Raw genomic sequence first — 57,671 nt, forward strand, 5'->3', positions numbered from 1 at the left:
GGCTGCGATGCGGTTTGCCTGACACACCGCAATCGCAGCCTCCCGCTGGTCGTCAGCTCCTACAGGGTCAGCCTCAGCTTCGGCGCGTCGAGCGTTGTGATACACCGCTTCGTGAACACGTTCGCGCCTACCCCTGAATTCACCTCTTCGTCTTCCCTTGGCCGTGCCCTCCGCGCGGCTGATCGTCCCTCTTCGCCCCGGAACTCACCATGACTCGAAAAACGACTTTGGTGACGCTCACCTATGGTGATCGTTTCAACTACCTGCACACGCTGGTCAGCCGGTCGCTGGAAAGCCCGCTGATCGACCGTGTCATCATCGTCAGCAACGCGTCGACGGCGCCGTTGGAGACGCTGCGGTGCAACTGGCCTGATCAGGTCAGCGTGATTTACCTGCACGAGAACACCGGCTCTGCCCGTGGCTACTCGGTGGGGATTCAAGCGGCGCTGGACGCCGGGGCCGAGCACATCTGGCTGATGGACGACGACAACGCGCCGACCATCAACGCCATCGCCACCCTGCACAGCGTGCTGGAAGACCGGAAAATCATCGACGGCGAGGACAAGGCCGCCGTGCTGGGTTTCCGCCCGACACATCAGGCCGACATCGCCGCCGGCGTGCCTAAGCGCTTTGCCATTCAGCGCCGCTCAAGCTTCTTCGGCTTTCACATCGCCCAGCTGCCCTACAAGATCTGGCGCCGCCTGCCATGGGGCGCGCCGCAGCAACCGGAGAAAAAGCTGCCGCTGGTGCAATTGCCGTTTGCGACCTACGGCGGCCTGCTGGCCCACCGCAATCTGTACCGCCGTATCGGTCTGCCGCTGGACGCGCTGATGCTGTACGCCGACGACAGCGAATACACCTGGCGCATCACCGCCGGCGGCGGGCGGATTTTCCTGGTGCCGGACGCCCTGCTCGATGACCTGGAAAGTTCGTGGAACATCAAGGCGCGCACCAACAACATCTACGAGAGTTTCCTGCTGGGCGGCTCGGACTTGCGGGCGTATTACGGCGCGCGCAATCAGGCGTGGTTCGACAAGAACATCTGGTCCAACTCCTCGATGCTGTACGGGCTCAACCGTTGGGTGTTCTTCCGCCTGCTGCGCCTGATTGCCAAGCGACGCGGGGCTGAAGCACGCCTGAACCTGATCGAAAAAGCCATCCGAGACGGCGAGTCCGGCGTACTGGGCCTCAACCGGTCGTATCCGCTATGAATATTCTCTTTATCAGCAGCCTCTATTCGCCGCACATCGGCGGCGGCGCCGAGATCATTCTCCAGCGCACCGCCGAAGGCCTGCAGCAGCGCGGCTACCAGGTCAGCGTGCTAGTCACCGGGCCCGACGACGGTCTGGTGGTCGACACCGTCAACCAGGTCAAGGTGTACCGCGCCAGACTGCGTAACTTTTTCTGGCATTTCACCTCGCAACGGCCCGGCCGGCTGGCGCGTCTGGGCTGGCACCTGCGTGACCGCTACAACGGCGCGATGCGGGCGTACGTCAAACAGGTGATCAAGCAGCAACGGCCGGACGTGGTGGTGTGCCATAACCTGGCGGGCTGGTCGGTGTCGGTGTGGGATGAAATCACCGAAGCCGGGCTGCCCATCGTCCAGGTGCTGCATGACATGTACCTGATGTGCCCCGGCAGCAACATGTTCAAAAAGGGCCGTTGCTGCCAGCAGCCGTGCGGCAGCTGCCAGCAGTTCCGCAAGGGCCACGATGTTCGCTCGGCGCAGGTCTCGACAGTGGTCGGGGTCAGCGGCTTCATGCTGGAGAAACTGCAGCAACAGGGCTACTTCAAAGGCGCCCGGGGTTACGTGGTGCACAACGCCAGCCCTTACGCCGCCGTGCCAAGCCCACCGGCCGTGGTGCGCCGGGTGGATCCGCTGGTGAAGAAGACGCCCCTGCGTTTCGGTTACATGGGCACGCTGTCGGATCAAAAAGGCGTGCGCTGGTTGATCGAGCAATTCCAGCGCCTGCCGTTCGACGCGACGCTGCAGATCGCCGGCCGGGGTCAGCTCAATGACGAGACCCAGCTCAAGGCGCTGGCGACCTCGCCCAAGATCAGCTTCGTCGGTTACCAGAAGCCGGAGGCATTCTACAGCCAGATCGACGTCGCTGTCGTGCCGTCGATCTGGAACGAGCCCTTCGGGCTGGTGGCCGTTGAAGCCTGTGCCCATTCGGTGCCGGTGATCGCCAGTCGCATGGGCGGCCTGCCGGAAATCATTCAGGACTCGCTCAACGGTCTGTTGTGCAACCCGGGTGACCCCGACTCCCTGGGCCACGCCATGCTCAAGCTGTACCAGCAACCGGATTTGCTGCGTCGCCTGAGCCAGCAAGCCCGGGTCAGCGTCGCGGCGCTGTTGAGCGTGGAGCTGATGCTCGACAGCTACGAAAGCATCTTCACCCAGACCGTGCAGGACAACGCCACGCGCCATACCCCCGTGATTGCCAGCAACGCGGTGTGACGCCTCCTTGGACCCACTGAAATCACCGACATGTGCAACCGCCGACACCGATGCCCTCCTTTCGGGCCGAGACTTACCTGAGCAAGCGCTCCGGACCGCGCCTCTTGATTGAGACACACCATGCCCGACACGCACCTGACAACGTTAAGGAAACCGTTGATGGTTCTCCTGCTGGGCTTGTTCTTTAACTGTGCAGTCTTCGCCGATGAGCCGTTCATTGTCGGCGTGACCACGCATTTGATGAACAAAAGCACGACGTCGGCCAAGGCATTGCAGATGCTCGAAGCGGCCGGCGTCGACTCGGTTCGCGACGATGCCTACTGGTCGACCGCCGAGCCCCGACGCGGCCTGATGAGGATTGACCCGGCCTGGCAGGCCTATTTGAGCAAGGCCCAGGAACATCATTTACGCCCGCTGCTGGTCCTCGGTTACGGCAGCCCGTTCTACGACAACTACGCCAAGCCGCGCGTCCCTGCCGTCAGAGAGGCGTTCGGCAACTACGTCAACTTTGTCACCCGGCAACTGACCGACAGCGTAGATTTCTACGAAATCTGGAACGAGTGGGACAAGGAAAACCCGGTGGACCCCATGTTCGCCCAGGACTACAGCCTGCTGGTGGCGGAAAGTGCCCGGCGCATCCGCAGAAATGAGCGGCCGATGGTGATTCTGGCGGGCGCGGTCACCAGCCAGGGCATGGACCTGGGGTTTGCCGACCGCTTGGCCGAATCAGGGATTCTCGACCATGTGGACGGCCTGTCGCTGCACCCGTACGTGCATTGCCGCTTCGAGGAACGTCATACCCCTGAACGCTGGATTGCCTGGTTGCGCTGGGTAGATGCGGACCTGCGGACCATCGCCGCGCGGCCCGTGCCGTTGTACCTCACGGAGATGGGCTGGCCGAGCAACGACGGCAAATGCGGGGTCAGCGAGCAGCTGCAGGCGGCGTACCTGGCGCGCAGTTTCTTCCTGGCCCAGACGCTGCCGGACATCAAGGGCATGTGGTGGAACAGCCTGCTCAACGACGGCGCCGACCGCCGCGACCCGGAACAGAATTTCGGGCTGCTCAATCAGGACCTCAGCGTCAAGCCGGCGTACCTGACGCTGAAAGCCATCAGCCCGACGCTGCATGACTTTCGCTACGACGCCGAAAAGAGCCGCGAGACCGAATCGCAGTTTCTGCTGCGTTTTGCCAAGGGATCGGAGCAGGTGCTGGTGGCCTGGAGCACGGGACTGGCGCGGCCCATCAAGGTCGACGCCAGCAGCGTGCTGCACGGCAATGTGCATTACATCGACACCGCGCAACCGCAGATCGGCCTGGTGGACAGCGGCATCCCGTGGTCCTGCAACGACGGTCGCTGCTCGGCGCAAGTGCCGATCGACGAGTTTCCGAAAATCATCAGCCTGGGCAACCGGCCGGCACTGTTCGCCCTGCCCTGACCGATTTGCAACGGCCCATCACTTTTAATAACAGGTCGCCCCGATGATTGTGATCAATGCTCGCTTTCTTACCCAGGATCTGCGCGGTGTCCAGCGCTTTGCCGAACAGACCTGCCTGGCACTCAAGCAGCTGCGCGATGACGTGGTTTTCGTCGCGCCCCATGGCATCAAGATGCACGAAAGCGCCCAGGCGCTGGACGTGCAATGCATCGGTCGCCACAGCGGTCACCTGTGGGAGCAACTGGACCTGCCGCTGTACCTCAAGCGCCATGGTAGCCCGTTGCTGATTTCCCTGTGCAGCACCGCCCCGCTGTTTTACGGCAACCAGATCGCCACCCACCACGACATCACGTACGTGCGTCACCCGGAAAGCTACACCCGCACCTTTCGCGCGCTGTACCGGAGCATGACGCCGATCATGCTGTCACGGATCAAGACCCTGTTGACCGTGAGCCAGTTTTCCAAGGGCGAGATTTCGCAGTTCTACCGTTTCCCGGAACACAAAATCGTGGTGGTGCCCAATGCCGTCAGCGAGGCCTTCCAACCTGCCGCGCCGGTCATCGACGCTCCGGACTACTTGCTCGCCGTGTCGTCGCCCAGCGCGCACAAGAACTTCGCCCGGATGATCCAGGCGTTCCTGATGCTGCGTAACCACGACGACCTGCAACTGCACATCGTCGGCGCGGCCAGCGAGGTCTTCAACGATGACAGCCTGCAGCGCCTGGCCGCCCGTGACCCGCGCATCCGCTTCCTCGGACGCCTCAGTGACAGCGAGCTGATTGCCCAGTACCAGGGCGCGGCGGCGTTCGTCTTCCCGTCGTTGTACGAAGGGTTCGGCATCCCGCCCCTGGAAGCACAGGCCTGCGGTTGCCCGGTGCTGGCGGCCAACGCGGCGTCGATCCCGGAAGTGCTGCAAGCCAGCGCCCTGTATTTCGACCCGACGGACGTCGGCCACATGGCCGCCGCCATGGAACGCATCCTCATCGATCTGCCGCTGCGCCAGTCCCTGCGTCGGCGCGGGCTGATCAACGTGGCCCGGTTTTCCTGGGAGGACTCGGCGCGACGGGTCTCGCAGCGTATCGACACGCTGATCAACACCAGCCGGGATCGGCGCAGCCCCGCCACCGCCGGCGACACCCTGCAGCGCGAATCTTCTTCGAGCAAGCTGTGAGGCATGTGCATGAAACGTCTGGCCTATCTGGATGCTCTGCGTGGCATCGCCGCCTTGTTGGTGGTGTTCACGCACCTGTACGCCCCGCTGATCGGGCACGTCTGGGTCCTCGATTACCTGATCGACCCGGGCAAGCTGGGGGTGTTGTGGTTTTTCATGATCAGCGGCGTGGTGATCCCGTTCAGTCTCAAACCCGGGCCTGACGGGCCACGGCGCTTTCTGATCTCCCGGGTGATGCGCTTGTACCCGGCCTACTGGCTGTCGTTGCTGGTATTTCTGGTGATGCTGAAGCTGACCGGTGCCGAGCTCCCCGGGTGGCCGCAGATCGTCGCCAACCTGACCATGGTGCAAGCGGCCCTGGGCGTTGAAGACGTGATCGGGCTGTACTGGACGCTGTTCATTGAAGTGGTGTTTTACGCCCTGTGCCTGGCGTTGTTCGTCGCCGGCAAGCTCTACGACCTGACCTTTCGCAGCCGCTGCGCGCTGGTATTTCTGCTGATGGCGCTGGCCATGGGCGTCGTGCGCGCCCTGACCGAACGCAAGTTGCCGGTGGCGCTGCCGCTGGCCTTGTCGCTGATGTTCTTCGGTTCGGTCTGGCGCCAATGGCTGCTGGGCGAACACCGCCGCAAACTCACGCGCAACCTGGTGGTGCTGCTACTCGGTTTTATCGTGCTGCTGCCGCCGACCCTGATCATGGCCTACAGCAAAGACATGGGCACCGGCGAAACCTGGGGCCGCTACCTGTTCACCTACGCTGCGGCCATCAGCAGTTTCCTGCTGCTGACCCAACGCGTACGCCTCAATCATCCGGCGTTGGTCTGGCTGGGGGCGGTGAGTTACTCGCTGTACTTGCTGCACCCGTCGATGTTGATGCTGAGCGAAGTGCTGCTCGGCCCCACCGGCGCCTCCGCGCTGACCCTCGCGGTGTTTGCCACCGTACTGACCCTGGTTTTCGCCCACCTGAGCTTCCGGGTGATCGAAACGCCCTTTATCCAATGGGGCAAACGCCTCAACAACCGCAATGCCAAGACGCACCCTGTCAGCGTCTGAAGTAGCGCCTGCGTCAACAAGGAAGTGGGACTCCCCTCGCGGGCCGGGCACTACGCGAAGGTTTTTTCTTCGGCCGCTAATGCAGAGAATTCCAATGAAAATTGCAATCGTCCACGACTGGCTGGTGACGTACGCCGGTGCCGAACGGGTACTGGCTTCACTGATCAATATCTGGCCCGAGGCGGACCTGTTTTCCGTCATCGATTTCCTCAGCGACGATGACCGTGCCCATTTGGGTGGCAAAGTCGCGAAAACCACCTTCATTCAACGCCTGCCCAAAGCCAAGACCCGTTATCAGCGCTACCTGCCGCTGATGCCGATGGCCATCGAGCAACTGGACTTGTCCGGTTACGACCTGATCATCAGCAGCAGTCACGCGGTGGCCAAAGGCGTGTTGTGCGGCCCGGACCAGACGCACATCAGCTACGTGCACTCGCCCATCCGCTACGCCTGGGACCTGCAGCACCAGTACTTGCAGGAAGCCGGTCTTGCCAGTGGTCTGAAGAGCAAGATGGCGCGGATGATCCTGCACTACATGCGCATGTGGGATCAGCGCACCGCTGCCGGGGTCGACGACTTCATCGCCAACTCGCATTTCATCAGCGGGCGGATTGCCAAGGCCTATCGCCGCGAGTCCACCGTGATTTACCCGCCGGTGAACACGCAAGGGTTCACCCTGCAGGAAACCAAGCAGGAGTACTACTTCACCGCCTCGCGCATGGTGCCGTACAAGCGCATGCCGATGATCATCGAAGCCTTCGCGGCCATGCCGGACAAACGTCTGATCGTGATCGGCGACGGCCCTGAAATGGAAAAGGCCCGGGCCATCGACGCGCCCAACGTCACCCTGCTCGGGTACCAGCCGTTCCCGGTGTTGCTGGAGCACATGCGCAACGCCAAGGCGTTTGTGTTTGCCGCCGAAGAGGATTTCGGGATCAGCCCGGTAGAAGCCCAAGCCTGTGGCACGCCGGTGATCGCCTTCGGCAAGGGCGGCACCCTGGAAACCGTCTGCGGCCTGGATCACCCACAGCCCACCGGCGTGTTTTACCCCCAGCAAACTGTGGAATCGCTGGTGGCAGCGGTCACCGAGTTCGAAGCGTCACAGTCGCGGATCACCGCCCAGGCGTGCCGCAACAACGCCGAGCGTTTCTCCGAAGCGCGCTTTGAAACCGAGATGCGTCAGTTCGTTGAAATTCGTCTGAGCGTGGCGCGCCAGGCGCGGGTGCCGGCGCAGTACCGGCCGCTCCAGGCCATGCCGTCGCTGGTCAGTAATGAAATGTCCGGCCGGGTCGTTCCGATCAAATCTGTCTGAGCGAGCAACCTCATGCGAACCCCACTGCGCGGCATCCTCAAGGCTCATCAGTCGTCGTTGTCGGTTGCTCATCGTCTGCTGGACCTGACGGTGATTGTGTTGGGCGGGTATGGCCAGAGTGCGTTCACCGGCACGTCGATGACCTCCGAGGTGTGGATTCAGATTCTGCTGGCGGTGCTGGTGTTTCACTGGCTGGGGGATTACCACCAGTTGTACGGGTCGTGGCGCGGGGAACGGATCGTGCGCGAGCTGCTCAAGGTCTTCAACTTCTGGGGGCTGACGTTCGTCATCCTGCTGTCGGTGGATTACCTGCTGCTCAAGCACGCCGAGTTGCCGGATAACGGCCAGATGGCCTGGTTCGCCGCCGTGCTGTTGGGGCTGTGCGGTTACCGCCTGGGGATTCGCAGCCTGCTGCACGGGTTGCGCAGCCACGGCTTCAACACCCGTCGTGTGGCGGTCGCGGGCACCGGCCTGTGCGCCGAACGCCTGGCCAAATCCATCGAAAGCGCGCCGTGGATGGGGCTCCAGCTGCTGGGCTTTTACGACGAGCAGCCGCAACAGATGGACCTGGCGCGCATCGGTCGACGGATCCCGGTACTGGGGGATCTGGACCAGTTGATCGTCGATGCCCGGGAGGGTCGGATCGACAAGGTCTACATCACCCTGAACCTGGACAGCCAGGTGCGGCTGCAGTCGTTGATCACGGGGTTGAGCGACACCACGGCGTCGGTCTACGTGATCCCGGACGTGTTCATGTTCGAGCTGTTGCATGCCCGCAGCGAGAGCATTAACGGGCTGCCGAGCATCAGCATTTTCGACTCGCCCATGGACGGCGCCTGGAGTCTGGTCAAGCGCATTGAAGACGTGGTGCTGTCGAGCCTGATCCTGGCCATGATCGCCCTGCCGCTGCTGTTGATTGCCATCGCCATCAAGCTGACGTCGCCGGGGCCGGTGCTGTTTCGCCAGCGCCGCTACGGCCTCGATGGCCGGCCGATCATGGTCTGGAAATTTCGCAGCATGAGCGTTGAGGAAAACGGCGAGGTGGTGACCCAGGCCACCCGCAATGACAGCCGGGTCACGCCGCTGGGCGCCTTTTTGCGGCGCACCTCGCTGGACGAGCTGCCGCAGTTTTTCAACGTGCTGCGCGGCGACATGTCCATCGTCGGGCCCAGGCCCCACGCCGTGGCGCACAACGAGCAGTACCGCAAGCAGGTCTCGGGCTACATGTTGCGGCACAAGGTCAAGCCGGGGATCACCGGCTGGGCGCAGATCCACGGCTGGCGCGGCGAGACCGACACCCTGGACAAGATGCAGAAACGCGTGGAATTCGACCTGCAGTACATCGAGCACTGGTCGGTGTGGCTGGACCTGAAAATCATCCTGCTGACGCTCTTCAAAGGCTTCGTCAACAAAAACGCTTTCTAGTGACCCTGCAACGACGCTTCAGCCAAAACACCCATTCAGCCAAGACGCCCACTTACCAAAAACACAACAACGGCCGAGGCCCACGACAGTCGGCGGGAGGTGATCACCTGCATGAGTGCCTGTAATCAGAAGTTCGGTGTTGGTAAGGGATGCAATGAAATCACTGTGGTGCCAGAACGCACCTATTAGAAGGATCATCGATATGAAAGTAACGTTAGCCGTTGTGCTGCTTTCCAGTCTGATTTTACAAGGCTGTGCGTTCGCCCCCGGGCAGCACATGACCCTGGATGAAGTCACCGAAAAGGACCCGGACGGTCCGAATGTCACACTGATCAAGATCACCCCCACCACGCTTCAACAGCAGCAACAGCGTGCGGCGTCCCTGGCAAAACCGTTACCGCCGCAATTGCTGAACTACAAGACGCCTGAATACATCGTCGGCCCGGGAGACACCTTGCTGGTCACGGTCTTTGAACACCCTGAGCTGACGGCGCCGGGCTCCTCTGAACAGCTGGATGCCAACAGCAGGGAAGTGCTGAACGACGGCACCGTTTACTTCCCCTACGTTGGCCGTGTGCAGGCCGCCGGCAAAACCGTTTCGCAGATCCGTGATCAGTTGCGCATGGGCCTGTTGCCGCAGTACACCGAGGTCAAGGTCGACGTGAAAGTCCTGCGTTACAACAGCCAGCGCGTCTTGCTGTCCGGAGCTTTCAGAACGGCCGGCCCGCAGCCGATCACCAACATCCCGCTGAGTCTGGTGCAGGCCATCAGCCAGGCCGGTATGGACCTGACCGACGCTAACCTGGCCGGGCTGACGCTGCGCCGTGACGGCAAGGACTACGTCATCGACGTGGATTCGCTCAACCGCAAGGACTCGCAACTGAGCAAGATCTTCTTGAAAGACGGCGACTACCTGCACCTCAACAGCAACTCGAAAAACAAGATCTACGTGTTGGGTGAGGTGTTGAACCCCCATGTTATTTCGTTCAGCACCACCAGCGTGACGCTGCTCGAAGCGCTGGGCGAATCCGGCGGCCTGAGCCCGGACGCGGCCAACGGTGATGCGGTGTACGTGATTCGGGGCGGGCAAGATGCAGCCCACGGTTCGACCGTCTACCACTTGGATGCCGAGAAGCCAACGGGGTATCTGCTGGCCAAGCAGTTCGAGCTCGAAGCACAGGATGTGGTCTTCGTCGGACCGGCCAACATCACCCGCTGGAACCGCTTCATCAGCCAACTGCTGGGCTCCAACAACATTGTCCAGACCGGGGCGATGTTTAGGAACTAAAGAAAAGCAGCTGCAAGCTTTAAGCTACAAGCTACAAGCGGCATGCATCAGGCTTGAAGCTTGCGGCTTGCGGCTTACGGCTTACGGCTTACGGCTTACGGCTTACGGCTTGCAGCTTGAAGCTCCAGCCAACCGCAACACCAAAATCCTCGCAGGCGCCGACTGCGGGGATTTTTTTTGCGCGCGTGTTGGAGCGAGGCTTGCCCGCGAAGAACGAAAACGCGGTGTGCCTGTTGAACCGCGTCGTTAACTTCGCGGGCAAGCCTCGCTCCAACGGGGACGGCGGCGGACGATGGACGCCGACCGGCCGCCACCCTGTAGGAGCGCACGAGCAACGCGAGGCCGCGATCGGCTGCGAAGCAGTCGTAAAAAGGTAAGCACGGTGTTGCTGGAGAAACACCCCATCAACAGTTGTCGGGATTTTTGGGCAGCTCGCTGCACGTGCCCTGTCCCGAGACCAACCATTCGGCCCCTGTTTTCAGGCGCGCCCAAAGGCTTCACCGCACTGGCATGCATGCTGCTATGCACTGGGCAGGGTTGAAAATCAGCCAAGACATTCGCGCTCAACGTTCCCTGCACGACCTCAGTCTGCACAGCGGTGACCTGATCCAAGGAATCTTCAGCATGTTGGTCGTTTCACTTTCAGGCAGCCCGGCGCAGAAATCCCGCTCGGGCGTGGTGCTCAAACATGCTGCACGGTGGCTGCAAGACCATGGCGCGGAGGTCAAGGCGCTGCGCATTCATGACTTCAACGCCGAAGACCTGCTGTTCGCCCGCTTCGACAGCCCGGCGGTGGTCAGCTTCATCGAGGCGGTGAAGCAGGCCGATGGCCTGTTGATCGGCACGCCGGTGTACAAGGCTTCCTTCTCCGGCGCGCTGAAAACCCTGCTGGATTTACTGCCGGAGCGCTCGCTGCACGGCAAAGTGGTGTTGCCACTGGCCACCGGCGGCAGCATCGCCCACATGCTGGCGGTGGATTACGCGCTCAAACCGGTGCTGTCGGCGCTCAAATGCCAGGAAGTGCTGCACGGCATCTACGCCATCGACAGCCAGATCAGCTACGACGACGAACACCCGGCCGGCGGCGAACTGGACGAAGTCCTCACCGAACGCCTGCATGAAGGGCTGGAACACTTTCAACTGAGCCTGCAACACCGGGCCGGCGCACGGCATAAAGCAGCGGGTGGGCATTTGAAGTTGGCGCTGTGAGGGGAAGCTACAAGCTACAAGCGAAGCGGGTAAAGATTACGCCGTCACTCAATGCTTTTAGCTTGCCGCTTGAAGCTTGGGGCTTGCAGCTTTAGCCGGTGCGACATCCGCGTTGTACTCACCCCGGTTATCAAACTCGTGCACCCGCTGGATCTGCGGGTGTTCGGTCAGTTGGGTTTTGCGGGCCTGGTACTCCTCGTAGGACAAACCGCGACGGTTCAGGTCTTCGAGGGCCAGTTGGTGGGATTCTTCGGCGGTGTAGGGACGCAATTCGGGATGGTGCCCGGTGGCACAGCCAGAAACAACGGCGACTGAAAGCAACAGGGCGAGGGTAGCAAGACGGTTCATGGGAGCCTCCAAGTCGGCTCGTTTCTGGAATGAGCCAAGGCTACGCCCGCGCCGCCTGCAGCAAAAATCACCCGTCTTGATAGTGGCTATTGCCGGCACAGCCTCATGCCGGCATCGCCAGCCGCGTCCCTACCCCGCGCCCCTGTCGATCGCGCGCAAATGCTCGAACAACAGACGACTCACCGGCGACAACGAGGCGTGCTCGCGGGTGACCAGAATCAACGTACGCTCGGACCAGTCGTCATTCAGCGGCACGGCGGTCAGCCCCAAGGCACGACCGGACAGTTCATACGCTTTCTGCGGCAACACGCCGATGCCCATGTCGGCCTGCACCATGCGGCACACCGCGTCGAACCCCGGCACATGAATCCGCATGCGCAACACCCGCCCCGCCGCCCGCGCTGCCGCATGGATGCGCATGTTGATGGAGCTGGCCGCGTGCAGCCCGACCTGATCGAAATCCAGGGTCTGGGCGAAACCGAGCTCCTTGAGTCGGGCCAACGGATGATCCGCGCGCATCACCACCACCAGTTTGTCCCGGTGATACGGCACGCTGATCAGGTCCTGTACGTTGGTGTCCTCCGAGCAGATGCCGATGTCGGCCACCCCGTCGACGATGCCCTGCACCACCCCGCCGCTGGGCCGTTCTTCGAGGTCGACCTTGACCTGGGCATGGCTGGCGACGAAGTCATGCAGGTCTTCCGGCAAGAACTGAATGATCGCCGACAGGTTGGCCAGCATGCGCACGTAACCGCGCAGGCCCTGAATGTGCTCGCCCAGTTCCAGGCCCATTTTCTCGACGTCGAACAGCATGCGCCGGGCGTGATGCAGCAGGGTTTCCCCGGCAGCGGTCAGGACCATGCCCTTGGCGTTGCGCACGAACAGGCCGATGCCCAGCGCCTCTTCCAGTTCCATCAGGCGTTTGCTGGCGGCCGACACCGCAATCGCTTCCCGGGCGGCGGCGCGGGTCAGCGTGCCTTCTTCGTGCACGGCGACAAACAGCTGCAGGGTGATCAGATCAAGGCGACGAATGAGGCTTTTGTGCAGCATCGGGGGCAAGGTCCGGATGACGGGCGGAGGCAGAGGATAGTGCCAATTGCCCTGGCCGCGCAGCCTTCATCTTGCGCATCACCCACACCACGCCCCGTCGTGTTCATCTTGCGCCGCCCGCCTTCGTTGTATGCTGACCCGCAGCACTTCATCCCATCACAGCGTTACTCAACAGGAGATCGACATGTCCCAAACATTGTCCCTGCCCGGCACTGGAAAAATGATCACGTACGCCCGCCCCGACGGCAAGGAAGTCAGCGGCTACCTGGCCAGTCCGGAACAAACCCAAGGCGCCCCGGCCGTGGTGGTCATTCAAGAATGGTGGGGCCTGAACGATCAGATCCGTGGCGTCGCCGACCGGCTGGCCGCAGCGGGCTACCTGGCACTGGTGCCGGATCTGTTTCGCGGCAAGACCACGGTGGAGGAGGAAGAAGCGCACCACTTGATGGACGGCCTGGATTTCAGCGACGCCGCCACCCAAGACATTCGCGGCGCGGTGCTCTACCTCAATGGCTTCACGCCCAAGGTGGCGGTGACCGGCTTCTGCATGGGCGGCGCGTTGACGCTGTTGGCGCTCAATGCCAGCCCGGAAATCAGCGCGGGCGTGGTCTGGTATGGCTGCCCACCGCTGGAATACCTGGACGCCAGCGCCATCAAGGCCCCGGTGATGGCGCATTGGGGCACGCAGGATTTGTTCTTCCCGGCGGAAACCGTCGATGCGCTTGAAGCCAAACTGACCGAGGGCGGGGTCAATACCGAGTTCCACCGCTACCTGGCCCACCACGGATTCGCCAACGAAACCGCCGTGGGTTTCGGCCGCATTGCCGGCACTCAGTACGACCCGGTGTGGGCGCAACTGGCGTGGGACCGGACGCTGACGTTCCTGGGTAAAACGTTGTGGAATGTTTGAGGCGGTAAGCTGCTGGTGTAGGAGCTGACGAGCCCGAGCGAGGCCGCGATTGCGGTGGATCAGGCTCTGCACATTTGCCTGACACACCGCTTCGCAGCCTCGCACGGGCTCGTCAGCTCCTACAGGTCCCGAGTTCCACAGATTCGATGTTCGACACAACCTCACCGCACCGGATCAATCTTCCCATCCACCGGATCCGGTGGCACGTCGCCGTCCTGGCTGGTGTCGATGCTGACCACCACCGACATGCCCGGTCGCAGGCGATCGACGTCGGGCTGATCGGCATCGACCGTGATGCGCACCGGAATGCGCTGGGCGATCTTGACGAAGTTGCCCGTCGCATTGTCCGCTGGCAGCAGGCTGAATTCAGAGCCTGCCGCCGGGGAGATTCGCTGCACGTGGCCATGCATCTCCCGGTCTTCCAGCGCATCCACCGTGAACGTCACCGGCTGCCCCAGGCGCACGTTGGCCATCTGTGTTTCTTTCATGTTGGCGATGATCCAGCGCGGACGCGGCACCAGCGCCATCAACTGCGCGCCGGAATTGACGTATGCCCCCAGCCGCACGCCGATCTGGCCCAACTGGCCATCACGTGGCGCCGTGATGCGGGTATTGCTCAGATCGATGCGGGCCAGTTCGATGGTGGCTTTGGCGTTTTCCACCGACGCCTCCAGCGAGGCACGATTGACGATCACGGTCTGCAGGTCCTGCCGAGCGATTTCCAGGGTCGCCTTGGCTTCGGCCACGGCGGCCTTGGCCTGAGCGTCTGCCGCGCGGGTCACGTCCAGCTCGCTTTTCGACACCGAGCCGTCACTGACCAGTGCACTGTTGCGGCGCAGATCGGCCGCGGCCTTCATTCCCTGCGCGACGGCACTTTCCACGGCCGCCTGGCGCTGCAATATCGTTGCCTCGGCACTGCGTCGCTGTTGGATGTTGTTGGCCAGGGCGGCCTGTTGCACGCCCAGTTGCGCCAGGCCCTGATCCAGATGCTGCTTGTAAATCCGATCGTCGATGCGCACCAGCAGATCGCCCTGCTTGACCCACTGGAAATCCTGCACCGGCACTTCGTACACATAACCGCTCAGTTGCGGGCCGATCAGCGTGGTCTGACCACGCACCAGGGCGTTTTCCGTGCTTTCGATGGGGCTGCTGAACGGAGGCAATTGCCAGGCGTACAAAACGATGAGCACCCCCGCCAGCGCGATGCCGCCGAACAGGATCGACGACACCAGGCGCACCCGGGCCGAGCGCGGTTTGTTGGTGGCCGGCATGGCTGCGGGCGCCGGCGCAGGGCCTTGCGAGGGCTGGGCGGTGGACGGGGCAGCAGCGTTGCCGGACGGCGGCGTGGTCGGTTCAGTCATGAAAGGTTGGCGCCAGTGGATTGAGCAGATGGTGTCGGTGCAGTGGGGGTAAACGGTGCGACAGGTTCGGTGGTCATCCACAGCCAGACGGCGCGGGTGCTGATCCAGATCATGGTCAGAATGGCGATCACCGCGATCAGCATGAACACGTCGTTGTACGCCAGCACGTTGGCCTCGCGGGTGGCGATGGCGGCCAGCGAGCGGATGCCCTGACTGGTCTGCGCGGACGGGTCGGACAGTGCCGAGGCGTAACCGCCGCTGGCGCTCTGCAGGCGTGACTGCATCAGGGGGTTGAGCATCGACAGGTGTTCGTTGATGTGGCCGGAGTGAAACTTCTCGCGCACCACCTGAAACGTGCCCAGCAACGAGGAGCCGATCAGGCCGCCGACGTTCTGGGTGATCCCGAACAGCACCGAGAAGCTGACCATGTTCCGTGGATTGCTGAGTACCCCGCTGATGCCGAGGATCAGGGTCGGACCGAGGAAAAACGTGCCGCCGAAGGCCAGCAGGAACTGGCTCAGGTACATGTTGGATTCACGGGTCAGGCTGGTGGAAAAACTGTCCATCAACGAACCGGTGGCCATGAACGCCAAGGCGATGATCAGTGGCAGCAGCAAGTGCTGCGGGTTAATGGTCAGCGCACTGACCAGCAACCCGGCCAGACTGCCCAGCAGCATGAACAGGTACAGGGTGTGCAATTGCTCACTGCCCATGTTGAGGGTTTGCAGAAACCCCACTGCGCCGGTGGCCTGCTCCGACAGCACCACCCGTGACAGGATCACGCCCAGCGCCAGCCTCAGTATCCGGCCGCTGCCCAGCCAGCGCGTGATCAGCAGCGGTCGCTGTCGATTGTGTTCGATGGCCAGCCCTGCCGTAATCAACGCAATCGATCCTGCCAGGGCCATGCCGATCCACGGCTCCTCGAACCACCACTCGATACGCCCCAGCGACAGCGCCGCACACAGCAGCGCAAAACCGGTGGCGAGCAAGGCAAAGGTCAGGAAATCGAGGGGTTCGAACGCCTTGAAGCGGTCTCCGGGTGGCAGTTTCAGCGTGAGCACGCAGCCCAGTGACAGCAGGCACATGCCCAGTTCAAACAGGTACAGCCCGCGCCATTGGGCGATCTGCAACAGATCCTCGGACACCAGCCTGGCCAGCGGGATCGCCAGCTGCGCCGTGCCCAGTCCCAGCACCAGTGCCTTCATGCGCCACTTCTGCGGGAAGGCCTGAATCATGTAATACAGGCCCAGCGAACTCAGCGCTGCGCCCACCATGCCGTGGGCGGCGCGCACGGCAATGGCCGAGTTGATGTCGTTGACGAACAGGTGGGCGAAGGTCACCACCGCGTACAGCACCAGGAACACTTCGGTGAACGCCCGCAAGCCAAACTGCTGCCGGAACTTGACCAGCAACAGGTTCATGGACACGTTGGTCATGACGTAAGCGGCGGGCAGCCAGGCAATTTCCGACTGAGTCGCCCCCAGCGGACCCTGTAGATAAGGCAGGTTCGCCACCACCAGCGCGTTGCCCAACCCGCCGGTCAGCGCCACGATCACGCCGACCAGGGCGAAGGCATACCGCTTGGGGGTCGAGTGCAACGGCGTCGACGGAGACCCCGGCATCGAAGGTCGCTCATGGGGCGCCCAATCGTGGGGCGTGTACTTGTCGTTCATTGAGCAGACCTGATGGATTCGTTCCTGAGACCTTTGGCGGGGGGATAATACTCACAATTAGCAGCATGCCCGGGTTTTGCAATGCGCCCCTGGCTAAATGCTGTCTGTTTGAGGGTTGCCTAACGCTTAGCGGTCGCTATAATGCGCGAACGAGGCGACTGACCGGATGAGATCGAGCGCCTCCTGGCTGGAGCAATCCAGTGATCACGCAAGGTGATCCAAGGCGCAAGCCAAGCGGTGTCCGGATAGCTTTACCCAATACGAAAAAGGCGCCTTATGGCGCCTTTTTTCGTTCATCGCTTTGTTGAAACGGGTTTCCCGGTGTAGACATTGACCCGTCATTCCGTCGCCACATCCACCACACCGGGCGCGATGGTCTTTACTTGTCGCTTTGGCCCTCCGCCACAAGGATTATCACCATGAGAACCCCAGGCCCCGATCACCCCATTACCATCACGCCGCTTGAAGGCACGGTCAGCGTGCAGTTCAAGGGCACGCAGGTGGCCCAGAGCAGTCAGGCCCTGCAGCTGCAGGAAGCCAGCTACCCGCCGGTGATCTATATCCCCCTTTCGGATGTTTCGATTGAACATTACGAAAAGACCACGCATCAAAGTCATTGCCCATACAAGGGCGACGCCAGCTATTACAGCCTCAACGCTGGCGGGCAGACCGCTGAAAATGCGGTCTGGTCTTATGAACACGCCTACCCGGCCGTGAAGGAAATCGAAGGTCATGTGGCGTTTTACGCCGACAAGGTCTCGATGACCGTCCAGTGAGCACGGGGCAGTCTGCGCTGGCGGGCTGAGGATCATCTATACAGCAGGCCCGGAGAACGATCAATGACGCGCCAATCACGCGAGCTACGCGATGCACCCATCAGTCACGAACTCAGCCGGCGCTTTCAGAGCGTACGCAGTCGAACTGAGCGTCTCGTCGCGCCGCTCAGCCCCGAGGACATGGTTGTGCAGTCGATGCCCGATGCCAGCCCGGCCAAGTGGCACATTGCACACACCACCTGGTTCTTCGAAACCTTTCTGCTGATCCCGAACCTGGCCGGCTACACGCCGTTCGATCCGGCGTTCAATTACCTGTTCAACTCCTATTACGAAGCCGTCGGCCCCCGTCATCCGCGCCCGCAGCGCGGGTTGATGACGCGCCCCGCCGTGGATCAAGTGCTGGCGTATCGCAAGCACGTCGACGCGCACATGGCATCGCTGCTGATGGCCGGCGTGTCAGGTGAGCTGTCGAGCCTGATCGAGCTGGGCCTGGCCCATGAAGAGCAGCATCAGGAACTGCTGCTGATGGACATCCTCCATCTGCTCAGCCTCTCGTCGCTCAAACCCGCCTATGACCCGCTCTGGCCAGCGGACATGGCTGGCCGTCGCGGTCAGTTCAAGCCTTTGGCCGGCGGTCTGACGCAGATCGGCCATGGCAGCCAGAAGTTCGCGTTCGACAACGAAGGCCCTCGCCACACCACGTACCTGCAGCCGTTCGAGATCAGTGATCGACTGGTCACCAATGGCGAATGGATGAGTTTCATGGCGGACGGCGGCTACCACACCGCCGCCCTCTGGCTGTCCGAAGGCTGGAGCCTGATTCAGGACCAGGGCTGGAACGCCCCGCTCTATTGGCAGCACGACGACAACGGCTGGAAGCGCATGACCCTGCGCGGGCTTGAGGCGGTCGACCCTGGCGCGCCAGTCACCCACATCAGTTATTACGAAGCGGCCGCGTATGCCAACTGGGCCGAAGCGCGGCTGCCCACCGAAGCCGAGTGGGAAGCTGCAGCCCGCGCCGGGTTGCTTGAGCAAGTGGACGACGTCGCCTGGCAGTGGACGCAGAGCGCGTACAGCGCCTACCCCGGCTTCAAGCCGTCAATGGGCGCGGTGGGCGAATACAACGGCAAATTCATGATCAACCAGATGGTGTTGCGCGGCGGCGCCAGCGTGACTTCGCCGGAACACTGTCGCGTGACTTATCGCAATTTCTTCCACGCCGACAAGCGCTGGGTGGTGTCAGGCCTGCGTCTGGCGCGGGACAGTCGCCAGCCCGGCGTCGTGAATCCCAATGACAGCGAGTTTGCCCGGGACGTGATCGCCGGGTTGTCGGCGCCCGGCAAAAACCTGTCACCCAAATATTTCTACGACGCCGCCGGCTCGGACCTGTTCGAAGCCATCTGTGAAACCGTCGAGTACTACCCGACCCGCGCCGAAACCGGCCTGCTTAAAAGCACCGCCGCGAAGATCGCCAACTCGATTCCCGACGGTGCGGCCCTGGTGGAATTTGGCAGCGGTGCCAGTGAAAAGACCCGTCTGGTGCTGGATGCCGCGCCGCACATTGCGGTGTACGTGCCCATCGACATCAGTGCCACCGCGTTGAACAAAGCCGCGCAAGCGCTGCGTCAGCGTTACCCGAACCTGACCGTTGCGCCGCAGATTGATGATTTCACCCGAGTGGTCACCCTGCCCGCGCAAGCCAATGGCCACACCCGCGTCGGCTTCTTCCCGGGCTCGACCATCGGTAATTTCACCCATGAGCAGGCGGTGGACTTTCTGCAAGGGGCGCATGAAGTGCTGGGGCCGAACGCGCATTTCATCGTGGGCGTCGATCTGGTCAAGGACCCGACCACGCTGGTGGCCGCTTACGATGATGCCGAAGGTGTGACCGCGCGGTTCAACAAAAACCTGCTGACGCGGATCAACCGCGAGCTGTCGGGCAACTTCAACGTCGATGCTTTCGAGCACCTGGCCGTGTGGAATGTCGAGCAGGCCTGCATGGAAATGCACTTGGTCAGCCAGGTCGAGCAGGTGGTGAAAGTGGCCGGCCACAGCTTCCACTTTGCTGCCGGGGAACGGCTGCACACCGAGAATTCGCACAAATTTACCGTGGAGTCCTTTACTGCCCTCGCCGCACAGGCCGGGTGGACCGTGAGCGAGCACTGGATCAGTGAAGCGCCAGAGGTGGCATTGTTCAGTTTGCAGGCGTAAGAATAAAGCGGCAGAAGCGAGGCTTGCCCGCGAAGGTGGCGTACTGATCGGTGAGGATGCCGTGAGTGAACTACCCTCTTCGCCGGCAAGCCTCGCTCCAACGCGTACCGATTTGCGGCCAACGCGACGGTTTATTCGCTATTCGCTTAAAGCAATACAGAGCACCACAGGGAGTCACTGATGACGGCACAGGTAGTATCGGCCCAGCCTGGCACAGCACGTTCCGCGCGCGACAGCGTTCTGGTCGAAGTACGCAACCACATCGGCTACCTCACCCTCAATCGCCCTGCCACCTTGAACGTCATCGACCTGAACATGGTCCGTCGCCTGCACCAGCAACTGGATGCGTGGGCCCGGGATGACACGGTCTACGCCGTGGTCCTGCGCGGTTCGGGGGGAAAAGCCTTTTGCGCAGGCGGCGACATCCGTGCGCTCTACGACAGTTTTCATCAGAACCAGACCCTGCATCAGGATTTCTTCGCCGAGGAATACGCCCTCGACCTGGCCCTGCACCAGTACCGCAAGCCAGTGCTGGCGCTGATGGACGGGCTGGTCATGGGCGGCGGCATGGGGCTGGCCCAGGCGGTGGACCTGCGGGTGGTGACCGAGCGCAGCCGGCTGGCGATGCCAGAGGTGGCCATCGGCTATTTCCCTGACGTCGGCGCCAGCTATTTCCTGTCCCGAGTGCCGGGGCAGCTGGGGATTTACCTGGGCGTCACCGGCCTGCAGATTCAGGCGGCCGACGCGCTGTATTGCGGCCTGGCGGACTGGTACGTGGACAGCCGGCATCTTGCGCAGCTGGATCACGAGCTGGACACCATGGCCTGGCGCACCGACCCGCTCAAAGACCTGCAAGGCGTCCTGTCCGGGATCGGCAGTCAACATCTGCCCGATCCGGCGCTGGCCAGACTGCGAACAGCCATCGACCACTTCTTCGGCTTGCCGGACATCCCCAGCATCATCGAGCAACTGCGCGAGGTCACCGTCCTGGACACCCACGCCTGGGCCATGTCCGCCGCCGACATGATGGAGACCCGCTCACCGATGGCGATGGCCGTGACCCTGGAGTTGCTGCGCTGTGGCCGCCGCCTGTCATTGCAAGACTGTTTTGCACTGGAGCTTTCCCTGGGCAACCAGTGGTTCGAACGCGGCGACCTGATTGAAGGTGTCCGTGCCCTGATCATCGACAAAGACAAGAAACCGCACTGGAACCCGGTACACGTGCAGGCGCTGGACGCCCACCTCGTGGCCAGTTTCTTCAGCGGTCAAGAGGCTTGACATGAACGACCTGGAATTGAACGAAGAACACATCATGATCCGCGACATGGCGCGAGAGTTCGCGAAAAACGAAATCGCCCCCCACGCCCCCGCCTGGGAGAAGGCCGGCTGGATTGACGACGCGGTGGTCGCCAAGCTGGGCGAACTGGGCCTGCTGGGCATGATCGTCCCCGAACAATGGGGCGGCACCTATATCGATTACGTCGCCTACGCACTGGCAGTGGAGGAAATATCCGCCGCCGATGCCGCCATCGGCACGCTGATGAGCGTCCACAGTTCAGTCGGGTGCGGCCCGGTGCTGAATTACGGCAGCGACGCGCAAAAACACACCTGGCTTGAGAAACTGGCGAGCGGCAAGGCCATCGGCTGTTTCTGCCTGACCGAGCCCCAGGCCGGTTCCGAGGCGCACAACCTGCGCACCCGCGCCCACCTGCAGGACGGCGAATGGGTCATCAACGGCGCCAAGCAGTTCGTCAGCAACGGCAAGCGCGCGCAGCTGGCGATCGTGTTCGCGGTGACCGACCCGGAACTGGGTAAAAAGGGCATTTCGGCGTTTCTGGTGCCCACCGACAATCCTGGTTACACGGTGGATCGCATGGAGCACAAGATGGGCATCCGCGCGTCCGACACCTGCGCCGTGACCCTGCGCGACTGCCGTGTTCCCGCCGACAGCCTGTTGGGGGAGCGTGGCAAAGGCCTGTCCATCGCCCTGTCCAATCTGGAGGGGGGTCGAATCGGCATTGCCGCCCAGGCCCTGGGCATTGCCCGTGCCGCGTTCGAGGCCGCACTGGTTTACGCCCGCGAGCGCGTGCAGTTCGACAAGCCGATCATCGAACACCAGAGCGTCTCCAATCTGCTAGCCGACATGCACACCCGCATCAATGCCGCACGCCTGTTGATCCTGCACGCCGCGCGTTTGCGTACGGCCTGCAAACCGTGCCTCTCCGAAGCCTCGCAAGCCAAGCTGTTCGCCTCAGAGATGGCCGAATGGGTGTGCTCCAAGGCCGTGCAGATCCATGGCGGTTACGGTTACCTGGAGGATTACCCGGTGGAACGTTACTACCGGGACGCACGCATCACCCAGATCTACGAAGGCTCCAGCGAAATCCAGCGCCTGCTCATCGCCCGGGAGTTGAAGCACTACGCGTGTTGACACCTCCTGCCAAGGACGTCCTTGTGGGAGGGAGCTTGCTCGCGATCAGGCCGGTACAACCGCTGAATCTTCAGGTTGCCGGTTATCGAATCCCGAGCAAGCGCCCTCCTACTCACCTCTAGAAACTGCCGTTCCTGGCTTCAGGCCGTTTCAGTCACCTGTCCGGCAACGGCTTCTACCGGTGAGTCAACAAACTTGCGTCGGCCCAGACGGGCCATCAGCAATGCCACCGAGTCAGCGTTGGCCAGGATGATTTCGCTGCGTTTGAGCGTGTCGTCCATGAACACATCCCGGGCAGCGTCCAGCGTGTCGGTTTCGGCGATCTGCAAAATGCGACGCTTGGCGCCACCGTCGTCGTGCTTCAAGTCGCGCCATCCGCCATTGTCCAGCTTCTGGAACAACGTTTCGCGCTCCGACAGGTGTGACAACGCCCGGTCCTGCCAGCCCTCCAGCGCAGCCTTGAGCTTCACCGATCGCGCGTTGGGTTCGCCCAGCAGATCGAGAAACGGCGCGGAGGCTTCCAGATAGGCGATGTCTCGGGTGTCGAGCACTTGATGGCTCAGCTCGTGTATCAGAGTCACCGCTCGATAATGGCTACGCACGCTGAACGGCGGGTCTCCTGGCACCCGCTTTTTCAAGGCGAAGGTTGGAATGTCGAAAAAACGTTCTGTGAGATAGATCTTTTGCGCTTTGTCGCCTTTGACCACGAACGCGCAGACCTTCTCGTGGCCGATGCGGTTTGTCCCCACCACATAGCGCTTGGAATTGATGGTGGACAGGGAGGCGTCCATCAATGCGCTGTAGAGCGTTCGGGTGCTGCCGCGGATCTGCGTGAGCAGATGTTGATCGGGAACATTCACACCGAAAAAATCAGCGATGATGCGCATCACGTCCTCATGCGGTGCAGCGCCTGCGGCATCGCCCAAGTTGTCCAGCGTCGTTTCAAGATAGGCTTTGGCCTGCAGCTGAGCCTGACCGATGGCGCGAGCCTTTTGTCGGAACTGGCGTCGAATCTGCGGCATGCCGCTGGCCTCGACGTGGAAGAACATCTCAATCTTGCTGTCCATTTCCGAGTTGCGGAAACGGGTCACTTGCGCCCCGCCACCCTTGAGCCCCAGACGCAGGTCGAACTGCCAGCGCAGCTGAGCATCAAGTTTCACGGCCGGACCGACCTCGCCATTGGGCCCGACGACAGCCCACCCGTTATCCGTCGCTTGAACGCGATAGACCTTGCCGGCGACGGCGGCGTAGAAATGCTCGGCGGTGCTGTCCATGTACAAATTGAGCAGGTTGTCCCGGTGCAGGTCGGCCAGCGACACGTCCTGGGCCGCCAGCGCCCGTAGCCGCGCCCACTGGTCGGCCGTCAGCACGGCGTGCGTCCAGGAAAACCTTGCCTCCAGCTCAGCCTCGTCATCCTCGAACGCTGAACCCTCTGACTCATCGGCCTGGATCTCTTCCACGCCTCTGGCGGCGATCAACATGCCCAGGGCCAGCGACAATTCCGACAGCGCCTTGCCCCACTGCTGCTGGCAGCCGGACGACACCGAAGCCTGAATCAGATTGATGCCTTGCAGCAAGGACGCAACCTGCCCCACGCGGCCCGGGACAAAGATCGCCTGGTCCACCGCCAGCGTCATGAAGAACAGCAGGGTCTTGTGGCGCGCTTGTGCACGGGTCATCACTTTGGGCGCCGCGAGGAGCTTGAGCACGCGCAGATTGTCGAGAAACATGTACTGCAGCGCATTGCCCTGCACACCCTGGATTTTCAAGGTGGGCGGCGCAGGTGCCCGTGGAGCCAGGTCGAAGTCCGATTCCACGCTCCACGTCAGGTGTGGCTCCTTGAAACCGCCGTTGGCGTAGCGCTTGTGCGCCTCGGCGTCCATGCGCTGCAGCATCACCTCTTGCAGGGCTTCGTCACGGCCAATTTCGACCAGTAGCGTTTTAAGGTCTGTGTATTCCTTGAACGTGAACAGGTGGTTGTAGATCGAGTGCAGCACCACAGGCCCCTGTGCCGGGTCCGCCGGGCAGAACACGTAAAACCCCGGTACAACGTCCGCCGAAGCGCCCGGTTCGGCGACCAGCATCAGGGGGCTGATCAACATCGATTGACCCTCGACCCGCAGCCGCGCCAGGCTGTCCGGCATCTCGAACACCGCCTCGACCGTGCGATACGCAGCATCGCTGATACGGCCACTGAGTCGGTGCTCAAAGGCAAACGTCAGGGACAACGAAGGCAACAGCTCCACGAAGTAGGCTCTTCGTGCAGCGTAATTCGGGTCGCTGCTGTCGAACTTGCGCTCCAGCAGGTTCAGATAACTGCCGCCAATGTCCAGCGTGTCGACCAGCGACTGAAGATAGGCATGGGTCAGTGCCGGCAAAGCCTTGCCGTCGTCCAGGCTAATTGCGCTCAGCTGCCCATTCTGCTTGCCGTTAAACCGGGTGATCGCGAATTCGGACAATGTCGCATGATGGATCTCGGCTCCGGCCCCCAGCATGCTGGGGATCTCGCCCAGTGTCGCGGGGGCGGCGATACGGCGCATGAAGGTGATCTGAATGCCATCAGGGTCCAGCGTCTGATCCGGGAAGTCGGCCGTCAGTCGGTCTTGCAGACGTTGCTGTGCATATTCCTCCAGCGTCGGAATGTCGAACAGGTAGTCGGGCTTGCTTCCCATGATCAGGACGCAGGATGTGATCAATGCATCGAACTTCAACAGGTCCCTGACCTGTACGGTAGCAATCCAGGACGGTAGCAAGGCGTTCACAGCCGCGCCGTCGACGGCCACCTCAAGGTCTTCGAGCACCTGCACGTTGACATCATCCAGCGCGATGGCTGCGCCTGTCTTGCGCAGCAAGGGTCCATCGAAGCGGCAACGCTCGGCAAAGCGCAGCAGATGCTGAAGGGCCTGGGCCTGACGTCGCTGTTCACCCTGCTGCAGGTGACGAATGAAATGGCCCTCGATCAGGCTCAGTTGCAGCTGCAGATCGGCGCCATGGGTCTTGTCCAGATGTTCCGCCAGCGCCTCCAGGTCTTCATCATTGAACAACGTCAACCAGCGCGACCAGCCCGGATGCTGCCGTTGATGATTGAAATCGTGTTCCAGCGCCTGGACAGAGTCAAAACAGCGCAGCCCTCTGGCGGCGGACCACACGGCAAGCGGCGAGTCGGGCTGCGCGGGTCGGCGCAGGACAAAAGCGTTGGTTGCCAGCACCGGCGGCTGCTCGGCCCCCAGAACGACAGACAGCTCGTAAACCTCAACACGGTCCAGGCCGTGGATCGCTCGCTGGGCGCGTTCGGGATAATCGAGCACTTGATTGAACTGGTTCATGCCGTTCTGCGGCAGGGCGCCGACTCGCTGCTCAACGGCCAGTTCGAGGCGCAACATGCCTTCACGGATGTACGTGCATAGCGGCTCAGGAAAAATCTGCGTCCCGCCATGGCGAGCCGTACCGGAGAAGAACTCGCTCACGCCCGTCACACACGTACTCTCGAACGCCTTGGCAATCGTTGTCAGTACCTGATCGATCAGCCCGATGGGCAGGTGCGTCAACAGCAGCGGCGATGCAGCGCCCGCCGGCTTCAGATGCAGCGTGACGCCGTTATCCAGCGCCGCTTTACGGTAGCCAGTCACCCGCTCACACAGCAGATCAATCAGCGCAATCCAGATCTTGTCGCCTCCTGGAGCATGTTCATCATCCAGTTGCACAACGACACTGGACGGATCGAGCGGCGCCGTTCCGAGCACGGCCAGCCAGGCATTGAGCGCATCGTGGGCCATGCTTTCGATATCAGGACGTGCGAACTGGACATGCGCCGCTTCGTGATCGAGCGTGTGCAGACGTTCGACCCATGGCGATGACTCGCGAAGGCGCGTGGTGAGTCGGGCGGAGGCCGAATCTATGTCGATTTGCGCTTGCTCAGGGTCGGTCTCCAGCGTCTGGAGCTGATAACCGGGACTGAGGTCGAAACCATTGCCACCCGGCAACCAGCGCCCCGCGCCGAACGGCAGAAGACGCGCATCCAACAGCCGTCGCACATCCAGCGCATCGTCCAGCATGCTGGTCAGTGCACCGCGGGCGGGAAGCGGCAAGCCCAGCGCAAACTTCAGGTTGCGGCCCTGCAACGCTGTGATCGCTTCGATCTGCGCATCGAACAGTGGCTCTTGCAGGGGCTGCACCGTAATAGATAGCGATTCTTGCGCGGCCTGCAGCGCAGCCTGCAGGGCAGTCTGTTCGTCCAGCGACAGATACGGCAGCAGCTCTGGAAGGCCCTCGGCCCCGGCGAAATGATCAATGGCGCTTTGCAGCCGATTGATGCGGCGCAGGCCATGCGCCGGGGTGTACATCAGCATCACATCGGCGCCGGCTTCGACATCACTGATAAGAAACGCACCGGCAAGTGCCATCTGCTTGCCATCGGTCAACGTCAGCACCAGCTTTTTCGCCTGGGCGGTGCCGTCCTCTGCACGTCCCTCGGCCGGAGACAGCATCGAACGTATGCGCCGCAGAGCGGACCCGGACAACGTGCCATCGTGCCGGCGTCGGTGCAGCTCGTGTAGGAAAACGTCGTGTATTGCCCCGGTGAAGTACTCACGACGCGCCGCATTCAATCCCTCCCTATCCCAGTAATCGGCCAACGAGAGCGGGTATTGGCTGTTCACATTGGACACCGCGCCGGCCAACGCCTGGGCGTACCGGGCACTGGTGGCGTGATCGAGGGCAGCACCACGGCTATCGAGAAAATAACGCACGGAACCGGACGGCACGGCCCGTCCGGTCAGTTGGTCGTAGGCCTCGTCCAGCAGACTGTGCACAGCGCGAACAGCGCCGGGCGGCGAGCCGGCCTCCCTGATCTGCAGCAACTGGTTAGACAGATCGACTTCAACGCCGGGTTCGAGGGTCTCGAACTGCTGCTTGAGCGCGTGTGACAGTGCTGTTCGCAGTGATGGAAGAGATTTGAGGTGAGTGATCTGGTCACTCAGCAGGCGAACCTGCTGTTCAAGAATGGCCCACGTGCGGTGGGCGAAAGGGTCGCTGTCGAGTTTTTCGTATTCGTATGCAGGCAGTGTCGGATGAGCGCCGCCGAATCGTTGCTGCAGTGCAGCGAGCAGGCTTTCACGACGTGTAAATCGTTCCACGCCGTGCAGCAGCGTGCTCAGGTAAAAACCGCGATCAGGTTGAGCCGGGTCGCTGAACAACAACGCCGCTGCCAGTTCCAGACGGGTCGGCGAGCCATCTTCCAGCAACAACCGATCCACCCGCGGGGGCGTCTGACCCGGCTGGGCATGCGTAGCAGGATCAGCCAGCGGCAGCAGCCACCGGCGGTCTTCTGACGTGATGCGTTGTGCCAGAACGGCTTCGTCGAGGTCGTCGATGAAGCGTTGGCGTAACGCGGGGGTATGGAAATACAGCGTCAAGGGTGCAGTCATGGATAGCTCCTGTGCAATGAACCCCGCGTTTCGGACGAACACGGGGGTTGGATTGCAAGGAGCTTATTGAGCGCAAATGCGAAGACTGGCCTACATATCGCTGCCTTTTCAGCGATTTTTTGCAGTTAACTGGAGGCGGCGCGTCTGTCATGTTGACTGGGGACGGTCCGCCCCGTGTAAAGCACGCTCGGGACTACAGCGAGATCGGTTTGCGTCCGGCGAACGAGTGCGCCAGCGTGCCGCCGTCCACCAATTCAAGCTCGCCGCCCAAGGGCACGCCGTGGGCGATGCGTGAGGCGATCAGGCCTTTGTTGTTCAGCAGCTGAGCGATGTAATGAGCCGTCGCTTCACCTTCCACTGTGGGATTGGTGGCCAGAATGACTTCCGTGAACGAGCCCTGCTCTTCGATCCGTGCGACCAATTGCGGGATGCCGATGGCTTCCGGGCCGAGCCCATCCAGTGGCGACAGGTGACCCTTGAGCACGAAATAGCGACCCCGGTAGCCCGTCTGCTCCACGGCGTACACGTCCATCGGTCCTTCGACGACGCACAACAGCGAATCATCGCGACGGGGGTCGGCGCACTGTGGACACAGCTCATCTTCGGTCAGCGTACGGCACTGGCGGCAATGGCCTACGCCTTCCATGGCCTGGGTCAATGCATGGGCCAGACGCGTGCCGCCGCTGCGGTCGCGCTCCAGCATCTGCAACGCCATGCGCTGGGCGGTTTTCTGACCGACACCGGGCAAGGTGCGCAAGGCGTCGATCAGTTGGCGGATCAGGGGACTGAAGCTCATGGGGCCAAGCTCATCAAAGAAAGCTCCGACAAGAAAACAAGACGCGGTTTATACCCGCGCCCCCGGTCAGCGTCAATTGAGGGTCACGAGACCTTCACCACCAGCTTGCCGAAGTTCTTGCCTTCGAGCATGCCGATGAAGGCATCCGGTGCGTTTTCCAGGCCATCGACCACGTCTTCGCGGAATTTGACCTTGCCGTCCCGTACCAATGGAATCATCGCCTGCATGAATTCGTCCATGCGCTCGTAATACTCTTCGTAAACGATGAAGCCCTGAATCCGCGCGCGCTTGGTCAGCAAGGTGCGCATCAGCAGCGGCAGTTGATTCGCGCCTTCGGCCGGGCCGGTGGCGTTGTAGTGCGCGATGATCCCGCACAAGGGAATCCGCGCGCGTTCGTTGAGCAACGGGATAACCGCTTCCAGCACCTTGCCGCCCACCAATTCGAAATAGATGTCGATTCCGCTGGGGCAGGCTTCGGCCAACTGCTCGGCAAAATGCTCGCTCTTGTGATCGACGCAGGCATCGAAACCCAGCTCGTCCATCGCGTACCGGCACTTGTCGACGCCGCCGGCAATACCGACTACGCGCAAGCCGTGCAGCTTGGCGACCTGCCCCACCACCGAGCCCACTGCGCCGGACGCGGCGGCCACCACCAGGGTTTCGCCGGCTTTGGGCTGGCCAATGTGCATCAGGCCCATGTAGCCGGTGATGCCTGGCATGCCCAGCACGCCCACCGCCATGGACGGCGACGGCACGTCCTTGGGCACCGGGGTCAGGTTCTTGCCATCGGACACGCTGTGGGTTTGCCAGCCCGTGAGGCCCACGACCAGATCGCCTTCCTTGAAGTCAGGATTGCGTGACTGCTCGACCACACTCACGGCGCCGCCTTCCATGACGCCGTCGATTTCCACCGGCGCCGCGTAGGACGGCGCGTCACTCATGCGGCCGCGCATGTAAGGGTCAAGGGACAGATAGAGCGTACGCAGTTGCACCTGTCCGTCTTCCAGGTCCGGCAACGCCTCGCGTTCCAGACGGAAATTTTCCGGGGTCGGCGCGCCTTGAGGACGGGACGCCAGGACAATACGTTGGTTGAGGATCAATTCTTGCGCCATCGAAACGGCTCCTTGATGAACGAGGGGTATGAAGAGCAGACCGTCATGGGGTGGCAGCGTTCGGTTTGATGAAGCGCGGCGCCGCATGTTGTGGGAGGGAGCTTGCTCGCGATCAATCTCCCGCACCCAGAAGATGCGCCGGCTATATTGGCCTCATCGCGAGCAAGCTCCCTCCCACCGTATCCGGGGTGCGATCCGTGTTGGAGCGAGGCTTGCCCGCGAAGGATGTTCAGGCGTCGGAGATGTAGAGCCCGCACCAGCCTCTTCGCGGGCAAGCCTCGCTCCAACAGATCGGACGGACGCAAAAATGCCAGGCGCGGGGCCTGGCATTCGGGTGCAGCTGGGACTAATCAGATCAGAACGGCAGCTTCATGCCCGGCGGCAGTTGCATGCCGGCGGTCATGCTGGCGGTTTTTTCCTGGCTGGCCGTCTCGATCTTGCGCACCGCGTCGTTGATGGCAGCGGCGATCAGGTCTTCCAGGATTTCCTTGTCCTCCTGCATCAGGCTGTCGTCCAGGCTGACGCGCTTGACGTCGTGCCGGCCGGTCATGACGATGCTCACCAGGCCTGCGCCCGATTGGCCGGTCACTTCGGCATTGGCCAGTTCTTCCTGCATCTTGGCCATCTTTTCCTGCATTTGCTGCGCCTGCTTCATCAGGCCAGCCATGCCACCTTTCATCATGAGCGTTCTCCTCAGCGTCGATCGGGTCATTGGCGAGACACTAAGCAGCTTAGCGCCTCGCGGTCGTTAATGGGTGTTGGTAACCGGGGTATCCACCGGTGCAATCGTATCCTCGCGGATCACCGCGCCAAACTGTTGCAGCATCTGCTGGATGAACGGATCGCCGTGGATCGATTCCTGGGCCTGACGCTGGCGGTCGGCACGACGCCGCGCTGCTGCCTGGGCCGGGGTTTCCTGCTCGGGCTTGATCAGTTCGATGCTCAAGTTGAGCGTGCGTTCATGAAACTGATTCAGCGCGTCGTTCAGCCGGCGCTGCTGGGTGGCATTGAACAAGGCACTGTGGCCCGGGTCCAGGTGCAGCAGCCAGTTGTCGCCGTCCACCGAAATCAGCGTGCAGTTGGCGCCGATGCTGGCGGTCATGCCGGACACCGGCAGTTTCGGGAATAGCTCCAGCCACTCCAGTGCCAGCCCGGTGGCGGGCATCGAGGCCGGCAGCAATTCGGGCTCGGCCTCGACGGCCTCCACCGTTTCCACGGTTTCGTGGGCCAGGTCGTCGAGGTACGCGTAGGACGCCGGATCAATGTCCACGTCCGGTTCGTAATAATCATCGTCCGGCGGGGGCTCGTCGTCGCGGTCCATGGGCGCCGGTACGTAGTCGCCCGCGCTGGTGACGGGCGCGATCATTTCAGGCGTCACCGCCTCGGCCGGGGGTTGATCAGGGGCTGGCGACTCGACTTCCGGCGCATCCGGCACCGGACTGGCGGGCGCAGGCGACGGCATTGGCGTCAGATCCGGCTGCTCGGCCACCGTGTCGAGCACCGGTTCCGGGACCTCTTCGGTGACCGGCTCAGGCTCCGTGGAGGCCACCGGCGCAGTGACGGGCGGCGCGGCTTTTGGCGCGTTCCAGGGCAGGTCGAGTTCTTCAACCGGTTCCGGAGCGGGTTGCGCCATCGGTGCTGGCGGGGACGCAGGTTGCGTCGCCACGGCCGGCGCCGGCATCAGGGCGGGCGGGACATCAGCCGCAGGGGCGGGCACTGCCGGTACAACAGGGGTCGCACCGGCCACCGCTTTTTGGGAATCAACCGTGGCCGGGCTGATCCCCACTGACTTTAGCGGCTGTCTCGGCGCATCCTCGCTGTCGGCCGGGCGGAACGCCAACATGCGCAGCAGCACCATCTCGAAGCCGCCGCGCGGGTCCGGCGCCAAGGGCAGATCCCGGCGTCCGATCAAGCCCATCTGGTAGTAGAACTGCACGTCTTCGGCGGGCAAGGCCTGGGCCAGCGCCAACACGCGGTCGCGACCACCGTGGCCGTTGTCGACCCCTTCCGGCAGCGCTTGGGCAATGGCCACGCGGTGCAGCACGTTGAGGATTTCCGACAGCACGCCATTCCAGTCCGGGCCCTGCTCGGCCAGATGCCGGACCGCTTCGAGCAGGCTGCGGGCGTCGCCATCGATCAGGGCGGTCAGCACGTCGAACACCTGGCCGTGGTCCAGCGTCCCCAGCATGGCGCGCACATCGGCGGCCAGGACCTTGCCTTCGCCAAACGCGATGGCCTGATCGGTCAGGCTCATGGCATCGCGCATGGAACCGTCGGCGGCGCGGCCCAGCAGCCACAACGCGTCGTCTTCGAACGGCACGTTCTCGACGCCCAGCACGTGGGTCAAGTGTTCGACCACCCGTTCAGGTGTCATGTTTTTCAGGGAGAACTGCAGGCAGCGCGACAGAATGGTCGCCGGCAGCTTTTGCGGGTCGGTGGTGGCCAGGATGAACTTGACGTAGGGCGGCGGCTCTTCGAGGGTCTTGAGCAGCGCATTGAAGGAGTGGCTGGACAGCATGTGCACTTCGTCGATCAGGTAGACCTTGAAGCGTCCGCGACTGGGGGCGTATTGCACGTTGTCCAGCAGCTCGCGGGTGTCTTCGACCTTGGTGCGGCTGGCGGCGTCGATTTCGATCAGGTCGACGAAGCGGCCTTCATCGATCTCGCGACACACCGAACACACGCCACACGGGGTGGAAGTGATGCCGGTTTCACAATTCAGGCATTTGGCTATGATTCGCGCGATGGTGGTCTTGCCAACGCCCCGGGTTCCCGTGAATAAATAGGCGTGGTGCAGGCGCTGACTGTCCAGGGCGTTGATCAAGGCCTTGAGCACATGGGTCTGGCCGACCATTTCGCGGAACGAGCGCGGACGCCATTTACGTGCAAGAACCTGATAACTCATCGAAAACCGTCGCGACTGGGAAGCGGAAGTCCGCAATGCTAGCGGAGCAGCACTAAAATTGCATCCGATGTCCGTGGGTTGTGCCTTTAATATGGCGAGCTTTTCCCCGTGAGCCGGTGGTTATACCCGCGCGCGGCACCGTGTTGCTCACTTCGAGGGTCTGGGATGCGTCTGTTGGTAATGAGTACGCTGGTACTGACGAACGTCTGCGCCCAGGCCGCCGGGCCGCCGCTGCGCTTTTCGGTGGCCGACAGTTGGTCGATGCCGCTGATGCAACAGGGCCCGGACGGCCCCACCGCCGGCATCCTGTTCGACATCATGCAAAGCCTGTCACAACAGATCGGCCTGACGCCGCAATACCGCGTCTACCCAAGGCTTCGGGTGCAAGGCGCGCTGGAGCGCGGCGACGTTGACGTGCGCTGTTATGCCGAGCAGTCCTGGCTGCCGGACATGTCCGGTGATTACACCTGGAGCCTGCCGCTGCTCAAGCAGCGCAACGTGATGATCAGCAATCCCTACGATGCTCCCGCGCAATTGAGTGACATGCTGGGCGACCACATCGGGACCGTGCTGGGCTATTCGTACCCTGCCCTCGAGCCGCTGTTTGCCAAGCGCGACCTGATCCGCGAAGACACCCGGCTGCAAGACCAAGTGCTGCAGAAACTGGCCGCGCACCGCTACCGTTATGCAGTGGACACGCAGTGGTCCCTGGATTGGTACAACCGCGGCCGGGCCGACGCCGAAAAGCTGGTCCCGGTCTGGACCATCGACGAGCAACCGGTGGGCTGCGTGGTACGCAACGACCCGGACATCCCGGCCCAGTTGATCATGCGCACGCTGCTGCGGATGAAAATGTCCGGTGAGATCGAACGCATTGTCGAGCGCTACAACACTCAGTCGGGCAACCCGGCCGAGCCTTATTAAACCCCCACACCCCTGGCACCACGCCCGCCCCGCCGGCTCACTACGCGCCCAGACTGTCGCATTACCGTCACATCCCCTCGCTAGGCTCCGTCGAAACACTCTGTAACACCTTCAGCCCCGCGAGCGGGTACAGCCATGAGCGAAAAACCCCAAGACCCGTCCATCCCTGCGGTCGGCGATACGCCGGTGGACAGCGGCCGACGCCGCTTTCTGGGGGGTGTCGCGGTGTTGGGCGCTGGTGCGACGCTGGGTGGTTATGGGCAGGCCAGCGCGGCAGAAGCCGGCAAAGACAGTGCCCCGAACACTGCGCTGTCCGGCGCGGCCCTGGACAAGGCGTTGCAGGACAACGTCAAAACCATCGTGGTCATTTACGCGGAAAACCGCAGTTTCAATAACCTGTTCGGCGATTTCCCCGGGGTCGAAAAGCCTCTGTCGGCGCTCAAGCCGTCTGACTTTCGGCAACGCGACCGCGACGGCACGGTGCTCCAAACCCTGCCGCCAGCATGGGGCGGCGTGTTGCAGGTGGGCCCGCAAACCGTGGACGGCGTGACCTACGCCGTCGGCGTGCAGTTTCAGGACAACCTGCCCAACGCGCCCTATCCGCTCAAGGGCCCCAACGGTGAGGACCTGCCCCTGGGGCTGGCAACGCGGGACCTGTGGCATGTGTTCTACCAGAACCAGATGCAAATCAACGGCGGCAAGAACGATGCGTTCGTGGCCTGGGCGGATTCAGGCGGACTGCCCATGGGCTACTACAGCCAGTCGCAATATTCCCTGCGCTTGTGGGATGTGGCCAAGGAGTTCGTGCTCTGCGACAACTTCTTCCAGGGCGCCTTCGGCGGCTCGTTCCTCAATCACCACTATCTGGTGTCGGCGACCGCGCCCTTTTACCCGGACGCAGCCAACTCCCCCGCCCAATCACAGATCGCCGTGCTGCAAAGCGACGACCCCCACGACTTCCGGCTCAAGCCGCTGGAAAAATCCCCGGTCAGCGCCCTCACCGGCCCGCCGCAGTTCGGCCCCAGCGCCCTCACCCCGGACGGCTACGGCGTGAACACCCTCGCCCCGCCGTACTGGCCGACCTGGCTGCGTGACCCGGAGAAACCGCATTATTCAAAACCCGACCTGGCCAACGTGCTGGTGCCGCAAAGCCACGAGCACATTGGCGACAAGCTCTCGAAAAAGAACATCGACTGGGCCTGGTACGCCGGAGCGTGGCAGGCCACGCTGGATCAGTTCAAGGACTCGGGCGGCATCCCGAAAATCCCGAATTTCCAGTACCACCATCAGCCATTCAACTACTTCAGGCAGCAAGGCCCGGAGCACCCCGAAGAACGCCGCAAGCGCCTGCGCGACGGAGGGCTGGGCGATGAAACCGCGACCAACAAGTTTTTCGCGGACGCCCAGGCGGGCACGTTGCCGGCGGTGTCGTTCTACAAACCGCAAGGCAACCTGAACATGCACGCTGGTTACGCCGACGTCGCCTCAGGGGACCGGCACATCGACCGCGCGATCAAGGTCCTGCGCGCCAGCCCCCAATGGGACAACATGGTGATTGTGGTGACGGTGGACGAGAACGGCGGCTGGTGGGACCACGTTGCACCGCCCAAAGGGGATCGCTGGGGTCCGGGCACGCGCATTCCGGCGCTGGTCATCTCGCCGTTCGCGCGCAAGGGCACGGTGGATCACACGGTCTACGACACCGCCTCGATCCTGCGCCTGATCACCCGCGTACACGGCCTGGAAACCCTCAACGGTCTGAGCGAGCGGGACAACGCCATGATCGCCCTCGGCCAGCCCCCGATGGGGGACCTGTCCAACGCGTTGCGGTTTGAGGGGTGAGCGTCTCTACAGAGTAGGAACGATCTGCTTGAGGACTTGGTGGGGAGAGCTTGCTCGCGATGCGCTCTGTCAGATTCGGCAACGGCGCCTGACACACCGAATCGCGAGCAAGCTCCCTCCCACAGCGATAGGCCGGCAGCCTCAGCGCAACCACAGCTCTTTCACCGAGTGGTCGGCACTCTTGCGCACCACCAGGTTCGCCCGTTCCCGGGTGGGCAGTATGTTTTCCAGCAGGTTGGGGCGGTTGATGTCGCGCCAGATCTTGCGCGCCGCGTCGGGGGATTTCGCAGGATCAAGGTCCGCCAGCTCACGGAAATAAGCGCCCCGGGCGCGGAACGCCGTTTGTTGTAGCATCAGGAAGCGCTCGACGTACCACTGCTCGATGTTGATTTCGTCGGCATCGAGGTAGATCGAAAAATCGAAGAAATCCGAGACGATGCTGCCAGGCTTCTGGCTGCTGTCGCCTTCGGTCTGCAGCACGTTCAGGCCCTCGAAAATCAGGATGTCGGGCTGGCTGACGGTCTGGAATTTGCCGGGGACGATGTCGTAGCTGATGTGGGAATACACCGGCGCAGTGATTTGCGCGGCGCCGGCCTTGAGGTCGGACAAAAACCGCACCATGCGCTTGCGGTCGTAGCTTTCCGGGAAGCCCTTGCGGTGCATCAGGCCCTCGCCGTCGAGCTTTGCGTTGGGGTGCAGAAAGCCGTCGGTGGTGACCAGATCGACCCGGGGGTGATCGGGCCAGCGCGCCATCAAGGCCTGCAACACCCGGGCGAAGGTGCTCTTGCCCACCGCCACACTGCCGGCGACGGCGATGACGAAGGTCTGTTTGTGCGCCGGGCGCCCGAGAAAGGTGTCCTTGATGCCGGACAGGTTGTGCGCGGCGCTGACGTGCAGATTGATCAATCGGGACAGCGGCAGGTAAATATTGGCAACGTCTTCCAGGGAGATGTCTTCGTTGACGCCGCGCAACGCCGACAGTTCTTCTTCGGACAACGTCAGCGGGGTATTGGCGCGAAGCCCTGCCCATTCCTGGCTGGTCATTACGAGGTAGTCATCAGGCGCCATCTATAGCTTTCCGTCCACGTGTCAGTACCGACAATGGTGCGAAGACTATCGCATCGGCCAAAATGGCGGCAGATTTATTTGGCCGGCCTGAGGTTACAGGCCGGACAGACGTTGCCCGGAGACGCTGCCCCACAAGGCGTCGCGGCGCAACCAGGCGCCCACGTCTTCAGCCACCAGCGGCTCGGAAAACAGGTAACCCTGCACCAGCGTGCAACCCAGGCTTTTCAAGGCGTCCAGCTCCTCCTCGATCTCCACGCCTTCGGTGATGCACTCAAGCGCCATGTCCTGGCTCAGCGCCAACAGCGACTTGACGATCTTGTAGCTGGCCAGGTCCTGATGAATGTTGGTGATGAAGCTGCGATCGATTTTCAGCTTGGTCAGCGACAGCGCGTGGATCTGGCTGAGGCTGGAGTACCCGGTGCCGAAGTCATCCAGGGAGATACCGCAGCCCAGTTGCCGGAACAGGCTGATGGCGCGCTGGGTCTGCACGATGTCCTGAATGACGGCGGTTTCGGTGATCTCGAAGTCCAGCCGACGCGGATCGAACCGGCTGCGCCTGACCACCCCCATGATCAGCTGCACCGCCTCCTCCGACCCGCAATCATGGGCCGAGAGATTGAACGACAGGCGCACATCCCGCGGCCAGGACTTGGCGGCGTCGAGGGCTTTTTCCAGCAGCGGCAGCGTCAATCGGTTGATCAGGCCGATGCGCTCGGCCACGGCGATGAAATGGCTGGGCGCGACACTGCCCAGCTCCGGGCTGACCCACCGCGCCAGGGCTTCGAACGCCACCGTCCGCTGGGTGCGGATGTTGATGATCGGCTGGTACACCACGGTGAATTCTTCGACGATATTGGCCCGGCGCAGGCCCTGCTCGGTCAGCACGTCGCGGTTCAGTTGCTGATGGTGGACGGCCGAAAACAGGCACATGCTGCCGGCGGAGAATTTCTTGCTCTGGTACAGCGCGTAGTCTGCGTACTCGTAGGCCTCAACGGCGGAGGTGGCCATGTCCGGGAAAACCACCAGCCCCATGGAGCCGCTGATCTGGAGCTGGATGTCCCCCACCAGAAACGGCTCGCGCAGGATGTCGCACACGCAATGGCCCATGGCACGCAGCCCGCCGTCGCTGATGGCGCCGGACATGATCAGGCCGAACTCATCGCCCCCCAGGCGAGCCAGGTGCACCTGTTCGTCGGCAAATTTCGTCAGCCGCTGACCGACCTGCATCAGCAGCTTGTCACCCACGCCGTGGCCATAGACATCGTTCACCGGCTTGAAACCGTCCAGATCGATCAAACCCACGGCCAACCGTGCACCACGGTTGATGGCCTGCTCGAGCTGGATTTCCAGCACGTTGAAAAACTGCCGGCGGTTGGGCAGCCCGGTCAGGCTGTCCTGATTGGCCAGCCGCTCGTTTTCGTCACTCAGCTGTTCGGTGCTGGCCTGCATGTTGACGAGCCGCGTGAAATCACCGTAGTGGTTTTGCAACACCACCAGCATGGCCGTCGACACCAGGAACACGTTGGCGGCGGTCGCCACGAATATCGGGTTGTGGGTCGCGCCAAAGAACGCCACGAAGGCGAGGTTGACCACCACTGCCGTAGTCAGGGCAGCGGGCGGCAAGTGCATCAGGCAAAAGATGCAGACAATGACCGTGATCGCCATGTACAACGCCACGTGCATCTGTGCGTAGACGTCGCCATACGGAAACAGCGCCAGCGACCAGACGGTGAAGCCCACCGCGATGAAGCCCGACAACCGGTTGGTGCGCACCAGCGTGCTCAGGATCTTCTCGATGGACGGCGACTCCTTGCGCAAACGCATCCACATCAACGCCCGGCTCAAGCCCACCACCGTCAACACCGCCGGGCAATACAGCACCAGCCAGCGCGGCGCCGTGTCGAAGTGAGTGGCGGCCAGCGCGAGGGTATTGACCAGCAGCGTCAAATACATCATCGGCAGCTGCCTGGCCAACGCCAGGTACTGCGCCTTGAGCAGACGGGGGTTGTCGCGTGGCACTGACATCAACGCTTTCAGGGTGCCAGGCAGGCTCTTCTTCATGACACCAGCTACTCGATAGGTGCGCCGGAAAGAGTTCCGGCGGACGGATTCATCGCGCTCGAGGGGGAAACACTCAAGACTTATCCAACAGGATCGGCCCTTGTTCACGATTCTGTAATCTTCCCGACAGAGTGCAGCTCCCAGAAAGTTCCCAACGCTGGCGTGGAATTCATGCAAAGTGCCGGCCGGTGGTGTTTTCACGGACGGGACCTTAGGCGCGCTACGCTTTGGCTCAGCTAAAAACTTGTACAGAAAACCGGATAATTACCAGCCTTGTATAAGTATTTTCGCCGTTGTACAACCCCTTGGTCAAAATAAGATGGCACCGAGCCATTATTGGTTCCCCCACTTCCCTACGCACCTGTAGGAGCGAACTTGTTCGCGAAGACGTCGGTGCATCGGCTAATTTCCTCAAAGGTCCACCGCCGAATCGCGAGCAAGCCCCCCGCCCACTGAACCGGTTTTCCGAGACCCCATTTCATCACCCACAAAAAAGCCCGGTCTGGCCTGATAACTCAGGCCAGGGACCGGGCAAAACACACACATTTCTTCAGAAGCGCGGCTTGACCGCTTTCCAGTCGGGCTTGTAGCGCTGCATCTGCTTGACGTCGTCACGCTGGCGAATGCCGCAGGTCAGGAACTGTTCATGCAGCTTGGCCAGTTGATCCTGATCGATTTCCAGCCCCAGGCCGGCTGCGCGGGTGATCTTCACGCAGCCGTCGACTATCGGCAGTTTGCCGCCCTTGATCACTTCCTCGTCCGGTTCCTGCCACGGGTAATGGGTATCGCAGGCGTAATCCAGATTGGGCACCGACGCCGCCACATGGGCCATGGCCATCAGGCTGATGCCCAGGTGCGAGTTGGAGTGCATGGACACGCCCAGGCGAAAGGTGTCGCACATTTTCGCCAGCGCCTGGGTGTCCCGCAGACCGCCCCAGTAATGGTGGTCGGCGAGCACGATCTGCACGCTGTTCAGGGCGACGCTGCGGCGGAACTCGTCGAAATCGGTGACCACCATGTTGGTCGCCAGCGGCAGGCCCGTGCGTTTGTGCAGCTCGGACATGCCCTCCAGGCCAGGCGTCGGGTCTTCGTAATACTGCAGATCGTCGCCCAACAACTCAGCCATCCGAATGGATGTCTCAAGCGACCAATTACCATTCGGATCGATACGCAGCGGGTAACCGGGGAAGGCTTTTTTCAGGGCCTTGATGCACGACACTTCATGCTCGGGGGGCAGCGTCCCGGCTTTGAGCTTGATGCTCTTGAAGCCGTAGGCCTCGATCATGCGCCCGGCCTGGGCCACGATCTGCGCTTCATTCAGCGCCTCGCCCCAGCTGTCGGGCTTGTACGGGGAATCGATGTGCTCGGCGTATTTGAAGAACAGATACGCGCTGAACGGGATCTCGTCGCGAATCGCGCCGCCCAGTAAATCCACCAGCGGCACGTCCAGGTAATGCGCCTGCAAATCGAGGAATGCCACTTCAAACGCCGAATAGGCATTGCTCACCGCTTTGCTGGCGTGGGAGCCCGGCGCCAGTTCGGCCCCGGCAACGCTCACCGGCTTGTTGGCCGCGACGGTGGCCTGAACGATGGCCCGCAGCTGATTGAGGTTGAACGGGTCCAGCCCGATCAACTGGCTTTGCAGTTGCTGCTGAATCGCCAGGGCCGGGGCGTCGCCGTAGCTTTCGCCCAGGCCGATGTAGCCGTTGTCGCTCTCGATTTCGATGATCGAGCGCAGCGCAAAGGGTTCGTGGATACCGCTGGCGTTGAGCAACGGCGGATCACGGAAGGCAATGGGGGTGACGGTTACGCGGGTGATTTTCAAGAGACTGCTCCCGATTGATCAGGGGTGGATACGTGGGGATGCTGAGCGCCCGACTGCACCGGCTTAGTCACCGGCGCGGCCTTTCCCGACAGCGAATCCGCCGTGTCGCCTTTGGGCGTGGTGCGGGCGAAGAAGATGACGACGGCGGCCACCAGCGAGGTGATCGCCAGGCCGTACAGGCCGCCCTGGATCGAACCGGTGGTTTGCTCCAGGAAGCCGAAGGTGGTGGGCGCGACGAAACCGCCAAGGTTGCCGATGGAGTTGATCAAGGCGATCACCGCCGCCGCGATGCGGGCGTCGAGGTAGCCCTGGGGGATCGGCCAGAACAGCGCCGAGGCCGCCTTGAAACCGATGGCGGCAAAGCAGATGGCGACGAAAGCGAAGATCGGTCCGCCGACGGTGGACATGAACATGCCGAACGACGCGATGACCAGGGTCAGGGCCACCCACGCCTGCTGGTGTTTCCATTTCGACGCCAGGGCCGCGAAGCCGTACATGGCGATGATAGAGATGATCCACGGGATCGAGTTGAACAGGCCGACCTGGAAGTCGCCCATGGTGCCCATCTTCTTGATCATGCTCGGCAGCCAGAACGTGGCGCCGTAGATGGTCAGGGCGATGGAGAAATAGATGAAGCAGAACAGCGCGATCTGCCGGTCCGCCAGCAGCTTGAACATCGACGGCTTGACGGTCTGGGTCGCTTCACGCTGACGCTGTTCCTCGGCGATGGCGTCTTCGAGGGCGTCCTTTTCCTCGTCCGTCAGCCATTTGGCCTGGCGCGGATGGGATTGCAGCCAGAACCAGACGAAGCCACACAGGATGATCGAAGCAAACCCTTCGATCAGGAACATCCACTGCCAGCCGTGCAGGCTCAGGCCGCTGACGTTCAACAGCGCCCCGGACACAGGACCGGAAATCACCGAGGCAATGGCCGACCCGCTGAGGAAGATCGCCATGGCCTTGCCGCGCTCGGTCGACGGCAGCCACTGAGTGAAGTAGTAAATAATGCCCGGGAAGAAGCCTGCTTCGGCCGCCCCCAGAATGAAGCGCAGGACATAGAAGCTGGTTTCGCCTTTGACGAAGGCCATGGCCATGGCGGCGGCGCCCCAAGTGAACATGATGCGCGTCAGCCAGGCACGGGCGCCGTAACGTTGCAGCAGCATGTTGGAGGGGACTTCAAAGAGGGCGTAACCGACGAAGAACAACCCGGCACCCAGGCCGTAGGCTGCGGCGCCAATGCCCAGGTCGGTTTCCATGTGGCTGCGCACGAAGCCGATGTTGACCCGGTCGATGTAGTTGACGATGAACATCACCACAAACAGCGGCAGCACATGGCGCTTGACCTTGGCGGCAGCGCGGGCGAGGACGGTGGCGTCTGCGGGACTTGGGGCGCCATGCAGGGGGACGGTATTCAAGGGGCGAACTCCCGATCATTATTTTTGTGGGAACGCCCCGATCATGTACGCTGCGATTGTTACCGTCTAATCTAGATTGGCACTTGATTGATACCTGGATTGAATCAATGTTCGAACTCGCCCAGTTGCGCTGTTTCACCACGGTGGCTACCGAACTGAATTTTCGGCGCGCCGCCGAACGCCTGAACATGACCCAGCCGCCCCTCAGCCGGCAGATCCAGTTGCTGGAGCATCACCTGGGTGTGGCGTTGTTCACCCGCAGTACCCGGAGCGTGGCGCTGACGGCGGCGGGTCGGGCGTTTTTCGTCGAAGCGCAAAACCTGCTGGAGCGCGCCCAGCAGGCGGCGGTGTCCGCCAAGCGCTTTGCCGAGGGCGACATCGGCACGGTGTCCATCAGCTTTGTCGGCAGTGCGGTGTACGAGTTCTTGCCCAAGGTCATCGCCGAGGCGCGGCTCAAGCAACCCCACGTGAAGATCTCGCTGTCGGAAATGAACACTTACCAGCAGCACGAAGCATTGCGCGCGCGGCGGATCGATCTGGGCATCGCCCGGGCGCCGTTGCTCGAACCCGGCTACGACACCGAATGCCTGGTGCGCGAGCCGTTCGTGCTGGCGGTGCCCAGCAGTCATCCCCTGGCCAGCGCGCCCAGCGTGACGGTGGCCGATCTGGATCAGCAGCCGTTTCTGATGTACTCGCATTCGGCCTATCCGCCCTTCAACGAGCTGCTCACCGGCATGCTGCGTTCAGCCCGGGTGGCGCCGCAGTACGTGCAATGGCTGGGCTCGTCGCTGACGATTCTGGCATTGGTCAACGCTGGCATGGGCTTGGCACTGGTCCCCCGCTGCGCCACCAGCGTAGTGTTCAAGGACGTGGTCTTCCGCGATATCGACCTGGGCGAAGGGGTGCAGAGCGAATTGCACCTGATCTGGGGCGCGAACAACGACAACCCGGCGTTCGCGATGCTGCTGGACGCGATACGCGGTGCGGCGAAGGAAGGGTTGTAGGGTTGGGGCTTGTGGGAGGGCGGTTGCTCGCGATCCGGCGGCTGTCACCCAGAAGATGTACCGGCTGCACCGGCCTTATCGCGAGCAAGCTCCCTCCCTCAAGAGCGACGATCAAATCTCACTGCGCACCAAACATCGCGGTCCAGTAGACGCCGGCGTCGCTCTTGGGGTCGGTGGCGTAGGCGGCGCCGAGTTCGCGGAAACCGGGGTTCATCAGGTTGGCGCAGTGGCCGGGGCTGGCCAGCCAGCCGTCGACGACTTTGCGTGGCGTGTCCTGCCCGGCGGCGATGTTTTCGCCAACCTGCTGAAATACGTAACCCGCCAGCTCGGCCCGGTCACCGGGGGTGCGGCCGTCGCGGTCCAGGTGGTCGAAGAAATTGTTGTTGGCCATGGCGCGACTGTGGCCCTGGGCGGCGGTAGCCAGGGTCGCGTTCCAGGCCAACGGGGTGGTGGCGGCGAACGGCGTTCCACCACAGGTGCGAGGTTGCGCACGGGCAGTATTGAGCATCTCCAGCATCTTCTGCCCCTCGGCCTGCCAGTCGCCCAGCCGCGCGGTGAGCAACGGCCGCGCCAGCACGATGCGCCAGTCGCGCCCTTCCCGGCTGACGCCGACGTCGATGAACTGCGGATTGAGCACCACCTGGCAGAAACTCTCCTGCACCGCGGTCATGGCCGATTGCGCATCGCGCGGGCCGGACAAGGTGATCGCCTGCACGCTGACCATCGGGTAGGACGCACGCGCCAGCGCCTGTTGCAGGTCGCCGCCACCGGTGGCCGGAAGGTTCAGCCGTGGGTCTGCCGTCAAGGGCGGCAATTCCTGGGACACCTGCCCGCCGCAGCGTTGCGCCTGATTACGGTACGCGTTGATCGACTGCACCAACTGCGTTTCTTCACTGGCGTAAGCGGTGACCGCCGACGTCAGCGCCAGTGCTGACACCACAACGTGGGCTACGAACGATACGACACGCATGCAAGTCTCCTTTAAGGTGGTGCCGAGAATATCGCGAGGCGTGCCCCATGACCACGATTGCCCCCGGGCTGACGATTGATGAAGCCGGTGCTGTCCGCTGCCAGTGGCGCACAGCGGCGCCGGAATACCTGCACTACCACGACTGCGAGTGGGGCCGCCCGGTGGCCGACGACGTGCGTCTGTTCGAGAAGATTTGCCTCGAAGGGTTCCAGGCCGGGATGGCGTGGATCACGATCCTGCGCAAGCGCGAAGCCTTTCGTCAGGCGTTCGACGGTTTCGACATCGACACCGTGGCGGTCTACACCGAGGCCGACATCGACCGGCTGATGACCAACCCCGGCATCGTGAGGAACCGCAGCAAGATTCGCTCGGTGGTCAACAACGCCCGCCGCGCCCGGGAATTGATCGACGAGACCGGCTCCCTGGCGGCGTGGTTGTGGTCGTTCGAGCCGGCTGCCGAGGAACGGCCCACCGTGCTCGATCTGGATTACTGGAACGCGAACCCGATGTCGCCGGCCTCGATTCGTTTGTCCAAAGCCCTGAAGAAACGCGGCTGGACCTTCGTCGGCCCCACCACGGTCTACGCCTTCATGCAGGCCATGGGGCTGGTGAACGATCACCTGACCGGCTGCGCATGCCGTGAAGACATCGACCAGCTGCGTGCCGCCTTCGTGCGGCCGGTGGTCGGTCAGGCGTGAGTCAACGGGTGTCGCCAGCCTGACCCTTGCGCTCCTGAATCATCTGCTCGCCGCTTTGCTGGCGCTGCTGTTGCAACGCGTCCGTCCCGCTGCTGCCGGCCGATTGGGGGGAGGACGGCAGCGGCAGCTCAGGGCTGCGTCGGTTCGGGTTGCGATTGCCATCCACCGTGCCGCTCCCGGTGCCGTTGACCGTGGCACTGCCCGACGACGGGGTGCCGGCGCCAATGCCTGCCGCCGCCGGCGGCGTGACCCCGGCGCACGCGGTGGCGGCCCATCCGGTGAGTGCGGCGGTCAACACCAGGCCGCTCAGGTTTTTTGACAGCGTGTTCATTTTTTACCTCACATTGGGGACGCACAAACAATCGCCGTTCAAAAAATAACTGCATAGCGGTTACCGTGGGAGGGGCGGCTTGCTCGCGATGAGGCCGGTACATCCTTCGAAGCTTTCGGCCGCCAGCCTTGAATCGCGAGCAAGCTCCCTCCCACAGACCGTGTTTGCTTCGCGTCCGGCATGATGTATCAGGCAAGCCGCCAGCCGAACAAGTTCACTCCTGCACAAAGCCGACTAAAGCCCATGGGCAAACCCGTCGATGCATCGTTATGATTGCAGCCCATGAACGCCACCCCTCCTCCCCGCCAACCCTGTCCCCCCGGTGCCTGCGATTGCCAGCGGGAGCGGCTGCTTGAAACACCGGAAGCCGATCTGCGCATCCTGTGGCTGACCCGCGTCGAGGAAAAGCGCCTGCTGGAGCGGCTGGAAAACATCTCCAGCCTTGCCGACCTGGAACACATGCAGCAGCGCATGCACGAGCAACTGGGTATCCGCCTGCACATCGCCCCCGGCTTCAACGAAGTCCGCACGGTGCGCGGCATCGGTTTTCAGATCGATACGCTGCCCGGCATGTGCCGCAAGACCCGCCAGTCGATCCCCGCCGCCATCCGCCGTGGCCTGGAAAAACACCCGGAAATCGCCTACGAACTGTTGAACGCCCACGACTTGCTGCGGGGCACTTGACCGCCGAGTGGGCTTATTCGCAGGCTCCGTGGGAGCGGACCTGTCCGCGAATGGGCCGGTACATCCGACAGACTGACTGCGCCTGAGAAATAGCCTTCGCGGACGGGTCCGCTCCCACTTTGGATTTCAGACGCTGCTGAAATCGGGCTGAACTTTCAGTTTCGCTGCGCCCTCCCACTGTCAGCACCGCCGGATTCTGCTCCGGCGACCACTGCATTCACTACGAGGGAAATGACGCAATGAGCACCCAACTGCAAGGCAAGAAAATCCTGATCATCACCTCCAACGCCGGCATCGAGCGCGATGAACTCGTCAAGCCCCTTGAGGCCCTGCGCGGCTTCGGCGCCACCGTGACGCACGCTTCGAGCAAAGGCGGCACCACTCAAACCGTGCTGAACGACGCCGAGAAAGACAAGACCGTCGAGTCCGACAGCAAACTCGCCGGCCTGAACGCCGCTGACTTTGATGCGCTGGTCATTCCCGGCGGCACCGTCAACGCCGACACCCTGCGCCTGGACACCGACGCTCAACAGCTGGTCAAGGCGTTCGCTGACGCTGGCAAGACCGTCGCTGCCATCTGCCATGGTCCGTGGTTGTTGATCAACGCCGGCGTGATCGAAGGCAAGACGCTGACCTCCTACCCGAGCGTGCGCCTGGACCTGGAAAACGCCGGTGCGGCCCAATGGGTCGACAAGGAAGTCCAGGAATGCGGCGCCAATGGCTGGACCTTGATCACCTCCCGCACCCCGGACGATCTGCCGGCGTTCAACGACGCCATCGCCAAAGCGGTCGCTTCGGCCTGATGTAAGCCTCAGCGGAGAGCGGGCCTGCTCGCTCTCCTGTTTTTCACCCGTCCAATCTCTTTTGGCACATCAACGCTTGCAGCGCCAACGCGTCACCCACGGCCAGGCCACTGGCGGTGTTATCAAAAATGCACCACGTCGCGACACCTTCCCCCGCTGAAACCTGTGCATCTAAACCCAGTGCCGACAATTGCTCAGGCGTGTAAGCGCTGTGATAAATCCGCGGCGAACCGTGCCAGCGCCAATAGCGAATCCCCGGCCAGCCGCCCGGCACCTCCCCGCCACGGATGCGCGACGGATCGGCCGCGACCTGGCCGATACGGTACTCGATCAGCAGATCATGGGCCTGCAGCCAACTCTCGTGGCGCGGCTCCACCACGGCAAATCCTGGGTAACGCTGACGCAACGCCCTGAAAAACGCCTCAGCCCGGTCCGGCTCGAACGCCAGCGAGGGCGGCAACTGGATCAACAGGCAGCCCAGCGCCTCCCCCAGGTGCAGGCATTGGTACAGAAACGCGTCCAGCAGTGCCTCGCAGTCCACCAATCGGTGTTCATGGGTGATGGTTTTGGGCAGCTTGACCGAAAAACGAAAGCCTGGCGGCACGCTCTCTGCCCAGCGCCCGTAGGTCTGTGCGCGATGGGGTCGGTAGAACGCACTGTTGATTTCAACCGCCGACAACACCGAGGCATAGCGTTGCAGGTGGGTGCCGTCGGGCGGGAATGCCGGCCAATAGTCGCGTGGCAGGTTCCAGCCAGCGCAACCGATGTACAGGGGCGATTGATCGTCTTGCATCATGCACAGTGCCTTAGCCGGGCCGATAGTGGATATTGGGTGCAGGACGGCGCAGCGAGTTCAGTCTGTCTGGCCCGGCATGCGCATGGTCAGGCGGTCGGCAAATAGTTGAAACGAATCGCCAGGCGCTCCGGTCGACATTCCCGAGGCCGACGCGATCGTCGCGAGTGCCGCGACGAGACTGATCGATGATTGCAATCATTGTCCCCGCGCATAATGAAGAATTGGTCCTGGACGACTGCATCAAGTCGTTGCTGGCCGCCGCCGCTCATTCGGACCTAGTCCATGAACGGGTTGAAATCCTGATTGTGCTGGACGATTGCCATGACGCCTCCCTGCTCATTGCCCAGAGCCATGACGTGTTGGTGCACTGCTGCAACCACCGCAATGTCGGCATGACCCGGGCTGACGGCGCCAGGATGATGATGCAACGGGGCGCGCGCTGGCTGGCGTTCACCGATGCCGACACCGTGGTGCCTTACTCGTGGCTGGCCGATCAGGTAAGGTTTGGCACGGACGCGGTCTGCGGCGTGGTGGAAGTCGCCGACTGGACCGAACATTCCGACGCGGTCCGCGAGCGCTATGACGCGCACTACACGCCGGTGGACGGGCATCGGCATATCCACGGTGCCAACCTGGGGGTCAGCGCCGCTGCGTATGCCAAGGCCGGCGGATTCAGGGCACTGGCGGCCCATGAGGATGTGCATTTGATCGAGGACCTGGAACGCAGCGGCGCCACCATCACGTGGACCGCCGTCAATCGGGTCATCACCAGCGCGCGGAAAAGCTGCCGCTGCCGTGAAGGGTTTGGCGACTACCTGAAATCCCTGGGCGACTCGCTGTCGGTGAGTTGATGCAGGTCCTTGTAACCCTTAAGCGGGACGTTGATTGCGCCCCGGTTTGTATTCAGCCAGGCGCCCTTTAATGTCACACAGCGAAAACGACGCGCAGGCCCCCCAGACCATGCTCGGCGGCGGGATGATGAGCGCCAGCATTGCGATGCCCAAGACCGGCAACTGGTTCAAGCGGCTGTTGGCGTTCACCGGCCCCGGCTACATGGTCGCCGTGGGCTACATGGACCCGGGCAACTGGGCCACCGACATCGCCGGCGGGTCGCAATTCGGTTACATGCTGCTGTCGGTGGTGCTGCTGTCCAACCTCATGGCCATCGTGCTTCAGGCCTTGTCCGCCCGGTTGGGAATCGCCACCGGTTGGGACCTGGCCCGCGCCTGCCGCGAGCGCTACAGCCGGCCGGTGTGCATCGCGCTGTGGCTGGCCTGCGAGACGGCGATCATCGCCTGCGACCTGGCCGAGGTCATCGGCACTGCCATTGCCTTGAATTTGCTGTTCGACATCCCGCTGGTGTGGGGCGCGGTAATCTCGGCGGTGGATGTGTTCCTGATTCTGCTGCTGATGGGCCGGGGGTTCCGCGCGCTGGAAGCGTTTGTGATCGCCCTGCTGACGCTGATCTTCGTGTGCTTCGCGATCCAGATGTTCCTCGCCGACCCGGTGCTGGCCGAGGTCCTGAGTGGCTTCATTCCCCAGGCTGAAATCGTGACCAATCCGGCGGCGCTGTACCTGGCCATCGGCATCATTGGCGCCACGGTCATGCCCCACAACCTGTACCTGCACTCCTCCATCGTCCAGACCCGCGCCTACCCGCGCACCGACGCCGGGCGCAAGATCGGCCTGCGCTGGGCGGTGACCGACAGCAGCATCGCGCTGATGCTGGCGCTGTTCGTCAATGCCGCGATCCTGATCACGGCCGCGACCGTGTTTCACAAGGCCGGCAAAACCGACGTGGTGGAAATCGAGCAGGCCTACCACCTGCTGTCGCCGATGCTGGGCGTGGCCATGGCCTCCGTGCTGTTCGCCGTGGCCCTGCTGGCCTCGGGGATCAACTCGACGGTGACCGCCACCCTCGCCGGACAGATCGTGATGGAAGGCTTTCTGCGCCTGAAAATCCCGGGCTGGCTGCGACGCCTGGTCACCCGCGGGCTGGCAATCATTCCGGTGATCATCGTGACCAGCATCTACGGCGCCAGCGGCACGGCCAAGCTGTTGGTCCTGAGCCAGGTGATCCTGTCGATGCAGCTGCCGTTCGCGGTGATTCCTCTGGTGCGGTTTGTCTCGGACAAGCAACTGATGGGCAATCTGGTGACCGGCAGAACCCTCACGATCTGCGCCTGGTTCATCGCGTTGCTCATCGTCTGCCTGAACATGATTTTGCTGGTGGGCATGTTTCGAAGGTAAAACACAGAGGCGTCCATCCACTTGAGTGAACCGCTGCAACGCGCCTGAGTCTGGTGATAGTCAGCGCCAGAACAGTCAATGAGAACTGCGTTCGCGCTGGCATTCGGACCCACCTGAATGAGCAGCGCCCATGACCCTGATTAGCAGCAATCTCCAGCCGTTGTTGTTCCAACCCTCTTTCGAGCAGATTCCCGAAGACGAGGCTGAAACCAGCCAGGGTCTGGTCGAGGCCATGCACGACATTCTTGAAACCACCTACCAGGATTCCGGCCACGCCGTGCGCAGCGTGCACGCCAAGGCCCACGGTTTGCTGCATGGCCGGCTGCATGTGATTGAAGGCCTGCGCGCGGTGCTGGCCCAGGGCGCGTTCGCCACGCCCGGCACGTTCCCGGTCGCCATGCGCTTCTCCACCAATCCGGGGGACATCCTGGATGACAAGGTCTCCACGCCACGTGGCCTGGCGATCAAGATCGTCGGGGTTGAGGGCGAGCGGTTGCCAGGCGCTGAAGGCGCGGTCACTCAGGATTTCGTCATGCAGAACGCCAAGGCGTTTACGGCGGCCGATCCGAAGGCTTTCCTGAAGACTCTGAAGCTGCTGGCCAAGACCACCGACAAGGCGCCGGGCATGAAGAAGGCGTTTTCTGCGGTGCTGCGCGGTGTTGAAACGGTCGTCGAAGCAGTCGGCGGTGAGAGCGGTACATTGAAAAGCCTGGGCGGCCACCCGCTGACGCACATTCTGGGCGAGACCTTCAACACCGTGGTGCCGGTGCTTTACGGCCCCTACTACGCCAAGATCAGCGTGGTGCCGGTGTCGCCGAACCTGACCGAACTGACCGACAAGAAGGTCGATCTGGACGACAACCCGGACGGCCTGCGCGAGGCCGTGCAAGCGTTCTTCGCCGAGAACGACGCCACCTGGGAAGTGCGCGTGCAACTGGCCACGGACCTGGACAAGATGCCGATTGAAGACGCGTCGGTGCAATGGTCAGAGGAGCTGAGCCCGTTCGTGACCGTGGGGCGGATCGAGGTGCCCCGTCAGGCGTCGTGGAGCGAACCGCGCCAGCAGGAAATCGACGAAGGCATGAGCTTCAGCCCGTGGCATGGCCTGGCGGCACACCGTCCGCTGGGTGGCGTCAATCGCGTGCGCAAACCGGCGTATGAGCACTCGGCCGGGTTTCGCAGCCAGCACAACGGCTGCCCGATGCACGAACCTCGCGCGCTTGACGACGCCTGAGAGCATTGAAACGCCCGCCACACGGCGGGCGTTTTAGGCATCGCTCATGGGACGTGCGTGGGATTGTCCGGCGATGGATCGAGATCTGTTGCAACGTATTGCAGTTGTATGATGACATACCTGCGGCGTTAAGCCGGGCTACATCCCTCACAACAATAAGGAAATTCCCATGAGAAGCATCAAACTGCTGGTAGGATTTTTGTGTCTGTTCAGCGGCTATGTGGCAGTTGCCACCGCGTCCGACGAGCAAGACGTCGCCGCCGCCGTCGACAAACTGACCCAGGCCATGTGGCATCACGATATCCCCGCCCTCGAAGCATTGACCGCCGACAACCTGTCTTACGGGCACTCCAGCGGCAAGGTCCAGAACAAGAAAGAATTCATTTCCGATATCGATACCGGTGTCAGTGGTTTTGATGAACTGAAGATGCTCAACCAGCGCATCACCCTGAGTGGCGATGTCGCGCTGGTGCGCAATCACTTCTCTGCACAAGCGAACAACAGTGGAAAAAAAGTGCCGACTGAAATCGAAAACTTTCAGATCTGGCAAAAGCAGGGTGGCAAGTGGTTGTTGATCGGTCGCCAGGCATTCAAGTTCTGATTCAAACCGGTGCCTTGCCGTCAAGTGCGGCGAGGCACCGCCTGGTGCTATCCGATTTCATACACGCAATTGAATCCCTTGGCCGGAATGTCGCTGGGGAAATGAATTCAGCGGGATATTGAAAGGCGTCTTCAGGCCGGTGTTTCTTTGAAAGCGCTGAATACTTTTGAAACAACTGGGGACATCAAACCCGCAAATAGCAGAAAAAAGAAAGCCGCACGAATGCGGCTTTATTTATCAATGGGTGCGCCATGATTCCACGGTGTCTGCGCCGTGCTCGGCCTTCCACTGTTTGAGTTGCTTGTGGTTGCCGCCTTTGGTTTCAACCAGTTCGCCGGTATGCGGGTTCTTGTAAACCTTCAGGTCACGGGCCTTGCGCTGTGCCTTGACCGGGGCGGTGGCTTGCGCGGGGGCACGGCGGGCGGCGTGTGGATCGAGGATATTGATGACGTCTTTCAGACTGAAGCTGTACTCGCCCAGCAGTGCCCGCAATTTGGTCTCGAACTCAATTTCCTTTTGCAGGCCGGAATCATTTTTAAGGGATTCAAGTTCTGCCAGGTGTTGAGCGAGTTGCTGTTCAAGTTTGCGAAATTCAGCGAGACGAGACATTTGAGTAATCCAGTTGACTTAGGGGGAGCGCATTACGCACACACGCAATGCTAACGCCTCAAAAGCCGAGAGTCATCCGTTATTACCGGGATTGAAGAACCTGTCATGTTTAAGCGATGTATATCGCCGCTGTCGGAAGCTGTCCATTACCGACGTGCCAGTTCGTGTCTGATGCACTCTTCATAATAGGTTTGCTTGACGGCCGCCGGCTTGAGCCGCGATGAACTGTCGTAGGTTTGCTCGGTAATACCCAGCGCCATCATGCGCATCCACGGCTGTGGATATTTACGCGCCTGGACTTTATTGCGTGCGCCGTAGAGCGAGACTTTGGACAGCTTGGACGCCTGCGCCGAACCCGCGATGCCCGACCCCCAACTGCACACGTAACGCTCACTTTTGCTCAGCTCTTTCGCCTGGGCCGAAAACGCAACGCCCGCCAGACTCCCCACTGCCAGGACCAAGAGACAAATCCGCATGCAACCGCACCTAACGTTCTGAAAAGAAAGCGAGTTTGCCTACAAAATGGCAATCAAGGGGCCAGCACTGTGCCTCTTTCGGGGGAAATAAATGCGTGAATGTGCCCGCGAAGTAATTTGATCAGCTGCGAAAAATGCGTCGGATGTACCTCCCCCATCGCGGGCAAGCGCGCTCCTACATAGGGTTGGGTTTGACGTAGCGGCGTGCCGTTGCCGCACATCACGTGTAGGAGCGCGCTTGCCCGCGAATGCGATAGATCAGGCGCCAGAGATGCAGCGGATTCACCGCCCTCATCGCGAGCAAGCGCGCTCCTACATAGGGTTAGGTTTGACGTAGCGGCATGCCGTTACCGCACATCACGTGTAGGAGCGCGCTTGCCCGCGATTACGGTAGATCAGGCGCGAAAAATGCGTCGGATGTACCTCCCCCACCGCGAGCAACCCACGCGCCTGGGCCGTCGGCAGACGCGGAGCGTGGTGCGGTTTGATGTTTGATTCTGGCCGAAGGCCGTAGGAGCGTGGCTTGTCCCGCGATTGGCTGCGCAGCAGTCATGAAACCATGCGCCCGAGGTGCAGGTGGTGTGTCCGCAGGAAGGTGTAGATCCCCCTGCCCTACATCGTCAAATAAGCCTTGCGCACATCTTCGTTGGCGGCGAGTTCCGCCATGCTGCCTTCGTAGCGGATCTGGCCCCGTTCCAGCACGTAGGCGCGGTCGGAGACCAGTTCGGCGAAGTGCAGGTTCTGTTCGGACAGCAGAATGCTGGCGCCCTTGGCCTTGAGCGCGAGGATCATCTGGGCCATCTGTTCAACAATGACCGGCGCGACGCCTTCGGACGGTTCGTCCAGCAGAATCAGAAACGGATTACCCATCAACGTCCGCGCCACGGTGAGCATTTGCTGTTCACCGCCGCTCATCTGCCCGCCAGGCCGGTCCTGCATCGCCCCCAGATTGGGGAAGAATTCAAACAGCTGCGCGGGCGTCCAGTTCAACGCTTCGCTGCCATCGGGCCAACGACGGTCCGCCTGACGCCCCACCTCCAGATTCTCCGTAACGCTCAGATGAGTGAACACCCGGCGATCCTCGGGGACGAAACCCAGCCCCAGACGCGCCAGCTGAAACGGCTCGAGGGCGGCAACATCACGGCCCATGAAGCGGATGTTGCCGCGCCGACGGGCCAGCATGCCCATCAACGCCTTGAGCGTGGTCGACTTGCCGGCGCCGTTGCGCCCCATCAACGCCACCACTTCGCCGCGCCGCACGTTCAGGCTGACGTCATAAAGAATCTGCGCCGCCCCGTACCAGCTGTTGAGCGCGGTCACTTCCAGCAGCGCTTCGGCCTGGGCGGGTGCCGTCGGCGTCGGCGTCGGCGTCGGCGTCGGCGTCGGGTTGTCGAGCACAGCGTTCATACCGTCACCTGCGAGTGCGTCAGTTCTTTTTCGAAGGTCTTGCCGGTGCCGAAATACACCTCCTGCACCTTCGGATGATTGCGGATGTACTGCGCGTCGCCCTCGGCAATCAAGCGCCCCCGGGCCAGCACGATCATCCGGTCGGCGTAGGCAAATACCACGTCCATGCTGTGTTCGGTAAACAGCACCGCCATTTTGCGTTCCACCACCAGTCGCTTGGTGAGGGCCATCAGGTCGTTGCGTTCTTCAGGGCCCATGCCCGCCGTCGGCTCGTCCATCAGCAGCAGCTTCGGGTCGTTGGCCAGGCCCATGGCCAGCTCGACCCGCTTGACGTCGCCGTAGGCCAATTCACTGCACGGGCGCTCGGCGTGGGTCTGCATGCCGACCTGCGCCAGCAGCTCCAGCGCCTGCGCCCGGTACTGCTTGCGCGCCGGCGTGAACAGCGAGAACGCCCGGCCATGGTGGGAGAGCAACGCCATTTGCACGTTCTCCACCACGGTGAGCGAGGCGAAGGTCTCGGCGATCTGGAACGTGCGCCCGACCTGCATACGACTGATGTCGCGCGGGCGCATGCCGATCAGCTCTTTACCCATCAGACGAATCGAGCCGCCACTGGCCTTGAGCTGCCCGCCGACCATGTTGAACGTGGTGGATTTGCCGGCGCCGTTGGGGCCGATCAGGGCGAGCAGTTCGCCTTCGTGCAGATCGAAATTGATGCCGTCCACCGCGCGAACGCCGCCGAAGGATTTGTTCAGATCACGTACGGCTAAAAGGGTCATGCCTGTTTCTCCATGGCCACGGAAACCGGTTTACGATGGGCCTGGGCCTTCGCACGCAAGCCACGCCAGCCGCGCCATTTCTCGCCGACCTGTTGGAAGAAGCCTGCGATGCCCTGCGGGAAGACCAGCACCAGCACCAGAATCACCCCGCCGAACACCGCCCGCCAGTAATCGGTGGCGCGCATGATCGAGTCCTGCAACACGCTGAACACACTGGCGCCCACCACCGGCCCCAGCAGGTTCTGAATGCCACCGAGCAACACCATCACCAGCCCGTCCACCGATTTGCCCACCGCCATGGCGTCCGGTGAAATGCTGCCCTTGGAAAAGATGTACAGCGCCCCGGCCAGCCCGGCGAACAGCCCGGCGATGACAAACGCCATCCACTGCACACGCTTGACGTCGATGCCAATGGCATCCGCACGCAGCGCCGAATCCCGCGCCGCGCGCAGGCTGTAGCCGAAGGGCGCGAACAGGATTCGCCGCACCACAAACACGCTGGCCGCCACCAGCACCAGGGTCAGGTAGTAATACGCCGTGCCGTCCAGCCAGGTGGCGGGCCAGATGCCGGTGATGCCATTGGAGCCACCGGTCACGTCTTCCCACTGGAACACCACCGACCACACGATCTGCGAGAACGCCAGGGTCAGCATGGCCAGGTAAACCCCCGACAACCGCACACAGAACCAGCCGAAAATCAGCGCGCCCAGCCCCGCCACCAACGGCGCGAAGGCAAACGCCAGGGGCATGGGCATGGTCACCACTTTGAACAGGATCGCCGCGCCGTATGCACCAAGGCCGAAATACGCGGCGTGACCAAACGAATGCATCCCGCCGGGCCCCATGATGAAGTGCAGGCTCACGGCGAACAGCACCGTCACCAGCACGTCCTGGGTCAACACGCTGGCATACGGCAGCCAGGTCGACAGCAACGGCAGGACCGCCAGCACCAGCAGCAGCCCGCCGATCAGCCATTTGAAGGTCGGCGAACCGGGGCGCATCGGCGCTTCGATCGGCGCCGAGTTGCGACTGGTGGCCTGGGGTTTGCCCATCAAGCCCCACGGCCGAACGACCAGTACCGCCGCCATGACCAGAAACTCGATCACCAGCGTCAGCTTGGAAAACGAAATCGTGATGCCGAACAGCGTGGCCGTGCCCAGGCCGATGCACAGCGCCTTGATCTCGGCGATCAGCAGCGCCGCGACGTAGGCGCCGGGCAACGAACCCATGCCGCCGACCACCACGATCACAAACGCTTCGCCGATAGCCCGCAGGTCCAGGGTCAGGCTGGCCGGTTCGCGGGGCAATTGCACCGCTCCGCCCAACCCGGCGAGCATGGCGCCGAGGGCGAACACGCTGGTGAACAGCCACGCTTGATTGACCCCCAGGGCGCCGAGCATTTCCCGGTCCTGGGTGGCGGCTCGCACCAGCACGCCCCAACGGGTGCGCACCAGCAACAGCCACACCAGGCCCAGTACCACGGGGCCGATGGCGATCAGAAACAGGTTGTAGGTGGGAAATTGCCGGCCCAGGATGTCGATCGAACCGCTCAAGCCGGGGGCTCGGCGGCCCAGCAATTCTTCAGCGCCCCAGTAACCCAGCACCGCATCGTTGATCACCAGCACCAGCGCGAAGGTGGCCAGCAGCTGGAACAGCTCCGGCGCCTTGTAGATCCGCCGCAGCAACACGATCTCGACCACCGCGCCGATCAGCCCGACGGAAATCGCCGCCAGCGCCAGCCCGAGCCAGAACCCTGCCGCACCGAGGCTGCCCATCAGGTGTTCTACCACCGAATAGCCGATGTACAGGCCCAGCATGTAGAACGAGCCGTGGGCGAAGTTGACGATCCGGGTGACCCCGAAGATCAACGACAACCCCGCCGCCACCAGAAACAGCGACGACGCTTCCGCCAGGCCGTTGAGTAACTGTGCAAGAAACGCTGAAAAATCCATGTGGTCCCCGAAAGCAGGTGGTGCGATACCGCTTCTGCCGAAGGCGTGGGAGTTCGGCTTGCCGACGATCTGCCGCAAAGCGGTAGCAACACTGCCGAACGCGGTCTGTCAGACGCACTCGATAGCATGGATGGCTGCCGGTTCCCGGCAGATCGTCAGCAAGCTGGACGCCCACGCCCTCCGGGCAGAATCAAAAACTACCGATCACTCAGCCGGACGCAATTTGCGCACTTCGTCATCCGGTGGCAGCAGGGTGTCGCCGGGCTTGAAGGTGTAATCCACCATCACGCCTGCCCCGTCCTTGACCGCCAGCTTGCCGACGTACAGACCCCAGGTGGCCTGATGGTCGATCTTGCGGTATTCCAGCGGGCCGTCCGGGGTGTTCACTTTCAGGCCGCTGAAGGCCTCGACCATGGATTCGGAATCGGTCTTGCCGCCGGACGCCTTGATCCCGGCCGCGATGGACTGGATCGCCGAGTAGCCGATGATCGAGCCGAAGCGCAGGTTTTCGGTGCCGTATTTGGCGTGGTACGCGTCGACGAACGCCTTGTGTGCCGGGGTTTCGATGCTGTACCAGGGGTAACCGGTGACGGTCCAGTTCTGCGGGATCTCGTCTTTGAGCGGTTCGAGGTATTCCGGCTGGCCGGTGATGATGCTGAGCACCGGCAGTTGCTCGCCGAAGAAGTTACGGGTGGTGCCTTCGCGGATGAACTTGGCCAGATCGGCGCCGAACAGGGCGTTGAACAGCGCATCGGGCTTGGAATCCACCAGCGCCTGGACCACGCTGCCTGCGTCCACCTTGCCGAACGGCGGCGCTTGCTCGGTCACGAATTCCACGTCCGGCTGGCGGGCCTTGAGCAGGGTTTTGAAAGCACTGGCGGCGGCGGTGCCGAACTCGTAGTTGGGGTACACCAGGGCCCAGCGTTTCTTGTGCAGCTTGACCGCTTCGTCCACCAGCGCCGAGGTCAGCATGTAGGTCGAGGCGTCCAGGCGGTAGGTGTAGCGGTTGCCGGCGCTCCAGACGATGTTGTCGCTCAGGGCTTCGGTGATCAGCACAAAGCGTTTTTTCTGCTTGGCGTAGTCGGACAGCGCGGTGCCGATGTGCGCATAAAATGCGCCGGCCAGCACGTCCACGTGCTCGCGGTTGATCAGGTCTTCAGCCTGGCGAATCGCATCGCCGGGGTTGGCGTTGTCATCGCGGGTTACCAGCTCCAGTTTCTTGCCTTCCACCCCGCCCGCCGCGTTGATCTGCTCGATGGCCAGTTCCATGCCCTTCTTGTAGCCGTCGGTGAACACCGGCTGCGATTTGTAGCTGTTGATGTCGCCGATCTTGATGGTGTCTGCCGACCAGGCCGCACCGCTGACGGCCAGCGCGATCAAGCCGGCCAACAGGCCCGATGGGGTAAAACGTGCACGCGTAATCATGGTTCTCTCCAAGCTGATCAGGTGAAAGGCTTGCACAGCATTAGGGCGTTCCAGGCTCGGACGACCATTATTAAATGGGCAGTTAATTAACGAGCAACGAGTATGCCAATCAGGCCGAAAGCTTCTGCGCCTGGGCAAAACGCGCTTCGCACTCACGGGCGTCGT

At 62.3% G+C, this 57,671-nt stretch carries 47 protein-coding genes (1 of these 47 running past the window's edge); 24 read left to right on the forward strand and 23 right to left on the reverse strand.

All coding sequences use genetic code 11. The annotated features are described in order from the left end of the window. The first annotated feature begins 209 nt into the window (after positions 1 to 209). From ABQX22_RS23090 to ssuE, 9 genes are all read left to right on the forward strand, one after another. Positions 210 to 1,211 (forward strand): glycosyltransferase, encoded by a 1,002-nt coding sequence (locus ABQX22_RS23090; protein ID WP_349802193.1) that lies wholly within the window; start codon positions 210 to 212, stop codon positions 1,209 to 1,211. Then, entirely contained in the window at positions 1,208 to 2,461 is a 1,254-nt protein-coding gene (locus ABQX22_RS23095; RefSeq protein WP_349802194.1) for a glycosyltransferase family 4 protein, read from the forward strand. The genes ABQX22_RS23090 and ABQX22_RS23095 overlap by 4 nt, the downstream gene beginning before the upstream one ends. Before the next feature lie 159 nt (positions 2,462 to 2,620). Continuing rightward, positions 2,621 to 3,898: a hypothetical protein gene (locus ABQX22_RS23100; RefSeq protein WP_349802195.1), complete on the forward strand. Its 1,278-nt coding sequence runs from the start codon at positions 2,621 to 2,623 to the stop codon at positions 3,896 to 3,898. Positions 3,899 to 3,941: 43 nt separating this feature from the next. Next, complete coding sequence (locus tag ABQX22_RS23105) at positions 3,942 to 5,069, forward strand: glycosyltransferase family 4 protein (RefSeq protein ID WP_349802196.1); 1,128 nt, start codon at positions 3,942 to 3,944, stop codon at positions 5,067 to 5,069. A gap of 9 nt (positions 5,070 to 5,078) precedes the next feature. After that, entirely contained in the window at positions 5,079 to 6,119 is a 1,041-nt protein-coding gene (locus ABQX22_RS23110; protein WP_349802197.1) for an acyltransferase family protein, read from the forward strand. A 94-nt stretch (positions 6,120 to 6,213) separates the two neighbouring features. Beyond that, positions 6,214 to 7,431, forward strand: a complete 1,218-nt coding sequence (locus ABQX22_RS23115) for a glycosyltransferase family 4 protein (RefSeq protein WP_349802198.1) — start codon at positions 6,214 to 6,216, stop codon at positions 7,429 to 7,431. Between the two features lie 12 nt (positions 7,432 to 7,443). Next, a complete protein-coding gene (locus ABQX22_RS23120; protein ID WP_349802199.1) occupies positions 7,444 to 8,856 on the forward strand; it encodes an undecaprenyl-phosphate glucose phosphotransferase in 1,413 nt (470 codons plus the stop codon). Positions 8,857 to 9,058: 202 nt separating this feature from the next. Continuing rightward, positions 9,059 to 10,144 (forward strand): polysaccharide biosynthesis/export family protein, encoded by a 1,086-nt coding sequence (locus ABQX22_RS23125; protein ID WP_349802200.1) that lies wholly within the window; start codon positions 9,059 to 9,061, stop codon positions 10,142 to 10,144. 624 nt (positions 10,145 to 10,768) lie between these two features. Continuing rightward, positions 10,769 to 11,353: an NADPH-dependent FMN reductase gene (gene ssuE, locus ABQX22_RS23130; protein WP_349802201.1), complete on the forward strand. Its 585-nt coding sequence runs from the start codon at positions 10,769 to 10,771 to the stop codon at positions 11,351 to 11,353. A 57-nt stretch (positions 11,354 to 11,410) separates the two neighbouring features. Here the strand turns inward: ssuE and ABQX22_RS23135 are convergent, their stop codons facing one another. Continuing rightward, entirely contained in the window at positions 11,411 to 11,701 is a 291-nt protein-coding gene (locus ABQX22_RS23135) for a hypothetical protein (protein WP_349802202.1), read from the reverse strand. A gap of 129 nt (positions 11,702 to 11,830) precedes the next feature. Beyond that, complete coding sequence (locus ABQX22_RS23140) at positions 11,831 to 12,751, reverse strand: LysR substrate-binding domain-containing protein (protein ID WP_349802203.1); 921 nt, start codon at positions 12,749 to 12,751, stop codon at positions 11,831 to 11,833. A 184-nt stretch (positions 12,752 to 12,935) separates the two neighbouring features. Between ABQX22_RS23140 and ABQX22_RS23145 the strand changes: the two genes are divergently transcribed. Next, positions 12,936 to 13,661 (forward strand): dienelactone hydrolase family protein, encoded by a 726-nt coding sequence (locus ABQX22_RS23145; protein ID WP_349802204.1) that lies wholly within the window; start codon positions 12,936 to 12,938, stop codon positions 13,659 to 13,661. A 161-nt stretch (positions 13,662 to 13,822) separates the two neighbouring features. Here ABQX22_RS23145 and ABQX22_RS23150 read toward each other — a convergent pair whose 3' ends face one another. After that, on the reverse strand, positions 13,823 to 14,932 hold the full coding sequence (locus ABQX22_RS23150) for an HlyD family secretion protein (RefSeq protein ID WP_349802250.1): 1,110 nt from the start codon (positions 14,930 to 14,932) through the stop codon (positions 13,823 to 13,825). Between the two features lie 86 nt (positions 14,933 to 15,018). After that, complete coding sequence (locus ABQX22_RS23155; protein WP_349802205.1) at positions 15,019 to 16,695, reverse strand: MFS transporter; 1,677 nt, start codon at positions 16,693 to 16,695, stop codon at positions 15,019 to 15,021. Between the two features lie 419 nt (positions 16,696 to 17,114). Between ABQX22_RS23155 and ABQX22_RS23160 the strand changes: the two genes are divergently transcribed. The 4 genes from ABQX22_RS23160 to ABQX22_RS23175 all read left to right on the forward strand — a co-directional run bounded on the left by ABQX22_RS23160 (position 17,115) and on the right by ABQX22_RS23175 (position 22,113). After that, positions 17,115 to 17,471 carry a DUF427 domain-containing protein gene (locus tag ABQX22_RS23160; protein ID WP_349802206.1) on the forward strand — a complete coding sequence of 119 codons (357 nt, stop codon included), beginning with the start codon at positions 17,115 to 17,117 and terminating at the stop codon, positions 17,469 to 17,471. Between the two features lie 63 nt (positions 17,472 to 17,534). After that, positions 17,535 to 19,682 (forward strand): ergothioneine biosynthesis protein EgtB, encoded by a 2,148-nt coding sequence (gene egtB, locus ABQX22_RS23165; RefSeq protein ID WP_349802207.1) that lies wholly within the window; start codon positions 17,535 to 17,537, stop codon positions 19,680 to 19,682. Between the two features lie 180 nt (positions 19,683 to 19,862). After that, a complete protein-coding gene (locus ABQX22_RS23170) occupies positions 19,863 to 20,960 on the forward strand; it encodes an enoyl-CoA hydratase/isomerase family protein (protein WP_349802208.1) in 1,098 nt (365 codons plus the stop codon). Between the two features lies 1 nt (position 20,961). After that, a complete protein-coding gene (locus ABQX22_RS23175) occupies positions 20,962 to 22,113 on the forward strand; it encodes an acyl-CoA dehydrogenase family protein (protein ID WP_441005319.1) in 1,152 nt (383 codons plus the stop codon). Between the two features lie 140 nt (positions 22,114 to 22,253). Here ABQX22_RS23175 and ABQX22_RS23180 read toward each other — a convergent pair whose 3' ends face one another. From ABQX22_RS23180 to dnaX, 5 genes are all read right to left on the reverse strand, one after another. Continuing rightward, the gene (locus ABQX22_RS23180; protein WP_349802209.1) at positions 22,254 to 27,539 is read right to left on the reverse strand and encodes a dermonecrotic toxin domain-containing protein; all 5,286 of its coding nucleotides are present in this window, start codon (positions 27,537 to 27,539) and stop codon (positions 22,254 to 22,256) included. Between the two features lie 193 nt (positions 27,540 to 27,732). After that, a complete protein-coding gene (gene recR / locus ABQX22_RS23185; RefSeq protein ID WP_349802210.1) occupies positions 27,733 to 28,335 on the reverse strand; it encodes a recombination mediator RecR in 603 nt (200 codons plus the stop codon). Between the two features lie 83 nt (positions 28,336 to 28,418). Further along, entirely contained in the window at positions 28,419 to 29,447 is a 1,029-nt protein-coding gene (locus tag ABQX22_RS23190; RefSeq protein ID WP_349802211.1) for an NADP-dependent oxidoreductase, read from the reverse strand. Positions 29,448 to 29,802: 355 nt separating this feature from the next. Next, complete coding sequence (locus tag ABQX22_RS23195; RefSeq protein ID WP_349802252.1) at positions 29,803 to 30,126, reverse strand: YbaB/EbfC family nucleoid-associated protein; 324 nt, start codon at positions 30,124 to 30,126, stop codon at positions 29,803 to 29,805. Positions 30,127 to 30,195: 69 nt separating this feature from the next. Continuing rightward, on the reverse strand, positions 30,196 to 32,352 hold the full coding sequence (dnaX, locus tag ABQX22_RS23200; protein ID WP_349802212.1) for a DNA polymerase III subunit gamma/tau: 2,157 nt from the start codon (positions 32,350 to 32,352) through the stop codon (positions 30,196 to 30,198). Between the two features lie 165 nt (positions 32,353 to 32,517). On the opposite strand from dnaX, the gene ABQX22_RS23205 reads away from it, so the two are divergent. After that, the gene (locus ABQX22_RS23205; RefSeq protein WP_349802213.1) at positions 32,518 to 33,276 is read left to right on the forward strand and encodes a substrate-binding periplasmic protein; all 759 of its coding nucleotides are present in this window, start codon (positions 32,518 to 32,520) and stop codon (positions 33,274 to 33,276) included. A gap of 135 nt (positions 33,277 to 33,411) precedes the next feature. Next, a complete protein-coding gene (acpA, locus tag ABQX22_RS23210; protein ID WP_349802214.1) occupies positions 33,412 to 35,118 on the forward strand; it encodes an acid phosphatase in 1,707 nt (568 codons plus the stop codon). Positions 35,119 to 35,259: 141 nt separating this feature from the next. Here acpA and coaA read toward each other — a convergent pair whose 3' ends face one another. The 4 genes from coaA to ABQX22_RS23230 form a co-directional block, all read right to left on the reverse strand. Continuing rightward, positions 35,260 to 36,186 (reverse strand): type I pantothenate kinase, encoded by a 927-nt coding sequence (coaA, locus tag ABQX22_RS23215; protein ID WP_349802215.1) that lies wholly within the window; start codon positions 36,184 to 36,186, stop codon positions 35,260 to 35,262. A gap of 93 nt (positions 36,187 to 36,279) precedes the next feature. Next, the gene (locus ABQX22_RS23220) at positions 36,280 to 38,247 is read right to left on the reverse strand and encodes a putative bifunctional diguanylate cyclase/phosphodiesterase (protein ID WP_349802216.1); all 1,968 of its coding nucleotides are present in this window, start codon (positions 38,245 to 38,247) and stop codon (positions 36,280 to 36,282) included. 550 nt (positions 38,248 to 38,797) lie between these two features. After that, positions 38,798 to 40,072 (reverse strand): glucarate dehydratase family protein, encoded by a 1,275-nt coding sequence (locus tag ABQX22_RS23225; RefSeq protein WP_349802217.1) that lies wholly within the window; start codon positions 40,070 to 40,072, stop codon positions 38,798 to 38,800. Further along, positions 40,069 to 41,487 (reverse strand): MFS transporter, encoded by a 1,419-nt coding sequence (locus ABQX22_RS23230; RefSeq protein WP_349802218.1) that lies wholly within the window; start codon positions 41,485 to 41,487, stop codon positions 40,069 to 40,071. Before ABQX22_RS23230 ends, ABQX22_RS23225 begins: the two co-directional genes overlap by 4 nt. 107 nt (positions 41,488 to 41,594) lie before the next feature. Here ABQX22_RS23230 and ABQX22_RS23235 point away from each other — a divergent pair, with 107 nt between their 5' ends. Beyond that, a complete protein-coding gene (locus ABQX22_RS23235; protein ID WP_349802219.1) occupies positions 41,595 to 42,491 on the forward strand; it encodes a LysR substrate-binding domain-containing protein in 897 nt (298 codons plus the stop codon). A 118-nt stretch (positions 42,492 to 42,609) separates the two neighbouring features. Here ABQX22_RS23235 and ABQX22_RS23240 read toward each other — a convergent pair whose 3' ends face one another. Continuing rightward, positions 42,610 to 43,461: a CAP domain-containing protein gene (locus ABQX22_RS23240; protein ID WP_349802220.1), complete on the reverse strand. Its 852-nt coding sequence runs from the start codon at positions 43,459 to 43,461 to the stop codon at positions 42,610 to 42,612. 47 nt (positions 43,462 to 43,508) lie between these two features. On the opposite strand from ABQX22_RS23240, the gene ABQX22_RS23245 reads away from it, so the two are divergent. Further along, complete coding sequence (locus ABQX22_RS23245; protein ID WP_349802221.1) at positions 43,509 to 44,159, forward strand: DNA-3-methyladenine glycosylase I; 651 nt, start codon at positions 43,509 to 43,511, stop codon at positions 44,157 to 44,159. Position 44,160: 1 nt separating this feature from the next. On the opposite strand, the gene ABQX22_RS23250 is transcribed toward ABQX22_RS23245, so the two are convergent. Continuing rightward, on the reverse strand, positions 44,161 to 44,490 hold the full coding sequence (locus ABQX22_RS23250; protein ID WP_349802222.1) for a hypothetical protein: 330 nt from the start codon (positions 44,488 to 44,490) through the stop codon (positions 44,161 to 44,163). A gap of 282 nt (positions 44,491 to 44,772) precedes the next feature. On the opposite strand from ABQX22_RS23250, the gene ABQX22_RS23255 reads away from it, so the two are divergent. Continuing rightward, positions 44,773 to 45,174, forward strand: coding sequence for a hypothetical protein (locus tag ABQX22_RS23255; RefSeq protein ID WP_349802223.1), 402 nt, complete (start codon positions 44,773 to 44,775; stop codon positions 45,172 to 45,174). Positions 45,175 to 45,413: 239 nt separating this feature from the next. Continuing rightward, positions 45,414 to 45,977, forward strand: coding sequence for a type 1 glutamine amidotransferase domain-containing protein (locus ABQX22_RS23260; RefSeq protein WP_349802224.1), 564 nt, complete (start codon positions 45,414 to 45,416; stop codon positions 45,975 to 45,977). 43 nt (positions 45,978 to 46,020) lie between these two features. On the opposite strand, the gene ABQX22_RS23265 is transcribed toward ABQX22_RS23260, so the two are convergent. Beyond that, positions 46,021 to 46,773: a DUF72 domain-containing protein gene (locus tag ABQX22_RS23265; protein WP_349802225.1), complete on the reverse strand. Its 753-nt coding sequence runs from the start codon at positions 46,771 to 46,773 to the stop codon at positions 46,021 to 46,023. Between the two features lie 185 nt (positions 46,774 to 46,958). Here ABQX22_RS23265 and ABQX22_RS23270 point away from each other — a divergent pair, with 185 nt between their 5' ends. The 4 genes from ABQX22_RS23270 to ABQX22_RS23285 all read left to right on the forward strand — a co-directional run bounded on the left by ABQX22_RS23270 (position 46,959) and on the right by ABQX22_RS23285 (position 50,858). Beyond that, the gene (locus ABQX22_RS23270) at positions 46,959 to 47,624 is read left to right on the forward strand and encodes a glycosyltransferase (protein ID WP_349802226.1); all 666 of its coding nucleotides are present in this window, start codon (positions 46,959 to 46,961) and stop codon (positions 47,622 to 47,624) included. Between the two features lie 70 nt (positions 47,625 to 47,694). Further along, complete coding sequence (locus tag ABQX22_RS23275) at positions 47,695 to 49,023, forward strand: Nramp family divalent metal transporter (RefSeq protein ID WP_441005320.1); 1,329 nt, start codon at positions 47,695 to 47,697, stop codon at positions 49,021 to 49,023. 130 nt (positions 49,024 to 49,153) lie between these two features. Further along, positions 49,154 to 50,257: a catalase family protein gene (locus tag ABQX22_RS23280; RefSeq protein ID WP_349802227.1), complete on the forward strand. Its 1,104-nt coding sequence runs from the start codon at positions 49,154 to 49,156 to the stop codon at positions 50,255 to 50,257. A 169-nt stretch (positions 50,258 to 50,426) separates the two neighbouring features. Further along, a complete protein-coding gene (locus tag ABQX22_RS23285; RefSeq protein WP_349802228.1) occupies positions 50,427 to 50,858 on the forward strand; it encodes a nuclear transport factor 2 family protein in 432 nt (143 codons plus the stop codon). A gap of 237 nt (positions 50,859 to 51,095) precedes the next feature. On the opposite strand, the gene ABQX22_RS23290 is transcribed toward ABQX22_RS23285, so the two are convergent. The 7 genes from ABQX22_RS23290 to ABQX22_RS23320 form a co-directional block, all read right to left on the reverse strand. After that, positions 51,096 to 51,467, reverse strand: a complete 372-nt coding sequence (locus ABQX22_RS23290; protein WP_349802229.1) for a histone-like nucleoid-structuring protein, MvaT/MvaU family — start codon at positions 51,465 to 51,467, stop codon at positions 51,096 to 51,098. 146 nt (positions 51,468 to 51,613) lie between these two features. Further along, positions 51,614 to 51,943: a hypothetical protein gene (locus ABQX22_RS23295; RefSeq protein ID WP_349802230.1), complete on the reverse strand. Its 330-nt coding sequence runs from the start codon at positions 51,941 to 51,943 to the stop codon at positions 51,614 to 51,616. A 612-nt stretch (positions 51,944 to 52,555) separates the two neighbouring features. Then, positions 52,556 to 53,350, reverse strand: coding sequence for an ABC transporter ATP-binding protein (locus ABQX22_RS23300; protein ID WP_349802231.1), 795 nt, complete (start codon positions 53,348 to 53,350; stop codon positions 52,556 to 52,558). Further along, positions 53,347 to 54,129, reverse strand: a complete 783-nt coding sequence (locus ABQX22_RS23305; protein WP_349802232.1) for an ABC transporter ATP-binding protein — start codon at positions 54,127 to 54,129, stop codon at positions 53,347 to 53,349. The genes ABQX22_RS23300 and ABQX22_RS23305 overlap by 4 nt, the downstream gene beginning before the upstream one ends. Further along, entirely contained in the window at positions 54,126 to 56,081 is a 1,956-nt protein-coding gene (locus tag ABQX22_RS23310; protein ID WP_349802233.1) for an ABC transporter permease, read from the reverse strand. Before ABQX22_RS23310 ends, ABQX22_RS23305 begins: the two co-directional genes overlap by 4 nt. Before the next feature lie 204 nt (positions 56,082 to 56,285). Further along, positions 56,286 to 57,506, reverse strand: coding sequence for an ABC transporter substrate-binding protein (locus ABQX22_RS23315; protein ID WP_349802234.1), 1,221 nt, complete (start codon positions 57,504 to 57,506; stop codon positions 56,286 to 56,288). Positions 57,507 to 57,615: 109 nt separating this feature from the next. Continuing rightward, positions 57,616 to 57,671, reverse strand: partial view of an FAD-dependent monooxygenase gene (locus ABQX22_RS23320; protein ID WP_349802235.1) — the 3' end only. It continues 1,180 nt past the right edge of the window; the window shows 56 of its 1,236 coding nt (coding positions 1,181–1,236); the start codon falls outside the window, past its right edge; the stop codon is at positions 57,616 to 57,618.

It is taken from the genome of Xanthomonas sp. WHRI 1810A, from assembly GCF_040202885.1.
Taxonomy (GTDB): domain Bacteria; phylum Pseudomonadota; class Gammaproteobacteria; order Pseudomonadales; family Pseudomonadaceae; genus Aquipseudomonas.

Excerpts from the sequence above, each read along its gene's own strand:
- ABQX22_RS23255 (WP_349802223.1), top strand. The coding sequence starts at position 44,773 with ATGAACGCCACCCCTCCTCCCCGCCAACCCTGTCCCCCCGGTGCCTGC.
- ABQX22_RS23295 (WP_349802230.1), bottom strand. The coding sequence starts at position 51,943 with ATGCGGATTTGTCTCTTGGTCCTGGCAGTGGGGAGTCTGGCGGGCGTT.
- ABQX22_RS23260 (WP_349802224.1), top strand. The coding sequence starts at position 45,414 with ATGAGCACCCAACTGCAAGGCAAGAAAATCCTGATCATCACCTCCAAC.
- ABQX22_RS23310 (WP_349802233.1), bottom strand. The coding sequence starts at position 56,081 with ATGGATTTTTCAGCGTTTCTTGCACAGTTACTCAACGGCCTGGCGGAA.
- ABQX22_RS23240 (WP_349802220.1), bottom strand. The coding sequence starts at position 43,461 with ATGCGTGTCGTATCGTTCGTAGCCCACGTTGTGGTGTCAGCACTGGCG.
- acpA (WP_349802214.1), top strand. The coding sequence starts at position 33,412 with ATGAGCGAAAAACCCCAAGACCCGTCCATCCCTGCGGTCGGCGATACG.
- ssuE (WP_349802201.1), top strand. The coding sequence starts at position 10,769 with ATGTTGGTCGTTTCACTTTCAGGCAGCCCGGCGCAGAAATCCCGCTCG.
- ABQX22_RS23175 (WP_441005319.1), top strand. The coding sequence starts at position 20,962 with ATGAACGACCTGGAATTGAACGAAGAACACATCATGATCCGCGACATG.
- ABQX22_RS23105 (WP_349802196.1), top strand. The coding sequence starts at position 3,942 with ATGATTGTGATCAATGCTCGCTTTCTTACCCAGGATCTGCGCGGTGTC.
- ABQX22_RS23280 (WP_349802227.1), top strand. The coding sequence starts at position 49,154 with ATGACCCTGATTAGCAGCAATCTCCAGCCGTTGTTGTTCCAACCCTCT.
- ABQX22_RS23090 (WP_349802193.1), top strand. The coding sequence starts at position 210 with ATGACTCGAAAAACGACTTTGGTGACGCTCACCTATGGTGATCGTTTC.
- ABQX22_RS23135 (WP_349802202.1), bottom strand. The coding sequence starts at position 11,701 with ATGAACCGTCTTGCTACCCTCGCCCTGTTGCTTTCAGTCGCCGTTGTT.
- ABQX22_RS23275 (WP_441005320.1), top strand. The coding sequence starts at position 47,695 with ATGTCACACAGCGAAAACGACGCGCAGGCCCCCCAGACCATGCTCGGC.
- ABQX22_RS23120 (WP_349802199.1), top strand. The coding sequence starts at position 7,444 with ATGCGAACCCCACTGCGCGGCATCCTCAAGGCTCATCAGTCGTCGTTG.
- ABQX22_RS23270 (WP_349802226.1), top strand. The coding sequence starts at position 46,959 with ATGATTGCAATCATTGTCCCCGCGCATAATGAAGAATTGGTCCTGGAC.
- ABQX22_RS23305 (WP_349802232.1), bottom strand. The coding sequence starts at position 54,129 with ATGACCCTTTTAGCCGTACGTGATCTGAACAAATCCTTCGGCGGCGTT.
- ABQX22_RS23285 (WP_349802228.1), top strand. The coding sequence starts at position 50,427 with ATGAGAAGCATCAAACTGCTGGTAGGATTTTTGTGTCTGTTCAGCGGC.
- ABQX22_RS23245 (WP_349802221.1), top strand. The coding sequence starts at position 43,509 with ATGACCACGATTGCCCCCGGGCTGACGATTGATGAAGCCGGTGCTGTC.
- ABQX22_RS23250 (WP_349802222.1), bottom strand. The coding sequence starts at position 44,490 with ATGAACACGCTGTCAAAAAACCTGAGCGGCCTGGTGTTGACCGCCGCA.
- ABQX22_RS23205 (WP_349802213.1), top strand. The coding sequence starts at position 32,518 with ATGCGTCTGTTGGTAATGAGTACGCTGGTACTGACGAACGTCTGCGCC.
- ABQX22_RS23265 (WP_349802225.1), bottom strand. The coding sequence starts at position 46,773 with ATGATGCAAGACGATCAATCGCCCCTGTACATCGGTTGCGCTGGCTGG.
- egtB (WP_349802207.1), top strand. The coding sequence starts at position 17,535 with ATGACGCGCCAATCACGCGAGCTACGCGATGCACCCATCAGTCACGAA.
- ABQX22_RS23150 (WP_349802250.1), bottom strand. The coding sequence starts at position 14,932 with ATGCCGGCCACCAACAAACCGCGCTCGGCCCGGGTGCGCCTGGTGTCG.
- ABQX22_RS23115 (WP_349802198.1), top strand. The coding sequence starts at position 6,214 with ATGAAAATTGCAATCGTCCACGACTGGCTGGTGACGTACGCCGGTGCC.
- ABQX22_RS23220 (WP_349802216.1), bottom strand. The coding sequence starts at position 38,247 with ATGAAGAAGAGCCTGCCTGGCACCCTGAAAGCGTTGATGTCAGTGCCA.
- ABQX22_RS23190 (WP_349802211.1), bottom strand. The coding sequence starts at position 29,447 with ATGGCGCAAGAATTGATCCTCAACCAACGTATTGTCCTGGCGTCCCGT.
- ABQX22_RS23170 (WP_349802208.1), top strand. The coding sequence starts at position 19,863 with ATGACGGCACAGGTAGTATCGGCCCAGCCTGGCACAGCACGTTCCGCG.
- ABQX22_RS23195 (WP_349802252.1), bottom strand. The coding sequence starts at position 30,126 with ATGAAAGGTGGCATGGCTGGCCTGATGAAGCAGGCGCAGCAAATGCAG.
- ABQX22_RS23095 (WP_349802194.1), top strand. The coding sequence starts at position 1,208 with ATGAATATTCTCTTTATCAGCAGCCTCTATTCGCCGCACATCGGCGGC.
- ABQX22_RS23315 (WP_349802234.1), bottom strand. The coding sequence starts at position 57,506 with ATGATTACGCGTGCACGTTTTACCCCATCGGGCCTGTTGGCCGGCTTG.
- ABQX22_RS23125 (WP_349802200.1), top strand. The coding sequence starts at position 9,059 with ATGAAAGTAACGTTAGCCGTTGTGCTGCTTTCCAGTCTGATTTTACAA.
- recR (WP_349802210.1), bottom strand. The coding sequence starts at position 28,335 with ATGAGCTTCAGTCCCCTGATCCGCCAACTGATCGACGCCTTGCGCACC.
- ABQX22_RS23100 (WP_349802195.1), top strand. The coding sequence starts at position 2,621 with ATGGTTCTCCTGCTGGGCTTGTTCTTTAACTGTGCAGTCTTCGCCGAT.
- dnaX (WP_349802212.1), bottom strand. The coding sequence starts at position 32,352 with ATGAGTTATCAGGTTCTTGCACGTAAATGGCGTCCGCGCTCGTTCCGC.
- ABQX22_RS23180 (WP_349802209.1), bottom strand. The coding sequence starts at position 27,539 with ATGACTGCACCCTTGACGCTGTATTTCCATACCCCCGCGTTACGCCAA.
- coaA (WP_349802215.1), bottom strand. The coding sequence starts at position 36,186 with ATGGCGCCTGATGACTACCTCGTAATGACCAGCCAGGAATGGGCAGGG.
- ABQX22_RS23155 (WP_349802205.1), bottom strand. The coding sequence starts at position 16,695 with ATGAACGACAAGTACACGCCCCACGATTGGGCGCCCCATGAGCGACCT.
- ABQX22_RS23160 (WP_349802206.1), top strand. The coding sequence starts at position 17,115 with ATGAGAACCCCAGGCCCCGATCACCCCATTACCATCACGCCGCTTGAA.
- ABQX22_RS23110 (WP_349802197.1), top strand. The coding sequence starts at position 5,079 with ATGAAACGTCTGGCCTATCTGGATGCTCTGCGTGGCATCGCCGCCTTG.
- ABQX22_RS23145 (WP_349802204.1), top strand. The coding sequence starts at position 12,936 with ATGTCCCAAACATTGTCCCTGCCCGGCACTGGAAAAATGATCACGTAC.
- ABQX22_RS23290 (WP_349802229.1), bottom strand. The coding sequence starts at position 51,467 with ATGTCTCGTCTCGCTGAATTTCGCAAACTTGAACAGCAACTCGCTCAA.
- ABQX22_RS23300 (WP_349802231.1), bottom strand. The coding sequence starts at position 53,350 with ATGAACGCTGTGCTCGACAACCCGACGCCGACGCCGACGCCGACGCCG.
- ABQX22_RS23140 (WP_349802203.1), bottom strand. The coding sequence starts at position 12,751 with ATGCTGCACAAAAGCCTCATTCGTCGCCTTGATCTGATCACCCTGCAG.
- ABQX22_RS23235 (WP_349802219.1), top strand. The coding sequence starts at position 41,595 with ATGTTCGAACTCGCCCAGTTGCGCTGTTTCACCACGGTGGCTACCGAA.